The organism is Lachnospira hominis (ex Hitch et al. 2025), from assembly GCF_040096395.1.
GTDB lineage: Bacteria > Bacillota > Clostridia > Lachnospirales > Lachnospiraceae > Lachnospira > Lachnospira hominis.
This window is the reverse complement of sequence record NZ_JBBMES010000012.1, coordinates 1-57,671: the sequence shown is the minus strand read 5'-3', so window position 1 is coordinate 57,671 and position 57,671 is coordinate 1. Positions and strand designations below refer to the sequence as shown.

Sequence of the window (57,671 nt, the reverse complement as noted above, 5' to 3'; positions counted from 1 at the left end):
CATGGAATTTGCAAAACAACTTTCTTTTATGGGTTACAATCTTATTCTTGTAGCCAGAAACCGCAAGGCTTTAAAGGAGCTTGCCGATTCACTCCCGACTAAGTGCATGATTATCACATGTGACCTTGCAAGTGAAGATTCATGCCGTACACTTGCTGACAAACTCAAAAAATATAATATCCGGATTCTTATTAACAATGCCGGATTCGGAGATGTAGGTGCTTTCTGCGAGACAAGTCTTTCCAAAGAACTTGATATGATTGATGTCAATGTGAAAGCCACTCACATTCTCACCAAAGAACTGCTTCCGGGATTTATAAAACGTGACTGCGGATATATTTTAAATGTTGCCTCAAGTGCCGGACTTCTCCCTGGCGGTCCTTATATGGCAACTTACTATGCAACAAAAGCATATGTTACAAGTTTTACAAGTGCGATTTATGAAGAACTGAAAGATATGAAGAGTAATGTTCACATAAGTGCATTATGTCCCGGACCTGTTGACACCAATTTTAATGAGACAGCAAATGTTATTTTTGCCCTTAAAGGTATCAGTGCCGAATATTGTGCAGCTTATGCATTAATTAAAATGTTTAAGAAAACTCTTATTATCATTCCAACATTTAAAATGAAAGCAGCAATCCTTAGTGCAAAATTATCACCACGGAAAGCCGCTCTTGCAATCACAAAGCATCAACAGCGTAAAAAACTGTAAATTTCTTATATGTATAATTTTAATAACTTATTCACCCCTCAGGCTCTGGGCGGTTTCGCTTATTTTCCTGAGGCGGTGGTTTACACCTGATTTTCCTACGGGCGGATCTAAAAGCTCACCTATATCTTTTAAATTCATATCTGGATTATCAAGACGCAGTCTGGCTACATCGCGAAGCGTCGGTTTCAAATAATCAAGTCCGACTGTATCTCTTATATATTCTATATCTCTTATCTGTTTTACAGCCGCTTCAATCGTTTTATTAAGATTGGCTGTCTCACAGTTTACTTTTCTGTTTACATCATTTCTCATGCCTTTGAGTATCATTACATTATAAAGATTCATCTGCGATACATAAGCACCACACACATTAAGACAATCCGTTATATGACTGCCCTCCTTTATGTATACAATATAATTTTTCTTTCTTGCTGTAATTTTTGCATCAAGATTAAAAAATGTCATCATTGACTGAAGCTGTAATGCATCGTCGTTGCTGTCACATACAACTTCAAAATGATAAAATTTATTTGGATCGCTTATCGAGCCTGCTGTGAGAAATGCTCCCTTTATAAATGCTCTCTTGCAGCAATCTTTCTGAACAATCAGAGGGTCTGCAAATACTCTCCTTGCATCATTAAGATTATCATCAGTCAGCCATTTTAAAGTCATAAGTATATGTTTTACATACTTTTCGTCTCTTATTATAAGCTGCAAGCCGTCTTTTATAATTTCATTTTCCGTAATTCCGAAAATCTTTGCGGCTAGTTCTGTAAATACTGCAGCAACCGTTTCATTTTCAGTTACAAAAACTATTGTATATTTTTTATTTGTGTCGGTATGTATATGTCCGCCAAACGCCATCATGGCTGCAAATTCAGCAATCTGACAATGTTTTGCTGTATCTGTTTTCGTCTTTAATTCTTCTTTTACTTCTGATGAAAATGACATAATTCTCCTTACAATTTTCTCTTTGCGTCTTTATCTATATCACGATGTTCAACTTTACAGCCGTACTCTGTCTTTTTAAGCCTGTCCGCTATCGCATTGGCAAGTGTCACTGAACGATGCTTGCCGCCTGTACATCCTATTGCTATAACAAGGCTGTTTTTTCCTTCCTGCACATATTCCGGCAGAAGAAAATCAAATAAATCCATAATTTTATCAAGAAAAATATGTGCTGCATCAAAGCCCATAACGTAATCCTGAATAGGTTTATCATTACCTGTAAGTTTTTTTAATTCTTCTATATAATAAGGATTTGGCAGAAATCTCACATCAAATACAAGGTCAGCATCTGCCGGAATTCCATATTTAAATCCAAATGAAAGAACTGTGACAAACAGATTATTATAATGTCCGTTCTCTACAAATATTTTTTCAAGTTCCTGTTTTAATTCTCTTGTAAGCATATGGCTTGTATCTAGAATATAGTCTGCATGCTCTTTTAAGAAACTCATCTGTTTTCTTTCTTCTTCAATAGCATGGTCAACCCTGTCATCTTTGGCTAACGGATGTGTACGCCTTGTCTCTTTGTATCGTTTAACCAGAACTTCGTCACTTGAATCAAGATATAATATTTTATAATTGTAATGTCTCTGCGAAAGCTCCTTTAACATATCATCAAGCTCGTTTAAAGCATCTCCGCTTCTTATATCAACGCCAAGTGCAACATTGCAATATTCTTTTTTCTGTCCTCTTGCAAGTTCAATAAACTTAGGTATAAGTTCAATAGGCATATTATCCACGCAATAATATCCTTCGTCTTCAAATACATTAAGTGCTGTTGATTTACCTGCACCGGACATTCCTGTAACTATTACTATCTTCATTTCTTATTCCTCAAAACCAAGCTTTTTCACTTCTAATTCAAGTTTTACACCATTGAGTTCATATATTTTTTCTGATACTTCATCTGTAAGCTTTATAACATCTGCAGCTGTGGCATTGCCCTTGTTTACAACAAAACCGGCATGTTTTTCTGACACACATGCTCCGCCGCATGTAAATCCTTTAAGTCCTGCGTCAGATATCAGCTTTCCTGCAAAATATCCTTCCGGTCTTTTGAATGTGCTTCCGGCACTTGGATATTCAAGCGGCTGTTTTTCTTTTCTGCTTGCGGCAATCTCTGCCATACGGCCACGGATTTCTGTCTGGTTTCCCGGATGGAGTGCTATAACCACATCTATGACTATGTCCTTTCCCGGACGCAGGACACTTGTTCTGTAACCAAATTCAAGTTCCTTATTATCAAGCTTTCTTATATTGCCATCTTCATCCATAATTGATGCACAAACAACAATATCTTTCATTTCTCCACCATATGCACCGGCATTCATCATTATACCGCCACCAATACTTCCCGGAATTCCGCTTGCAAATTCCATTCCCGAAAGGCTGTATCCTGCCACAATCGATGCAAGCTTTATAATGCTCATTCCTGACTGGACACGGATGTATATAACATCAGCTTTATCAACTGCACTTTCACAATTGTCATGTAAAATCTCATATCCGGCAAATCTGCTGTAAAGCTGTATTATGACACCTCTGTAACCAGCATCGCTTACAAGCAGATTGCTTCCATTTCCAACCACATAATATGGAACTCCTGCTTTTTTCAGATATATTACAGTGTCATGAATCTGCTCTGCATTTACAGGCGTAGCAAACAAATCCGCATCTCCGCCAATTCTGAATGTTGTATGGTTTTTCATCGGCTCAGACTTTTTTACATTGTCCTCCCCGAGAATTTTTATTAAATTTGAATATAAAATGTCATTATCACTATTCACTTTGACTCCATTCTCCAACTATTATAATGCAAGCTTTGCAGCTCCATATATTCCTGCATCATTAAGAAGACTTGCTTTTACTATAGCTGTATCAATGCTCGGATGAAATGCCTGCTTTTTATAATATTTTTTTATTTTATCAATAAAATAATCACCGGCTGCAGATACTCCACCGCCTATTACAAAACATTCAGGGTCAGCAATTGCCGCAGCACATGCCAGTCCTTTACCAATGTAGCTGCATACTTTTTCTATTACTTCTTCCATATCTTTATCACCGGCTTTTGCACGGTCAAATACTTCTTTTGCATTTTTTGTACCTGCAAGCCTTGCAATTCCGGTTGCTGAGGCAACCTGTTCAAGACACCCCGTCTTTCCGCAGTTGCATGCAAAATCAAGTCCGTCAACTAATGGCATATGTCCTATTTCTGCCGCAGCACCATTAAATCCGTTAATCGGTTTTCCGTCTATTATAAGACCACCTCCAACGCCCGTTCCTATTGTGACCATCATTATGCTTGAATATTCTTTACCACTGCCCTTCCAATATTCTCCAAGTGCTGCAACATTGGCATCATTACCGGCTTTTATCTTTTCTTTTGGAAATATCAGAAGCTCTGACAGTTTCTTTGGCACATTTACTACATCCCATCCGAGATTGACACATTTATTAACTGTTCCGTCGTCTCTCACTGCTCCGGGAACGCCTATCCCTATTCCGGCTATATCCGTGAATTTCTTTTTATGCACTGCAAGTGTCATTTTTATATATTCTGCAATATCCGGTAAAATGTTTTCACCGGAATTTTCTTTTCTTGTCGGCAGCTCTTCTTTTTCAATAAGTTCTCCGTCATCTGAAAAAAAACCACATTTAATTGTTGTTCCTCCAACATCTATGCCAAATACCACTTTATTCATCATCGTCGTCTCCCCTCATGAGATTCTCCTGAACTCTTCTGTACAATTCCTTAGCTGCATTGTAACCCATCTTCTTCTGTCTGTGATTTACGGCTGCTGCTTCAACAATAACTGCAAGATTACGTCCAGGACGGATTGGAAGTGAATGGCAGACTACCTTATTTCCAAGATATTCTGTATATTCCTCTTCAAGACCAAGTCTGTCATATTCCCTGTCTTTATTCCAGTCTTCAAGCTTCATTACCATATCTATCTGCTGTGTCTCTTTGATGCTCTCAACACCAAAAAGTGTCTTGACATCGATTATTCCGATACCTCTTAACTCAATAAAATACTTAGTAACGCCGGGTGCCGTTCCTATAAGGGTCTCATCACTTACCTTTCTTATCTCAACAGCGTCATCAGTTACAAGACGATGTCCACGCTTTATAAGCTCAAGTGCTGCCTCGCTTTTACCGATACCACTCTCACCTGTTATAAGTACACCTGTACCATAAACGTCAACAAGTACACCATGTATTACTATGCATGGTGCAAGCTGTACATTAAGCCATCTGATAACTTCTGCCATAAATGCCGATGTGGCAGCTTTTGACTTCAATATCGGTATTTTATATTTTGTTGCAAGTTCGATAACTTTTGCTTCCGGCTCTAAATCCCTGCAAAAAACAAGGCATGGAATATTGCTTGACAGAAGCTGCATATATCTTTCGTATCTGTCTGTCTCCGAAAGACTTGAAAGATAAGAATATTCTACATTTCCAATAATCTGTATTCTATCATTATCGAACTGGTTATAAAATCCAGTAAGCTGTAATGCAGGTCTGTTTACTTCCGGAATATGAAGCCATATCCCTGATGTATCAACATCCGGTGTAAGATTTGTAAGCTGCATTTTTTCTATAACTTTTGAAAGCTTAACTCTTTCTGTTCCGTTCATAAAATCCTCCATGTTTTCCGAAGTTCTTTTATAATTATATCACATTTATATGCTAATGAAAATATTTGTAGATATTTACTGCGACTGTTTCTGTTATTCCATCCGCTCTGCAAAGTTCTTCAACACTGGCATTACGGATTTTTTCTATATCCTGGAAATGCTTCATGAGTGCTTTACGCCGTACAGGTCCAACACCCTCTATTGCATCAAGCACTGATGATACCTGTGCCTTGCTCCTGAGACTCCTGTGATATTCTATCGCAAATCTGTGTGCTTCGTCCTGAACTCTCGTAATAAGTTTAAATCCTTCACTGTGCGTATCAATCGGTATCTCAACATTATTGTAATAAAGTCCTCTCGTATTATGGTGGTCGTCTTTAACCATTCCACATACAGGAATTTTAAGTCCAAGCTGGTCAAGTACCTCAAGTGCAATATTTACCTGACCACGGCCGCCATCCATCATAATAAGGTCTGGATATATATCAAATCCAGACGAACCTTCTATCGCACGTTTAAACCGCCTTGTAAGCACTTCTCTCATGCTCTTGTAATCGTCAGGTCCTTTTACAGTCTTTATCTTAAATTTTCTATAGTCATTTTTCTTTGGCTTTCCATCCTCAAATACAACCATTGAACCTACTGATTCAATACCATTTGTATTGGAAATATCATATGCTTCGGCTCTCCTGATATTTGGAATATTAAGCCATCCGGCAATTTCTTCCATAGCACCTGTCGTTCTTTGCTGTTCCCGCTTGATTTTCTCACCGTCCTGAATCAGTACCATGCGTGCATTCTTGTATGCAAGTTCAACAAGTTTTTCTTTGTCACCTTTTTTCGGTGTCACAACAGAAACTTTTCTCTTTTTAATCTTAGAAAGCCAATCTGCGATTATGTCAGAATCGTCTATCTCTTCCTGTATCATTATAACATTAGGAATATAAGGCGTTCCTCCATAATACTGCTTCATAAACTGTGAAATTATCTCACTCTTTCCGTCTCCTTCTGCAACCGACATATGGAAATGATCGCGGCCAAGCAGTTTTCCTTCCCTTATGAAAAACACCTGTACAACTGCATCCGTCCCATCTGAAGCACATGCTATAACATCCCTGTCAGCACTGTCATCAGCTGTAATTTTCTGTTTCTGTGCAACCTGTTTTACGCTTGCAATCAAATCCCTGTACTTTGCCGCTTCTTCATATTCCATCTTTTCAGACGCTTCCATCATCTGCGATGTGAGCCCGTCTATAATTTTTTTATAGTTGCCACCAAGAAAATCAATAACTTCATCTATTGATTTCTTATAATCTTCCTGCGAAATATATCCCTGACATGGTGCCGAACACTGCCCTATATGGTAATTAAGACACGGACGCTCTTTTCCAATATCGCGTGGAAGAACCCTGTTGCATGTTCTTATTTTATAAAGCTTACATAGCAGCTCTATTGTATCTTTTACTGCTCCTGCGGACGTGTATGGTCCAAAATACCTTCCTGTTCCGTGTTTCATTTTTCTTGAAAATATAACTCTGGGATACGCTTCATGTACGGACACTTTTATAAAAGGATACGTCTTATCATCCTTTAACATAGTGTTATACTTTGGGCTGTGCTCCTTTATCAGATTGCACTCCAGCACCAATGCCTCAAGTTCTGAATCTGTTATTATATATTCAAAATAATCAACATTCGACACCATTCTTTTTATTTTTGCCGTATGTTTTGTACTTGCACGAAAATACTGCCTTACGCGGTTTTTAAGATTAACCGCTTTTCCCACATATATAATCGTTCCAATTTTATCATGCATTATATAAACTCCCGGCTTATCAGGAAGTTTTTTAAGTTCCTCTTCAAGATTAAACATAAAATCAGCCTCATTTCCTGTTTAAACGCCGTACAATTTAGTTACATGCATATTATGTATTTTAAAACGAATCTCCTTAGCGGATTCATCTTTGCAAACAGACTTTCACGAAGCTTTCTTATCTGACTGCATACATATTCGTTATTATCATTGTCTATGCCATCATTTTTTCTATAATTGACCATGAGCACGTAATCTATAATCATTTTTATATTATTAATCCTGAATATGTCATCACTTTCCTCAAGGACTTCCGCATATTCTTCATAATCCATGTTAAATCTATTATATCCACAGCGGGCAAGAAGATTTTCCAATGAATTAAACAATGCAGTTACGTCTGATGACTCCAGCATGTTATCTACACGCTTTTTCTTTTTTGCACAGCGTACTATAAATATTATAACAAATAAAATGGCTGCTGCAATCAATATTATTTTCCACAAAAATCCGAAAACTGCGGTGACTTTTCCACCTGCTATTGTATTATTTCCACTCTCCTCTGTGGAAATGTCTCCTGCGGATGCTGTATCCTGATTATTTTCTGCTGTATCCTGTTCATCAGTTAAAGATGTGTTCTCCTGTTCATTAGATGATGTTTCCTGTTCCTGTGGCTGTTCCTGCGAAACATTTTCTTCATTTTGTGAAGATGGTGTAACATCAACCGTTATCCAGCCATATCCATCAAGATATGCTTCGACCCACGCATGGGCATCTGAACTTTTTACATCTACAACCGATTCAGTGATAACAGATTTATTTTGCTGTAATGTATTTACCGTATTAACTGTATCTGCCGCCGCTATCCTGTCTGCCGGAATTCTGTAACCCTCTACATATCTTGCCGGAATATTAACAGACCTTAATAATATAACAGCACTTGATGCAAAATATGTACAGTACCCTTCCCTGCTATCCATAAGAAAATATTCAACCGCATCTCTTCCATCCGGAACACTTCCCGGAGAAAGTGTGTATCTGTAATTTTTACTAAAATAATCTTTCAGCTTCTGGATAGAATTCAGCCGTTCCTGTGTACTTGCATTTTTAGGCCTATAAGTATAGAACGTATTTAAATCTGATAATGAAAATCCCTGAATGCTGGAAGCTCCACCGCTCTTGTGTGCAGTATCATTCAGAAGTTCCATATCAGTCATAATATGTGTGCTGAATCCATATGGTAAATCTGTCTTTTCCTGCATAATATCGACAAGTTTTGATATATAAGATGTATCAATATCAATATATGTTAAATTTTGTGGTATATTCTTATCTCCACTTATTCTTGTCATCTGGTATATTTTTGTGCTTCGCTCAAAATCCCCTGTTCCACCATCTATATAATCTTTTAAAACATCACTGGCAAGTGCTTCTTCTATCATATCAAATCTTTTCTGATCCGCACCTTCAATTACACTTAAAGCCCGTGTCCATTTATTTCCGCCATAATAATAATTATAGCTTGTATATGTTGGAATATATAAATCTTTTCCTGTATTAAGTGTTGTTATCCTCGCAACCGTGTCTGATTTTATCTGGACAGAATCCGCCTCACCTATAACACCATCATTTGTAAGCCCCGTTACTTTTACGCCACTATCATCATTGTTTTCATTTTTGCCACCGTCAGCATTTCCAGCCACAATTCCGTCAAAAATCCCATTGACAGACTCGTCCATATCTTTGCCCCAGTCAATGAAAATCTGTGGTCTTTTATAATGTTTATTCACAACATCAGTCACAATAAGAGCTGTTCCAACCAACGCACATATCATGAATATCACTGCCGGCTTTTTTATGTCACGTTTCTTTCTCTCTAATGCTGCAACACAAAATACATATGTAATACATATCACACATACAAACGCAGACGGAATTACAGAATATGCTATAAACAAACTCATTGCCGGAAGAATTTCTACAATTGCAACAAGCATGCTTCTTACATATACTACAGTAAAACTTATAATGTATGCCATAATAAGCACACAAAGAAATATTGCCAGTGATTCCTGTCCCTGTGCCGCAATATATGCTTTACTGTCAGATGATGAAACCACTCCCTGAATATCCGCATATGACTTCCCACTTCTGAAAAATGTCTCCATCTGGTTTGCAATATGAACAAATCCACTGATTATCATGCTATGTGCAGCCACAAAAAGCAACAATACTGCCAGTCCATACACAATACTGAATTTTTTTCTTATTTTGGGCAGACTTATACATATAACGACAACACATGTAATAACTGCCTCATATATATACACTCCTGCCGAATCTGCATATAAAGCATTCCCGGTAAACATGGCACCTGTTATTCCGAACATACCTGTCATGGCAATTACCACACACATTAATATTTCCTTTATAATGTCACTTGTATCTGCCTGTAAATCATTCATGTTAATCTGCCCCATCTTTAATATTAAAAATCCTGTCAAGATTATCCTTTTCCACATTTATGATATCATAAATATCGCTTTCGTAATCCTGCATAGTAATAAGAACCGGATACTGTCCCAGATTAATACTGTTTTGCGTAATAACATAATTAAGATGCATCAAAGAATCCGTCTCACACTTTATGCACATAACTTCAAGCAGTGCTTTTTCGAGTCCTGCTTCATCATCAAAATCAAATGATGTTATATCATACTCTAATCCATCCCATACAACAAAACGTGCCGATATTCCATCCTCAAGATATGCAAGTCCAAGCAGATATGCTGCCTCGTAAATCAAATCCAGCTTATCCCTGAATTTATCTGTCTTTACTTTCGTAAGGTCAACAATAATTGTATTTCTCTTTTCTACCTCTTCACCATATTGACGCACTATAAAATCATCAGAATTCATACTCAGCTTCCAGTGAATTTTGTTGACACTGTCTCCGTCAGCAAACTCTCTTAAATCAAGCACTTCTGTATTATCTGTTTCCTCAAATGATAATACAAACTCATCCTCTTCATTCTGATAATCAACAGCCCGGAAACTTCCATCCTTTTTCTGCGGAAAAACAATTGCCTTTCTGATACAGTTATAATCATATGTAGTTGAAAAAAAACGGATATAATCAGTAACTTTCAATTCCGTAAAATATATGTTTACTATTCCTATATGCTTTGGTTTAAAATCAAGACTGCATTCCCTCATGCTGCCACTGCCAATTTCAACTTCTGCCTGCTTTGTATCCCCGTCATTGGAATATCTTATCTGTGCTTTGAGCACGCCTTCGGGCGGTCCAACTAACGAATTGCCACCTTCAATAATTCTGACATCGATATTGTCACCGACAGACACTACACTATTATTAATCTTTACAAATATCTTCATTCCATGTTTTGAAATACTAAAAATTATATATGAAAATAACGGTATGACAATCACCATTACCAACATAACCATAAATTCAAAATTAACATAAAGGCAGTTAAGAATTACTATTCCAATTACACTAAGAATATATAATATTACTCTTTTTTTCACAATATTCCTCTCGTACCAATCTTAGGAACATCTACACTTCTGCAAATGCTGTCTATTACACTTTCCTCTGTTATATGACCACGTTTCAGACTTCTATTTAAAATAATTCTGTGTGCCATCGTATCATTCAGCACAAACTGTATATCTGATGGAAGTACATAATCATGCCCACGTAAAAAAGCTTCTGCCTTTGCCATATTAATGATTGAAATACTTCCTCTCGGGCTTATTCCCTGCAAAATATCCTCTGAATCACGCGTTTTAGCTACAATTTTTGCAACATATTCATATATGCTGTCATCGACATATACCTCATCTACTATATCTCTCATAGCCATAAAATCCTGTGCATTTATAACATTTTTCGATAAAACCCTGTTTGATAAACCACCGGTTTTACTCTTCATTATGCTGACTTCATCTTCAACTGACGGATATCCCATGGTAACTCTTATCATAAATCTGTCCATCTGCGATTCCGGCAGTTTCTGTGTTCCCACCGAACCAAACGGATTCTGTGTGGCAATAACCATAAACGGCTCAGGAAGTGCATATGTAACCCCATCAACACTTACCTTTCCTTCTTCCATAACCTGAAGAAGAGCGGACTGGGTCTTGGGAGATGTTCTGTTAATCTCATCTGCAAGCAGGATATTACAGTCTGCTGCCCCTGCCTTGTACTCAAACTTATTAGTTGCACGGTTATACATATTAAAGCCCACTATATCTGATGGCATTACATCAGGCGTAAACTGTACTCTGTTACATTTAAGCCCCAGTGTTTCTGCAAATGCAAGTGCCATAGTTGTTTTTCCAACTCCCGGAATATCCTCTATGAGAACATGTCCTCTTGCAAGAATTGCCATCATTATCTTACAGATAACCTCATCCTTGCCCACAACACTCTTTTTTATCTCCATCAATACGTTTTTTGCCATATTTAAGTAATATGTATTATCTGTCATATATATCTCCCCTGTTAATGTATATTAAAATATGCATTATTAAACTTAATACCTTTTTCTCTAAATTCATCCAGATCAATAGAAACCTGAACCGGTGATTCTACTTCATATTCTGAGCTTCCACTGGCTTTCTGTGTCTGCCTGCCATTGACAGTTATAACCATTTCATAATCTTTTATATACCAGTTATTATCACTTATAATCTTTTTCATATTATAATATGTATATGTATTAGTCTGGTCATCTAAATATTCTATCTGAGATGCACCGGCATTCATTACACGCTCTGATATATAATTCATCGCCTCGTCATAATTTTCAAAAATATCTTCGTATGTAAGAATTTTGTCATTTTCAACATCAAAATTATAACCATACACCTGTGTAATTCTCTTCCTTGTAAAGCCTTTAGCAATAAATGATTCTGCTGATTCTACATACTTATCAGAAAATGATAATACTGTATCCTGAGCTGCTTCACAAACCGAATATGTCGATGTATAACTTATATTTACCGGATTCTCAATATAATTTTCGCTCATATCAATATCACTATATTTTTCCATTGCTTTAAGATGACATGTATCTGCAATCGTCTGATATAAACTGTCTGCCGAATTAAGGGAAACTTTATTATGATAAATCTTAGGATATACAACGGAAAGCTGTGCAGCTATTGTACTGTTATCAGAACCAAGTATACAGCTTATCTGTTTCTGATACTTCAGGTAATCCTGCTTATTTATAGCAATCTCATCGCTTGTATACTGGCGGTCTGCTTTTAATGCTCCTTCGTTTTTATCTGACTGCATATCTGCATTGGAATCTGCAGCTGCATTATCCGTATATTCACTTTCCCGTGTTCCTCCCGGTGCTAATGCTTTCTGCTTCTTTGATGCTATTCCTGTTGCTGCCCCATGTACTGCTGTCACAACAATAACCGCCGCTGCCGCCGCTGCTGTAACTTTTACTACTTTGAAAGCTGTTCTGGTATATGAATGTTTCCTGCTTACAGGTTTTATCTCTGTGAACATCTGACTGTCCTGCTGTTCGTCAAACATTCCTGAACGGTCAATAATTGTGCATATCTGCTGCTGAATTACCTTTTTATCAGGATATTTCACTTTATTCATAACCTTCCAACTCCTTTCTGATTAGTTTTACCGTCTTGTAATACCTTGCTTTTACTGCCCCCTGATTCATCCCCATCATCTGGGCAATCTGCGTAAATGAATGTTCTTCATACGCCCTCATCATAAATATGCGTTCCGAGACTTCATCTTGTTTTTTCAGAATCTGCATTACCTTTTCCTTTGTCATACTGTTAATTGCATTATCTTCAATGCAGTCAGATGATGCCTCATCATAATCTTCAAGCACTTCTGTCATAATTGATTCATGATTGTACCTGCTTCGCCGGTAATCTATAACTTTATTTTGTGCTATCCTTATTATCCATGTTTTAAATGATGCTTTTGATGCATCAAATTGTGATAATGCCCTGAGTATTGATATAAATGTCTCCTGTGTAAGATCAAGTGACAATTCTTCATCAGATGTCTTTATGTAAATCTCCCTGTAGACAGTCTTATAATACCTGTCAATTAATATTTCTGCCGCCCTTTTATCATCCTCATCCAAAATCTGTCTTATAAGATATTGGTCTGTCTCAAAGACTTTGGATACCAGCTGTCTGGCAGAAAACTTTTTCTGCGTTAATTCTCCTGTGGTGTCCATAGTTCTCCTCCCTTATATATATTTATACGCACTACACTCTTAAACCGCCGCAAATAAATTGTATTTTATCAGATACATCTCATTTTAATTTACTGTTTTTCACGCAATGTTTTTATTATTATAAAATATATTTCATATTATGTCAAAATAAATATGATGCAATATTCATAGCTGAAATACGCACCGCATCTCTTCCGATTATATAAAAAACTGCCGGTTGTTTTTACACAACCGGCAGTTTTAATTATATTAATGGATAATTTAAAAATCAACTTCTGTATCATAGTAGCAGCACTTGAGAAGTTTCTCCATCTCTTCCTGACTAGGCTGACGAGGATTAGAACCTGTACAGGCATCAAGAATAGCATTAGCTGCAATATCGTGAAGTTTTTCAAGGAATTCGTCTTCTGGAACAATACCATTTTCTGCCGGAAGACCACCCTCACCATAATGTTTGATGCAATGAGGAATATTAAGTTCATCATTCATCTTTCTTAACATTTCAATAAGATTATCAATCTTTTCTTCTGTTGTATTACCACCAAGTCCAAGGAAATCAGCTATGTATGCATATCTTGCAGCTGCCGTTGCATCCTTTGAATTGTACTTGATTACCTTTGGAAGATACATAGCATTAGCTGCACCATGAATTATATGACCGCCTTCAAATGCTGCACCTGTCTTGTGAGCCATTGAATGAACAATACCAAGAAGTGCATTAGAGAATGCCATACCTGCAAGACATTGTGCATTATGCATTGCATCTCTTGCTTCCATATCTCCGTTATATGATTTTACAAGATTATCTCTTATCATCATAATTGCATGAAGTGCAAGAGGATCTGTAAAATCACAATTAGCTGTTGAAACATATGCCTCAATACCATGAGTCATTGCATCCATACCTGTATGAGCCACGAGTTTGACAGGCATTGTCTCTGCAAGTTCAGGGTCAACAATTGCAACATCAGGAGTAATCTCAAAGTCTGCAATTGGATACTTAATACCCTTATGATAATCTGTAATAATTGAGAATGCTGTTACTTCTGTTGCTGTACCTGATGTAGATGATACTGCACAAAAATGAGCTTTTTTTCTGAGCTGTGGAAGACCAAATACCTTGCACATATCTTCAAATGTTGTATCCGGATATTCGTACTTTATCCACATTGCCTTAGCTGCATCAATAGGAGAACCACCACCGATAGCTACAATCCAGTCAGGTTCAAACTCAGTCATAACCTGAGCACCTTTCATAACAGTCTCTACAGATGGGTCTGATTCAATGCCTTCAAAAAGCTTTACTTCCATTCCAGCTTCTTTAAGATAATCTTCTGCTCTCTGAAGAAATCCGTTACGCTTCATTGAGCCGCCGCCGACACAGATAATTGCCTTTTTACCCTGGAGTGTCTTCAATGCCTCCAAAGAACCTTTTCCATGATAAATGTCTCTTGGTAAAGTAAATCTAGCCATAATAAAATACCTCCAAAATTATAATAAGAGCATGGATTGTTAAATCTCTGACAATCTATGCTCTTATTATATATCTCTATTTATTCAATTTCAAGGTATTTTTGTCTAAATTTTATTAACAATTGTAAATAATTTATTAACATTTTTTAACAAATTCAATCAGATTACATTACATCTTTTACTGCTGCTGCAACATTTTCTGCAGTAAAGCCAAACTTCTTGAAAAGTTCGTTTGCAGGACCTGAAGCTCCAAAGCCTTTCATTGAAACGACTTTACCATCAAGGCCTACATATCTGTACCAGCCAAAATCAGAAAGTGCTTCAACAGCAACTCTCTTACGACAGCTTAATGGAAGAACTGAATTCTTGTATTCGTCAGACTGTTCCTCAAATAATTCCATACTTGGCATGCTGACAACTCTTACATCAATACCATCACCGGCAAGAAGTTTCTTAGCTTCTATTGCAAGTGAAACTTCTGAACCGCTTGCTATTATAATTGCATCAGGTTCAGCTTTTGTGCTGTTATCAATGATATAACCACCCTTTAAAGCTTCCTTTGAAGATCCTTCAATCTGTGGAAGATTCTGTCTTGTGAGCACAAGTCCTGTAGGTGTGCTCTCTGATTTTATGGCATACATCCATGCTGCCGCTGTCTCTGTTCTGTCACATGGACGGAAAACGGTAAAGTTTGGAAGTGAACGGAATGCAGCAAGCTGCTCTATTGGTTCATGCGTAGGACCATCTTCGCCAACACCGATACTGTCATGCGTGAAAATATATGTTACAGGCAGTTTCATAAGTGATGAAAGTCTTGCCATAGGTTTTGTATAATCACTGAATACGAAGAATGTTGCTGCAAATGGTCTTAATCCTCCGTGAAGTGCTATACCGTTAGTGATAGCTGTCATGGCCTGCTCTCTTACGCCAAAGTGGAAATTGCTTCCTGCGTAATTTTCCTTAGAAAAATCGCCTGCATCCTTCATGTTTGTCTTATTAGATGGTGCAAGGTCAGCAGAACCGCCTACGAGGTTAGGCATATGCTGCTTAATAAGGTTAAGAAGTGCTCCTGATGTGCTTCTTGTAGCTTCTGCTTTTTCAGGCTTAGCCCAGTATTCTTCTGATTCGAATAAATCTGTAAGATCATATCCGTTGTAATATTTATCCCACTTTTCTTTCATTTCAGGGAACTTCTCACAATATTCATCAAAAAGTTTATTCCACTTATCTTCTGCCGCACCACGCTCCTGTGCTATCTTCTTATAGTTATCATAAACTTCCTGTGGAACTTCAAAATCGCCCTTACATGGCCATCCGATATTTTCCTTTAATGCGGCAACATTTTCTTCTCCGAGAGGCTCGCCGTGTGCACTTGCCTTACCCTGCTTCGCCGGACATCCAAATCCGATAAGAGTATCAATCTTAATAAGTGAAGGTCTCTCTTTATCAGCCTTCGCCTCTTCAATAGCTGCTCCGATTGCCGCGAGGTCATTGCCATCTTTAACTTCTATTGTCTGGAAACCAAAAGCTTCAAAACGCTTCATTACATCTTCTGTAAATGCAATATCTGTGCTTCCCTCAATTGAAATATTATTTGAATCATATAAAACAATAAGCTTGTTAAGTCCAAGAGTTCCTGCAAGAGAGAAACATTCTGATGAAATACCTTCCATCATACAGCCGTCGCCACCCAGTACATATGTGTAGTGGTCAACAACCGGATATCCCTCTTTATTGAATACAGCAGAAAGATGTGCCTCTGCCATTGCCATACCTACTGCCATTGCCATACCCTGTCCAAGAGGACCTGTTGTAGCTTCAATTCCTACAGTATGACCATATTCAGGATGTCCTGGCGTAAGCGAATCAAGCTGTCTGAAATTCTTGATATCATCTATTGAAAGATTACCATATCCAAATAAATGTAAAAGTGAATATAACAGCATTGAACCGTGTCCGCCTGACAGGATAAATCTGTCTCTGTTTTCCCATTTTGGATTAGCTGGATTGTGGTTCATGTGTCTGCTCCATAATTCATATGCAGCAGGTGCTGCTCCAAGAGGAAGTCCCGGATGACCTGATTTAGCTTTCTGAATCGCATCCGCAGATAAAACTCTTATCGCGTTTACTGACATTTCATCAATATTATTCATATTCTCTCTCCTTAAATTAAATAATTTTTATTTTCAATCTTTAAAATCGGCATCTGTAAGGAAGAAAATATCTCCCTTTTCACCACGTTTTTTCTTAATTCCGCCAAAGAACTTTCTTGAAGCACGTTTTTCTGAATGTGCTATCGCTTTGTTGATAATCTCCTTGATATCATCAAGACGGATATTGTCTGTCACACTGTGAAGCTTATCAATCTTTAAGTACAATTCAAGAAGTGCATCATCATCAACTTCATATTGACGTTTACGTGCAAATTTTCTTGCCATTTCTACAAGTTCATTAACAGTATACTGCTTTAATATAATTCTGTGGTTAAACTGCTTTGTCAAATCCGGATTGAAGTTTAACAAAACATTCATCTCAGCATCAGAATCCTCAAATATTACTATCATTCTGCCTGTATCCTGATTAAGGCACTGTGTAATCTCTTCAATACGCTTTGGCTGGATTGAACCGGCACCCTCTACAATAAGAGCAGTTCCTTTAAGCTTTGACATGGCTCTGCTGATTCCTCTGTGATTAATACTGTCACCGGTTGTCTTTGCTATCTTTTTCTGGCGGTCCGGATAAAGATGATTGATTGCTCTTACAATTGTTCTTGCAAGGTCTGTCTTGTCAGAACTTGAATTGCCTGAAATAAGAATATTTCCGCATGATGAAGTATTAGTCTGCATTTCCTTATCCAGTGTCTCAAAATAAGATGCAAGCTGGCTCTCAAGACCAGGCATTTCTCTGTATTTTCTGAATATCTTTGCAAGATCTCCGCTAAGTTTCTTTTCTTCATCTATTTCCTGCTCAATATCATCAACCTGGGGTTCCGGTTCTTTTACTGCTGAAGGCTTAATTTTACGTGTATTTTCTTCAGGCATAAGCTCGCCGATTGGGATCTCTTCTGTTTCGTCTGTCTGCTCCATATCAAGTTCCTCACTGACAGCACTCTTTAACATTTCATCTGATATTCTTTCAATCTCTGCTGTATCAAGTGATACGACTGTATCCTTCTGGATATTTTCAGTTATCTGTTCTGCTATATCCGTTTCTTTAGTTGCTGTCTGCTCATTGGCAGCTTCTTCCTGCACATCTCCTGCCTGTTCTGCCATACTTCTCATGGCATCTGCCGCTTCTTCAAGCTTCACTGTAGCTTTACCGGTTCTTATAGCAAGGTCTGTCTTTGCTGCATGGAGCATCATCTTTTCTCTTGCTTTTAATCTTGCTTCTTCCTCATTAAATTCAGAGCCGTTTGCCTTTGCAATTTCTTTCTGTTCTTCCATAAGACGCTCATATGCAGCACTCTTTTCATCCTTTTCATCAAGCATGCGTTCGAGTTCTTCTTTAGAATATTCTTTAGTATCCCTGTTGCCGTATTTCTGTTCGCGTACTGTTTCCATCCAGTCTGCCAGGCTTAACTGTCCTTCAATCTGCTCATCTTCTTCCGGCTGCACCTCATCCGTAATATTGTCTGTATTCGTCACCGGATCCGGTCTTAATGCCTGTGTATCTTCGTCAAGAATTTCACTTAAATTCTTTGCAAGCTCTGCCTGAATGTTCTGTGTGTCATAAATATTATTGACATTCGGTACGCTTACAGGCTCAATCTCCATAGCATCTTCACGCTCTTTAATATGTCTTTGTGCCTCTATTCTTTCTTCACGAAGACGTTCTTCTTCATCCTCACGGCTCATTCTGTCATAGCTGTTTTCAATCTTTTTCTTGGCATTAGCTATGAGTTCTTTCAATGATTCCGGCATCTGTCCGGGCTTGTTATCGGATACTGCCGCCGCTGCTTTTCTTGCCATTTTAAATACATCTGTATTATCCGGCTGTTCTTTGTTATCAGCATCATGTTCTTCTTTCATATCTTCGCCTGAAAGATTTTCTGCTGTATCATTATTTTCTGCTGATTCACCCTTTGGTTCATCAGTTTCTTCTATATTTATCTCTATTTCTTCTGTCTGTTCGTCACCTTCTTCTTTTACCGGCTCATCCCATGGCTCTAATGTTGCAGCCATAAGGCTTCCTGCATCAATGCTTTGCATCTGTGGCTTTGCCTGTTCTGCTTTTTTATCATCTGAAGATTCTGCTTCAGTCTCCGGTTTCCCGGCTTCTTTATCATCATCCTCTTTTAATGCCTCTTCAATATCATCCTGACGTATTCTTGCAAGTTCTTTCTGCTGTTCAAACATGATTTCTTTTGTCTTTTCATCATCATGTTTTTTAAGTTTTGCATCATCAAGAATCTTAATCTGCATTGTTGTAAGCGGTGCCCCAAGTCCCTGCTTTAATTCCATTGACTTTTCAACATATATGCCATCCTGAAATAAAAGTGCAAGTTCATCACACGCTTTAATGCACTCGTCTTTTCTTCCTGTCTTTGCATACAGACAAGCAAGCTCATACATGTATTTTTCATCAATCTCATGATTCTTATAGTCTTCAAGAATTTCAACAAGCTCGTTATCTGACGCACCTTCTGCTTTTCTTAAAATATAATAAAGAATGTATCTGCTGACATCATGCTGTGACATACGCTCATATTCTTCATATAACCCATCAGCATCATCAAACTGCTTCAGCTTTATCATAATCTCAGTAAGTTTGTATACAAGCTTTCTGCCTCCAAGATTACGGTTATATGCAAGAATAGCCATATCTCTCGCTTCCTCGTAATCTCCGACTGCTTCCTGCACGTTAATTACTGTTGCAAGTGCATTCCAGTCTTTTACCTTGTGCCAGCTCATCTCTTTTGCAATTGCAGCTGCTTCTTTATAAGATTTTTTTGCTGCAAGCTGCTTAATCTGTTCAATTTTAAGATTCATTTCATATTTATCCACAACAAGACGCCACCTTTACTAATCAATTTTTATGTATTAACACCCTGCAATCCGGGTTATTCTCTAATCGTAATTATGACATATACGCAGTATATCTACACTACATATATGTCATAAGTTTATCACAGCTATTGATTATTGTAAACTTTTTATACGAAAAACTCAAAGCTCGTCTGCTCATAATCCATTCTCGTATATTCCAGCTGGGTCGTGTTTGTCCTGCTGTAATAATCAACGACAACAGTCTGCTGTCTTCCGTCAACAAGTTTTTGTCCAAGTATATAATTAACGTCAAATCTTCCTGTAATTGCCGGTGTTGCACCTCTTGCCGGAACGATAAGCTGTACATGGTTTGTCTTTAAAAGCTTAAAAATCGGTTCCCATATATAAATATCTTTTGCGGCACCGAACGGATTATCAATAAATATTGTTTTTCCAAGAACTGCCGTTTCACTAACTGATGCGTTAACGCTTGCAATATAATTTATTACAGCTATAAGAAACTGTATATAAATTCCCTGTGACTGTCCCGTAGAGCCAACCGCCTCCTCATATCGCAGATACCTGCTCTGGTCCTTGATACGCTCACGTTTATAAAGCTGTACCCTTATTGCATTCATATCAGTTACTATTACAGAAAAAAGACGTTTCCATGTGAGCCTGTTTCTTATATATTTCAATCTTTCTTCCTGTGACGAAATGCTTTCAGACATTGCAATTGTCTCATCTATATATAATGACATCCTGCTCTTATACAGTTCTTCCTTTACATATGGAATAAACAGCCCAATCATCGATATGATTTCATCATCAAGACGTATTGTTGAAAGACCAGGAAGTCTGTCAAGTTCTGTTTTTATATTGCAGCACGTCTGTATACAACGGTTTTCAAAGTTGTCTTTTATCTGTTCCATATCTTCAATACCCTTTGAAACACGCTCTTTTTCCAATACTATGTATTCATTCGTCCTGCGAAGCCCGCCGCATAACACCTCAACATCTTTGCAATCAGACGGAATATTTATCGAAGCATTCATTTCTGCCGAAAGCTCATCTGCATCAAATTCCACAAGACGGCGGCAGAATTGTTCTTTCCTGCTCTGAAAATCTTCTCCTCTTTTTTCAATAAGCTTTACAAGCTGTGAATAATCCTTTGAGATTTTCTCATATGAATCTGTCTCAGTCTCAAGAATCTTTAAATCATATGCATTTTCATTCTGCCTGAAAACATTGGCAACTGCTTCCTCATCCGGAATATCCATACCGGCATCTGTCACAATTCTCTCAAGGTCTTTTTCACATATATAATATTTTTTTAAAGCTTTTGCCTGACCTGCTATCTCTGCTTTAATGCGTTGTGTTCTCTCATCAAGCTCTTTTATATAATTCTTATGCTGGCTGATGTAGCTTTCAGGATTTTCACACAAAAGCGGTTCATATTCACCGAATCTTTCTTTTATCTGGCTCACAGCATGTGCAATACTACCCTCAAGACGGTTCATAAGTGCATTCTGTGCATCAAATTCATCTCTGTCAGCTCTCGTTTCCTTCTCTATATCAGCAATCTGCTGTTTTATGCGAAGAAGTTCCTGTGCATCTGAAACAATCGTTTTACCTGTTTCAAAATCTGATTTTACTGTTTCAAAATCATCACCACGGTATTCAATGGCTTTTTTGCACTTTTCCATTGAAATACGGTAATGTTCCATAAGTGCTTCTTTATCTGCAACGTCAACCATCTCTTTGTCCAATATGTCTTTCAGTCCGAAAAATCTTGACTCAAGCTGCATGTATGTCATACCTGCAAATTCTTTTTCCGGTTTGTCTGATGTATCTATATCCATATCATAAAAATGGTTGTAATTTTCCTCCCAGTCTTTTTTTGCAGTCTCAATTTTTTGTTCATATACTGCAAGAGTTTTACTTACATTCTCAAGAATTTCTTTCTTATTGTCAACATCCCTCTGTGAATCACCAAGCTTTCGTGAAAGATTATCTGCATCAAGAAGTACCTGTCTCTGCTTTGCATATTCTTCGGCAAGCTGCTCCTTATGTTTTTTTGCAAGTTTTAAAATCTCATAACGGCTGCACTCCTCTGTATATGCTTTTTTTGCCGATTCTGCCTGTGCGGCCGCACTATCACACTGCTTTTTAAGAAGCTGTTCTTCTGCTTTCAGCTTTTCATGATTTTCCCTGCTCTGCGACATATTCTCTGTGAGCCTGCGTAAATCATCTGATGCTTTTTCAAACCTTTGCATCTTATTATTTATAGCATAACAATAGTCACCAAATACAACTTTTCGGCGGTCTTCAATCTTTTCTATTTTATGATTAATATTATCAAGCTCTTCCTGTGCCGCTGCAATCTCTGACTCGGTTTTTGCCTCATCTTTAAGAAAATCCATATCTTTCATTGCAAATACAACTGTATCTTTATCAATCTGGACTTTTGCATTCAGGACATTATCTTCACTCACAAGCGGAACGATATACGAATCAAGATTAAAGCTGGCAAGTGCCGCATCATTTTTTATTTTATCAAAATTATTTTTTACAATAAAACTGTATTCTACAAACGGAATACGCCTCTTTACATCTTTACGCTGTTTCTCATCAAGCTGTGCAAGCCAGTCAACACCTTCTTTGACATCATCTTTATATCTTGTAAAAAGATATTCTTTTAATTTTGTTCTGTTCTTTGCATCTAATAAATATTGGTGTTTCTTTGCATTTTCAATAAATGCAGCAAGTTTTTGTGCCTCTTTTTCCGCTTCAAAATACTCGCTGTCAAGGCTGTCACTATACTCCTTTATCTTTATATCAAGTCCTGCCGTATTTTCATCATTATATATTTTTGAGAGCGTATTAAGTTTGTCCTTTGTCTGCTCATACTCTGCCTGTATTTTCTTGACATCTTCGATTTCTTTTTTTATAAATTCAAGTCCGACATCAATTCTTGCAATGTCTGTCTGAGTATCGCCAAGCCGGAGTTTCAAATCATTATATGCCTTATCTTTTTGCTGTATCTCCTGTCTGGCATCTTTAATATTCTCTTCTGATGTTAAAAGCTCTGCCTCAACATTTTCCGCAATAATTATTCCACATTTTTCCATGAGAACCGCCATCTGCTTTTCGTCATTTTCAATGCGGCTCTTTAAAAATGAAACGAGACTTTGTGCAGCTGCCTCTTCTTTTATCATTAAATCAAATGTTTTCTGTGATTCTTTATAATTATCCTCTGCGGTCTTCAACTCTTTTTGCAATTGTTTAAGACTTTCTTTTAATTTTTCCCGCTCATCATTTGACAATTCAAATATTTTTACAGCTATATCATGCAGCTCTGCTGTAATATCGTCATGCTCACGCATTCTGTTGTCTATCGTCTGTTTTATTTTGTTAAAATCATTTTCATATTTAAGATAATCTGCATAATCATTGACTGATTCAGATTTTCTAAGCAGCTCTTTTTTTTCGGCAAAACGGCTGTCTGCCGCTTCAATCTTTGCACTGTAAACATCAACAAGCTCACGTATTGCATCAAGTGACTTCTGCTCGCTTGCAACCTGTGCCGACTGAATCAGATACTGTTCATTATTAATTTTTTCCTGTATTTTTTCCAAATCGGAACTATTCTGCTCTGATAATGCTTCCCTGTCAGCAATTATAATTTTGCAGGCACACAAAAGCCTGTATATCTTTTCCTCAAGTTCCTGCTTTTTTATAAAATTCACTTTGAATGATTCTGCATACTGTGCAAATTTTTCTATTTCTTCAACCTGACTGTTATAATTGCCTATCTGTGAATTCTTTTTTGACAATTCAAGCAGCTTATCTTTAATATCAAGAAGTGTCCTTGCCATCTGACCTTCATCATCAGTCACACCTAACTTATTATTAAATGATTTTTCTATAATCTCTTCAATAAGCAGATCTTCCACAACTTTACGGCTTGTTCTGTAATTGCTCTCAAAATAAGTTCTTACATGTCCTTCTGTTTTATTGATTCCACGTATAATTTCCCACTGGCTCTCATATATTCCGTAATGTGACAGGAAATTCTGATAATCTCCTTTTCTGTCAAATATTTTTACCGACACATTAAAATCATCTTTTTCAAGATTCCTAAGATATTCTTTCAATCCGTTGTATGTTATTCTCTCACCGTTACTTGTAAGTGGAAGATTTTTTATATCATTGTCGCCGAATTCCCTGTAGAAAATAGCATAATTAAAATATTCTATACCCGACGAATTGCTCTGTGCACCCGCTTTTCTCGCACAAAATCCTGTTGTCATATATGTATAATTATCTTTTCTGTAACATGGCTCCAGTTTCCATTCCACAAGAGAATGTATGACTGTATTTCCTCCCCCCTGCCTGAAAAGCTTTTCAACCGGCTGCTTCTCATCAAGTGTACAATTCGGAATTACATTCTGCAAAAGCATGAGCATGAGAAGACTCTTACCACCGCCGTTCGCAAGGTCATAAATCATGCTGCTGCAATTTGGACGCATCATAAAATCATCATACATCTGTGTTCCGAAATTGTACTTTACATTGTTTACCCTGATTCTGTTAATCTGTGGCATCGTTCTTCTCTCCTTTCGATAAAATCTGCGTAAATCTTCCTTTATATTCATCAAAGTAATTCTCTATAAGTGCCCGGAATCTGTTTGTAGGATAATAAAGATTTCCACCAGAATTTTCATCTTCTTTTGTATTATCCACAGAATTTTCCGGCTTTTCCGAATTATCAACAAGCAGCCCCTGATTTACAAGAAAATTAAAAACTATTTTGACAAATCCGGCTTTTGAATTTCTCGCTGCCCTCATCCCAGCCTGAACACTGTCAGATGAGGCCGGTAGTTCCTCCCAGCTTAACGCAATCTGCTTAAAACTGTTTTCCTCTATCTCATCAAGGACTATGCCGTTTCGCTTATCAATTATACCGTTTATGGAATTATCAACATTTTCTATCACATCTTCAATACGCACGTAACTTGTATAATTTGCTGCTGACGTATCACTGTAAAATGATGTGATAGTATTGTAAATAACAAAATATGCAAGATACAATTCTCTGTTCAACTTAACTCCAAGTTCTTTTCTCAACTCTTCGTTAGTATATCCAAACACCGGATTATTCTGGCCTGCACTTACATACAGGCTGTTTTTATACTCATATATGTCAAGATTCATCTTTTTAAGAGTCATCATAACAATGTCATAAACCTGTGCATTTGTGCTGTACTCCTGATACAGTGCTGCATTATCTCCATTTTCACCAACATTTTCGCCATTGATAAGTTTTGACACGATATCTAATGCTCTGTCTAAATTTCTGCTCTCCATAATTTTTCCCTTCCGGTATAAATTTATATTAAATGTTAATTGCTGTAATCTTCTCTATGAAATGTAACGTCGCTCACTTCACATCCATCCATAAGTTCAAGCATTTTGCCATTCCCCTCATCTATAGAAAAAACAACCGGGGCTTCATTCTCAAAATATTTTTTCAATATATCATCCATAAAACTTTCACTATCCATATCTTCACCACCGATTATATGCTTTTTCTTCTGGCACAGATTTACGAAAAATGAAAAATAATCTGCATTTTTAAGAACATTTTCGGAATACATATTTTTCATTGACAGATTAAATTCTTCCAGTGTGAACTCTTCTTTTTTGTGCAGTGCCGAAATAAGATTTTTCATTATAAATACATAATTATCCGCAATTCTTTTCTCTTCCAGCTCATCTTCAAATATGATTTCTTTCTGCTTTTTTACACTTACCTTTTCTATCTCCTGATATCTTGCAGGTCTCATTGTAAGTGCTTCATCTATGGAATTAAGATTAAATGTTTTCTTCGTATTTGGTTTTAAAATTCCGTTTATAAGAGGAATCAGCACTGATGCATCACCATTTTCCGTCATCTTTTTTAAAAGTGATGTGAAATCAACATGGCTTCTTATCTGAGAAAGTTTTGCATGCCTTACGGCATCATCTGTGAGTTTCTGCATATGGGTGCATGCCCCAAGAAGCTGTGCGTGTCTGTTCATTGCAACTTTCAGCTGGTTTTCAAGCTCATATATCTCACTGATTGTCTTATAATATGCTGCATCCGCCTGCCCTCCCGGCGATATTTTTTCAAGTGCCGATTTTATTAAATCACTGTTTTTCTTAAACAGCTTTTCCTCATCATCAAACCAACGCATTCCCGTTTCTACAAAATCACGGTATGCTTCTATTCCGGCAAAAACATCGGATGCAAGCGTATTAATTACATCCTGCTGCACAAGTGCAAGCCTGCTTACCTCTTCATTAATTCTTTCAACAACTTCCGTACCACCTTTGAAATTCTTTGCCTGTATCATTTTTTCAAGCAGAAGCTGCTGCACACTTATCCTGCTCTCATCTTTTATCTCTTTTGTATCAAGATAAAATTCCACAGCATCGGAACTTATCGTATACCACACTATACTGTCCCTTATTGTGCTTTCAATCATCCTTACCCGTGAAATTCTCTTTTTTCTTTCAACCGGGTCAAAATATTCAAAATCAAAAGGGCGGCCGTCATTTTTAATTTTATCAAAAATGTAGCCGCCAATTTCCCTGTTTTCTTCTTCACTTAATAATAGTCCGAAATCCCTTGAAATGAGTTCATGAAAAAATTCAAGGTATTCAGGGTATGTAACATCTTTTTCATTAAAGTTATTTTCCTCTATAAAAAAGCGTAAAATACCCATAACGATATATCCCATATCAAGTATTTCGTACTTGCCGTCTTTAAACTGTGACAATGAAATCTCTGTGAGTTTAAAAAACGGATAATATTTTTTTAAATTGAGCATTCTCGCCCTGTGTCCGGAGACAATATCGTTTACCATATTTACAGCCATAAATCTGCTCCCATTTTACAATTGTGTACGTCCCTCAAGAGCACGCAGAAGTGTAACTTCATCTATATATTCAAGGTCTCCACCGACAGGAACTCCGCTTGCAATTCTTGTAACCGTAATTCCGGTCGGCTTAATAAGCCTTGAAAGATACATTGCGGTTGTCTCGCCCTCAAGACTTGAATTGGTTGCAATAATAACTTCATTCACATCACCCTCAAGCCTTTTTATAAGCTCTTTAATCTTAATATCGGCAGGTCCGATTCCAAGCATCGGGCTTATTGCACCATGAAGCACATGATATACGCCATTATATTTGCCTGTCTTTTCATATGCTGCCATATCACGCGTATGTTCAACCACCATAATTGTTGAATGGTCACGTGCCTTATTGGCACATATCGGACAAATTTCTTCATCTGTAAGTGTAAAACACTCTTTGCAATATCTCACATTAGCTTTCGCACTTGTGATGGCATTAGTCAGTCCATCTACCTCTTCCTGTGGCATGTTAATAATGTGAAATGCCAGGCGCTGGGCACTTTTAGCTCCAACCCCTGGTAATCTGGACAACTGTTCAATTAATTTGTTAATGTGTCCGCTGTAAATATCCATTAGAAAAGGCCTCCGCCCAATCCTGAAAGACCTCCTGTAATCTTAGACATCTGTGCCTGTGATTCTTCTTCACACTTTCTTAAAGCTTCATTTGTTGCAGCCATAATTAAGTCTTCAAGCATTTCAACATCATCTGGATCAACTGCTTCAGGGTCAATCTTGACTTTTGTCACTTCACGCTTGCCGCTCACTGTAACTTCTACAACTCCGCCGCCTGCTGCCGCAGAGAATTCCTTTGCTTCAAGCTCAGCCTGCTGTGTCTCCATCTGACGCTGCATTCTCTGTGCCTGCTTCATTAAATTATTCATATTGCCCGGCATACCGCCCGGGAATCCGCCTCTTTTTGCCATTAGATGTATTCCTCCTTATCATCTACTTCTATATCCATATTAACAAGTTCTCTTATATCTGTAAATCTGTTTTGAAAATCCTCATCATCTGCCAGCTTTGTAATTATTATATTTACCTTTATGCCGGTTCTTTCCTCAATAACCTCAATTAGACGATTTACTTCCTCTTCTCTTGATATTGCATTATATGCCGATGTGGATTTTACCATTATCTCAAGACTTATGTCATCTTTTGCAAGCGTAACATGGCATTGTCTTAAAAACGCAACATACATCGGGTCATCAATAGTATTGATTATGCCGTTCCATGATGCTGCAATCTGTCTTACATCATCCGGAAGAGCCTCTATGACACGCTTTTCTACCGGTTTCTGTGATTGTATACCATCAGTTCCACTGATTGATGCACCTGCTGACGGAACTGGTGAACTAACTGCAAACGCACCGCTTTCAAGCTCCTTACATGTCTTTTCAAGATTATTTTCAAGAAGTGTGACACGCCCGGCAAGTTCTTCCACGCTGTCATTTTTTTCCATTGAAGGCTTGCACATCTTTATTATTGTAACTTCAAGTTTAATACGCTTCTGCGTTGAAAACTTTAACTCATTTGACAAATCAGACAACACTCTTATATACCGCATAAGCGTGCCCTCATCAATTTTTGATGAGTCTGACTTCAACTGTGCAAGGCTGTCTTCTGACACATCTATTATATCAGCAAGTTTCGATTCATCATCCGTAGTTTTTACGAGTAAAAGATTTCTTAAATACCATATGAAATCATTTACAAACTGACCAAGTTCCCTGCCCTGCATTATAAGCTGTTCTATAAGCTGCATGCATCCGGCAGCATCTGACGACATTATAAGTGCAAGCATATTTTCAAACACTGCCGTATCAACCGCTCCCAGAACTTCAAGCACATTTTCATACTTTAAATCCTGTCCCAGATAAAATGCTATACACTGGTCTATAAGGCTTAATGCATCACGCATTGAACCATCTGCAGCTTTTGCAATATATCGTATTGCACGTTCCTCAACATTGATATTCTCAGCTTTCATAAGCTCAGATAATCTGTCGGAAATAGTCTCTATGGAAATCCTGTGAAAATCATATCTTTGACATCTTGATAAGATTGTTATCGGTATTTTGTGTGCTTCCGTTGTTGCAAGTATAAATATAACGTATGACGGAGGCTCTTCAAGTGTTTTTAAAAGTGCATTAAACGCACCTATAGAGAGCATATGGACCTCATCTATTATATATACTTTATACTTACCCTCTGTCGGTGAATACTGTACTTCATCACGAATCTCACGGATATTGTCAACACCATTGTTAGATGCCGCATCTATCTCAATCACATTCATTGATGTTCCTGCCGCAATCGCCTTACATGCCGGACATTCACCGCACGGATTTCCGTCTATGGGATGCTCACAATTTACAGCCTTTGCAAATATCTTAGCTATCGTAGTCTTACCTGTTCCTCTCGTACCACAGAACAGATAAGCATGTCCAATCCTGTCTGATTTAATCTGATTACGTAACGTCGTGACTATATGGTCCTGACCTTTGACATCAGAAAAGGCGGTTGGTCTCCATTTTCTGTATAATGCCTGATATGACACCGGAAACCTCCTTACTAATACTTTTAAGTACACTGCTTATAAACATATTAAAACCGTGCGTCCGGCTTCGAACAATTGTCCACAGACGTTACCGGTACAGTTAGCTCGATCCAGGCACCCTTCCGGCACACAGAAGCTTTCGCTTAATGCTGCTTCATTCCTGACCTGACATGGTTCACGAATTTCTGTTGCGGAAGACCCAGATGTCATCACCACTTATACCGGGCTGCTCCATAAACTATTGCCCTCTGCCGAACATCACCCCTGCTATAGCGGATTGCAGGTACAAGGTGCCGCTACTACCCCGGCTGCACGGTAATTTTAATTATATCTGTAAACGTAACTCATGTCAAGGTTTATGAGGCTTGTAATATTTTTATTATTGGTGTAACATTATCTTAAATTTTGACAATTATTTCACTCAGACAAAGGGGACTGACATGAAACCAGGTAATATTCCTACAAATAATACTGATACATCAAAAGCTGATGAAAAATATATGAGTGCAGCTCTTGCACAGGCCGTCAAAGCATACAAAATAAAAGAAGTTCCAATAGGCTGCGTGATTGTCCATGACAACAAAATCATTGCACGTGGCTATAACCGCAGAAACACAGATAAGACCACTCTGGGCCATGCTGAAATAACTGCCATAAGACGTGCCAGCAAAGTTTTAGGCGACTGGCGTCTTGAGGAATGTACTATGTATGTAACTCTCGAACCATGCCAGATGTGTGCCGGTGCAATCGTACAGGCAAGAATTCCCCGCGTAGTCATTGGTTCCATGAATCCAAAGGCAGGATGTGCAGGCTCAATACTTAATATCCTTGAAATGCCTCAATTCAACCACATGTGCAGCGTTACACGCGGTGTTCTTGAAAATAAATGCAGCAGACTTTTAACTGATTTTTTTAAGGAATTACGCAATTCAAAAAAACGTGCGGAAACGGAGACTTTATGAAATTTGAATATCAACAGGACAGTCTTGTGTTAAAGGTATTAGACACAAGTCATACCGGAGAAGTTTTGGATTTTTACAAAAGAAATAAAGACTCATTTGAAAAATATGAGACAGACAAACCGTCTAATTTTTATACGTATACATTCATCTATAATCTGTTAAAGGCTGAATATAATGCATGTATACATGGAAAACATATCCGTTTTTTTCTGTACGACAACAGTGTTTCGGATAAAATTATCGGAAGCGTTTCATTTACTGACATAAAAAGCTCAATGAAAAGCTGCGTAATCGGATATAAAATCGACGAAAAATACCGTCGTATGGGCTACGGCAGACGTATGCTTACCATGGCACTTAAAATTATGGTTACAGAATATGGCATGCACAGGATTGAAGCATACATTCTTCCCGGTAATGACGCATCTGTAAATCTTGCCAGAACTATGGGATTTATAAGCGAAGGCAGTGCATACGCATATGCAAAAATCAACAAAGAATGGCGTGACCACCTCCGCTTTACTTATATATCGTAATTATCTCATCAAAATTCCTGATACCAGTATCCAAAATATGGATTTGAAAAATCACTTCTGTGACTCTTTTTGAAATTATCAAAACCAAACATTGATGCCATGAATCTGTCCCTGTTTGAATACATCCCCGGCACACCTATAAAGTACCGCGTGTGATTTTCATTTTCACGCACCCTGCCAAGCAGCAGATGCTTGTAATTGTAAAAGCCGTGTATCAGAAAGCTGTTGTTGACAATCACTTCATCTTCAACCGGGAGTTTCCTTAGTGTCTCCGGCGTTACTTCTATGCAGTCATAATAATAATCATCATCAAATACATTGACGCTGTCTTCCTGTTCAAACAATTTCTCAACCCCTTCAACATCAAGAATTTCCTGTATCTCAAAATTTTCTGTTTCTGTTGCCCGAAGAGGTTGCTGTGGCTGTGAATCTGTATTTTTTTGTTGTTCCACCGTGTTAATCACAGAGTCACCGACCTGTTCTATTTCTGCCTGCGGTGACTGCTCTGTTGTTTGCGGTGTGGCAGCCTCATCCCCTGCCTGTTTCATCTGTAAATTTTTATTATATCCTTTTGGCAGAAACTCGATATTATTCTCATTAATCTCGTCATCCTGCCACATGCTTGACATCATATAATATGTATCATTTTCTTTAGTTATTGCAATTCCACATATATCTGAAAATTCAAATCCCGAATTTTCGATATTCTCGGCATTAAACACGCCCATATACGAGCCAATTCCATTGTTGACAAGAATTCTTCCAACAACCAGAAGCCTGTATTTTGATTTATTTTCCTCTTTTTGCATTACAAAACTGACATTCATATATTCAGGTGTATCCGTATATACTCCTCTGAGATTTATTGCAAGTTCAAACTTCTGTCCCTGTACCTGTGCTTTTGCAAAGCCTGTATTTTTATCCCTCACTCCCCCTGCATAAGCATAAATATATGATATAAATCTTTTATACTCAATCATAAAATCCTTCCTTTCAACAAAACTGATACCTATTGCAAAGGTATGTCAAAGTCAGGATTATTATTACTAATTTATAACCGGATATTCGCACACATGTGCTCCAGAAAATCTATCAATTCACTTGCCGTCAATCCCAATAATCAAGTATAATTTAAAGAAAGGAAATACTGAATGTCCAGTACACCATACGATGATGTATTCCGTACACTTCTTACTGATTGTACGGAACTTATGATTCCGGTTGTCAATGAAATTTTTCATACCAATTATACCGGAAATGAAAAAATACGTCTGCTCCAGAACGAGCATTTTATACAGATGCCCGACGGCAGTAAGCAGGAGCGAATCACTGATTCCAGCTTTGAAATCATGAGTGACAACACATGCAATATAAAATGTACAAAGCGGTATCACATTGAATGTCAAAGTTTTGAGGATGGCAGCATGATTGTGCGTATGTTTGAATATGATACACAGATTGCACTTGAAAACAGGGAACTTACGCCCGATACTCTTACTGTAAGTTTCCCCGATTCTGCAATCATATCACTACGTCATACATCACACACTCCTGATGAGATGAATATCAATATCTTAACTCCCGGAGGAAATGTGTCATATAATGTTCCTGTTTTAAAAGTAAGACAGTATTCCGCCGATGAACTGTTTGAAAAACATCTGTTTTTTCTCATACCTTTTCATATTTTTGTATATGAAAAAGACTTTAATGAAATTGAACAAAATGATGAAAAATTAAAGAAATTAGAAGCTGAATACACATACATTACAAAGCATCTTAACGAGGCGAGCCACGCCGGTATTCTTTCAGAATACACAAAAGCAGCAATTCTTGAGATGTCCCGCAAGGTTGTAAAACACCTCGCCGCAAAATATAAAAAAATAAAAAAAGGAGTGAATCTTAATATGGGTGGTAAAGTTTTAAATTACAGAGACAAGGATATTTTAAACCGTGGACGTGCCGAAGGCTTCATTGAGGGCGAAGCAAGTGGACATGCCGAGGGCTTCATTGAGGGCGAAGAACAGACCAAAATTCAGATTGCAACAAAACTGCTCACCTGTGGAAATGATATTAAGTCAGTCGCTGATATTACGGAACTGCCTGAAGAAACCGTATCAAAACTGGCTGAAAAGATTTAACAAAGCAAGCCGGGGATTAAACTGTATCCATATAGGACAAATTTAATTCCCGGCACGCTTATATCATTACATCGCTACATCAACTTTATCTACAGCTACCTCTCTTTTTCTCCAGCTTACAAATCCGTACATATTATTAAAAAAGAGAACCTGTCCACAGCAGCCATTCCTTTTTTGTTAAATCTTTAATTGGATTGTTCATCATAATCTCCTTGAATTAATAAATTTTGTTTATGAATTCAATATTAACCGGGTCTAAAATCGGTATTAAACGATTATGCAAAATCATATTCCAATTCCTTTCTGTCACTTTACATATTAAAATTTTCTTAGATATTCTGTCATCATATCTATAACTTCGCTGCTTTCATCAAGAAATGGTTCAAAGACACTGAATGCATGTGTAAGATTTTTATTTTTTGGATAATCGATAAGTTCATGCTCCTTTTGTGCCGCAGCAAGTGCTTTTTCAAAATTAATTGTATATTTCCGCAGATGATCATTATGGCTTGTCACCAGCCATGCCGGTGCAAGTGAATTAACAAGTTCTTTATTTTCAGGATTTACATATTTGAAAAATGGTGTCTTTTTGTAATTTTTGCCATATAAAAACTTAGGAAGAAAAAGCCCAATCTTATCAAACTTTGTTGTGTAAAACATACCGCTGATAAGTCCGAGTGCACTAACATGCAAATCCGATGGTTTTACCCCTGCTGCCTTAGCAATTTTGTAGCTGTTCTGAATTGCATTAGCATATGTAATAAGGCATGCACCTCCACTGTCTCCGACCATGTATACATGTGACAAGTCACCACCGTCTGGCTTCACACGTTTCTTTATAAAATCCATAGCCGCAAATACATCCCTTAACTGATCAAATATCATGCAGTCAGGAACAAGCCTGTATTCTATACTGTATACAAGAAATCCTTTCTTGCAAAGCAAGGCACAAAAATATCTGTTAAACTCTTTATTGCCAAGAAGCAATCCACCGCCATGTACGTTAATTATAACTGGAAGCATGGTATCTTTAGCATTTTGTGGACGGAAAATATCCAGCCTGTGTGCTTTTTCATTATCATCTGCGTATGCTATATTTTCGGTAAAATCAACTCCGTCAGGAAATGTTAATTTTTCATCTCTTGTGACACATGATTTCTCAAAATCACTTCTTTGTTTATAAAATTGTTTTGTCATTACACTGTTCATTTTGTGCCTCTCGCATTTAATATATTAGATAATTTTGCAAATTGCTCAAGTGTAAGTGCCTCACCTCTCACTGTCGGCGAAAGATTACATTCCTCCAATGCCTCAATTAATTTTTCTTTTGTTATTCCTAACTCTGCACAACCACACACGCTGTTTGTCATGGTTTTTCTTCTCTGGTTAAAAGAAGCTCTTATTATACCAAACATTAATTTTTCATTATCAGCTTTTACCGGTGGTTCTTTATATCTTTCAAGTTTTATCACTGCAGAATCAACATTTGGACGCGGCATAAAACAACTTGCCGGAACTGTAAGAACTACCTGCGGTTTCGCATAATACTGCACCGCAAGCGACAGTGCCCCATAATCTTTTGTGCCGGGACCAACCTGCATTCTGTCGGCAACCTCTTTCTGAACCATAATAGTTATGCTGTCTAACGGAACTTTACTCTCAAATAGCCCCATGACAATAGGAGTTGTAATATAATATGGGAGATTCGCAACAACTTTTATCGGTTCTGAGTTGTTATGCTCTGCCGCAAGCTTAACAATATCAAGCTTTAACACATCTTCATTAATGACAGTAACATTGTTATAATAACTTAATGTATCATTTTCAAGAATCGGAATTAATTTCTTGTCAATCTCGACCGCAACAACTTCTCTTGCTTCCTCACACAGAATCTGTGTCATAGTTCCGATTCCCGGACCGATTTCAAGAACAAAATCGTCCTTCGTCACGCCTGCTTCACGCACAATCTTTCTCACTACATTTTCATCAATAAGAAAATTCTGCCCATATTTTTTTTGAAATGAAAATCCATATTTATCCAGTATTTCTATTGTGTTCGTTGGATTTCCAAGATGCTTTACATTTTCAAATGCCATACAATCTCCATTCTGTTTTAAAAAAATAACTTTTTCGCATTTTCATTGGTTATATCTATAACTTCCTGTGCCGTAATTCCTTTAATCTGTGCTATCTTTTCGGCAACATATCTTATATTTCTGCTGTCATTTCTCGTTCCGCGGTGTGGCTCAGGTGCCATATAAGGGCAGTCCGTTTCAAGAACGATTCTTGTCACCGGCACTTCTTCTACCGTCTCAACAAGCTTTCGTGCATTTTTAAAAGTCACGACACCGCCTACACCTATAAAAAATCCCATATCAAGAAATTCCTTTGCTGCTTCTTTTGTATAAGAATAACAATGTATCACTCCGCCGGCTTTGTCTGCTCTCTTATTTTTCATGCACTGTATCGTATCAGCACACGCTTCTCTTGAGTGGACAATTATAGGCTTATTAACATCAACTGCCGCTTCAATCTGCGTCTCAAACCACATTTTCTGGATTTCCTTCGGATTATCAAGATAATGATAATCAAGTCCGATTTCTCCAATTGCAACAACTTTTTCATTGTTTAAAGCCTGTTTTTTCAACCATTGTATATCGTGCATGGTAAGATTCCCTACGTCCTCAGGGTGAACTCCTACCGCCGCATACACTTTATCATATTTGTCTGCAAGTTCAAGTGATTTTTTACACCCGTCTAAACTTGCCCCGACATTTATTAAATACTCCAGTTCACCATCATCTGATAACATCTTACTGATAAGCTCATCTCTGTCATCATCAAATGCACTATCATCATAATGAGAATGTGTTTCAAATATTTTCACTGTTACTCTCCGTTAAATACTTTTTTATATCATAATACCGCAAAAGCATAAATTCGGCAAAATATTCTCTGCCTTAATATATTATAGATTAATTGGATATGTTAGTCAAAACGTAATTCATTTTCACGATTATTTTTTTGTTCTTTTAATTGAATTCCAACCATGACTTCAATATAATAAGTAATTATTAAAACATTTTGAACGGAGAAAGCTTATATGTTTAGAAAAATGAGAAGATTTAAACAGGAATTAAACGAAACCGAATGTAAGAAAATTCTTAAAAACGAAGTCCGCGGAGTCCTCTCCGTAATCGGCGATGACGGCTATCCTTACGGACTTCCTATTGATTATTGGTATGACGAAATCGAAAACCGCATTTATTTTCACGGTGCCAAAGAAGGACATAAACTTGATGCGATTAAAAAATGTAACAAAGTATCTTTTTGCACATACGACAAAGGATACAGAAAAGACGGCGAATGGCCTCTCTATATAAACAGTGTAATTGTTTTCGGAAAAATCAGCATTGTAAATGACAATGAAAAAATAATTGAAATTTGTAAAAATCTCTGCTATAAATTCACCGATGACGAAAATTATGTCGCCGATGAGCTTGAAAAAGCAGGAAACCGCGTATGCTGCCTCGAACTTATTCCCGAACACATCAGCGGCAAACTTGTCAAAGAAAGTTAATTAATATTACATATCTGCATTGCTGCTCCGTTTTCCATAACATGAAATCCATGCTTTTCATAAAAAGGAACGTTATTTTTGTCTTCAGGCATAAGTTCAAGATACATAAAATTCCTATATTTTTCTTTAATGTATTCCACCATTCTGCCTGCAATACCCCGTCCTTGATATTCCGGATGTACAAGTACATAATGAATCTGTGCGAGCATTTCCGAATCATCAAGGACGCGTATGAGACCGACAAGTCTCGCATCGTCCCACACAGTGAGCACAGTTTGGGAATTCATAAGTGCCTTATACAGTTTTTGCGGATATTCCACCCTCGGAGGTATTTCATCAAAAGACCGTCTGTTTACTATTCCGTCAGCAATTAATTCTTTCAATGTTGCCGCAAGAACCGCATCGGTTATATTATACATCTCTGTTCTTATTTCACTGTATCTCAAAGTCTTTTGTGTAGACAGAACACATATAATTCTTGATTTCCATTTCCCGCCAAATATCGTAAGTCCGTATTCAAGCGGGCACCTAATATCAGCATAAAGTTTCTTTTTGTATTTCGCCATAATTATATCACCTTCTCAAATTGTTCCACAGGTCATAAAGCTACATGAAATCATTCCCACATTTATCCGCAGCATAAAAATATCCGTCGGAATTTTTGTTTTTAAGCAAGAACTCCGACGGAATGTTTTATCTTATATTTCTTTTTTATTATCAGCACCCGGAGTTGTGACAATCACCTTTTCCGGCGTAATAATAACAGCACCTTTTGCGGTAGCTGCACCATTAAACATCTTTTCTACCATCGCTTTAAAAGTATCGACAATCTCATCTTCAGCAACATACTCTGCTGTTCATTTTATCTGATTTCACTGCCCTCAATAATATCCTTATCAACAGTCAGAACAGAAAGATTATTCTCATCATCTGCTGCCGCAAGAATCATTCCCTGGGACTCAACGCCGCAGAGCTTGCAAGGCTTTAAGTTCGTAATTACAGCAACTTTTTTTCCAACCATTTCTTCCGGCTTATAATATGCTGCAATTCCAGAAACAATCTGTCTTACCTCATCGCCGATGCGAATCTGTGAAACAAGAAGTTTCTTTGCTTTCTTTACAGGTTCACACTTAATTACTTCACCAACCTGAATCTGAATCTTGTCAAAATCATCAATTGTAATCTCAGGCTTTTTCTCAACCTTTGGATAATCCTTAATTCCGGCTGCCTTTTTTTGTGCTTCCTGAATCTTTTCAACTTCTTTCATAACTTCTTCAAGATCAAGCCGGGCAAATAATATTTCTGGTTTTTCAGTTACTTTTATATCATTTTCTCTTAAACCAAACTTGTCGAGGTCATCAAAATCTCTCTCTCCAGCCTTTGGATTTGCAGGATAAAGCTGTGCAAGAATACGCTCAGAAGTCTCAGGCATATAAGGTGTCAGAAGATTTGCTCCGACTGTAATGCTTTCAACAAGGTTATATAAAACTTCGCTGAGACGGTCTTTCTTTGTCTCATCTTTTGCAAGTGCCCAAGGCATTGTCTCATCAATATATTTATTGCATCTCTTAAAAAGAGTAAATATCTCCGTAATTGCGTCAGCAACATGAAGTGTCTTCATCTTATCTTCAACTCTTGCCTTTGTACCTGTCACAACAGCTTTAAGTTCTGCATCAAAATCAAGGCTTGCACCATTCTCATCTGTACCCGCACCTGTCGTGTCGGCACCTGTCTTTGCAACATTGCCGCCAAAATACTTATTTGACATGGCAATTGTTCTGTTTACAAGATTACCAAGCGTATTGGCAAGGTCTGAATTCATACGCTCAACCATAAGCTCCCATGAAATAACACCATCATTTTCAAAAGGCATTTCGTGAAGGACAAAATATCTTACAGCGTCAACGCCAAACATATCTACAAGGTCATCTGCATAAATAACATTGCCTTTTGACTTACTCATCTTACCATCGCCCTGCAAAAGCCATGGGTGTCCAAATACCTGCTTTGGAAGCGGTTCACCGAGTGCCATAAGGAATATCGGCCAGTAAATCGTATGGAATCTGATAATATCCTTTCCGATAAGATGAAGGTCTGCCGGCCAGAACTTCTTATACTGTTCGCTCGAGTTACCGTCTGCATCATAACCTATACCTGTAATATAGTTAGTAAGAGCATCAAGCCACACATAGACTACATGCTTATCATCAAAATCAACCGGGATACCCCATTTGAAAGATGTTCTTGATACACATAAATCCTGAAGTCCAGGAAGAAGGAAATTGTTCATCATCTCATTCTTTCTTGAAACAGGCTGAATAAATTCAGGATGTGTATTAATATGCTCGATAAGTCTGTCCGCATACTTGCTCATCCTGAAGAAATATGCCTCCTCCTTAGCCGGCTTAACTTCACGTCCACAGTCAGGACATTTACCATCTACAAGCTGTGACTCTGTCCAAAATGACTCACATGGTGTACAATACATTCCTTCATATGAACCCTTATAAATATCACCCTGGTCATAAAGCTTCTTAAAAATCTTCTGAACCTGTTTTTCATGATAATCATCTGTAGTACGAATGAACTTATCATATGATGTATTCATCAAATCCCATATTCTCTTAATCTCACCTGATACATTATCAACAAATTCTTTTGGTGTAATGCCGGCTTCTTCGGCTTTAAGCTCAATCTTCTGTCCATGTTCGTCAGTTCCTGTCTGGAAAAAAACATCATAGCCCTGCTGTCTTTTATATCTTGCAATGCTGTCCGCGAGAACTATCTCGTAAGTATTACCGATATGCGGTTTGCCTGAAGTATAGGCAATCGCTGTTGTCATATAAAATGGTCCTTTATTCTGTGGCATTGTCATAGCCTCCTAACTCTTTACTGTTTCAATCTAAAGATGAAATAAGCTTCATACACTTAAAACATCCGCCATTTAATTAAATATTGTAGCAAAACTGATTTAATATATCAAGAGCCGCATTTTGCGTGCAGTGATAAAATATAGTATAATAAGTTAAGTTTACAACAACAGATTTCAGGAGGGTTTATATTTGAAAATTACAAAAAAACGCTTTTTATTAATATTTACATCATTAATCCTGTCATTTTCACTTCTTGCCGGTTGTCATTCTGCAGACACTGTCCGTAATAACCAGCAAAACACTGTATATTCTGCCTCATCAGAAAATGAAAATTTCAGGGAATTTACCGATGCAATTTTTCGTGATAATGTCTCAGGAGATATTCTTTCCCTTCATACGATATTACAACATCCTGAAAACTACGGTATTACCAATTATGAAAAAACACTCGGCAGATATAATCTCGATAATCCAACGGACAGCTCAGATATATCTGACTGTCTGACGCAGCTTAATTCGTTTGACAAAAACAGTCTTTCAAAAAACCAGCAGATTACATATGAATTATTAAAAAAATATCTTGAAACAAAACTCGAATACTGCGATTTATTTCTGCTTGATACAGACTTATCGACAACAATAGGAATACAGGTTCAGCTTCCTATCATATTTGCGGAATATACATTCAATGAAGTAAAAGATATTGACGAATATCTTTGTGCTGTCGAAGATACGGACGAATTTTTTGAAAATCTTATCGAATATGAAAAAATGCGAAGCGAAAAGGGCTATTTTATGGAAACCTCCCTCGCAGAAGAAATCATTGAGCAGTGCAATACATTTATAGACAGTGCCGATGATGGTTATCTTATAACAACATTTGAAGAAAAGCTGAACAATTTACCGGAACTTGATGAAACGCAGAAATCTTCTTACCAAGAAAGAAACAAAGCTGCCGTAAATGAACATGTGATTAAAGGTTACCGTATTCTTGCAGACGGCATTGAACAGCTTAAAAATACAGGAAAATACAGCGGCGGTCTCTGCAACTATCCAAACGGACAGAAATACTACGAATACCTTGTAAATAACCAGATGGGCTGGTCCAAGACCATTGATGAATACGACGCTCTTCTTGATTCGTATATAAGCCGAAATATTGCCTCTATACAAGGGTTATACAGAAAAAATCTTGGACTTTCCGACCAGTTCAACACATTTCATTTTCAATATACACAGCCAATGGAAATCCTTTCAGATTTAAAAGAGAAAATAAAAACATCATTTCCTGAGGGAGCCGATGTCAATTATGAAGTAAAATATATCACAAAAGCATTACAGGATTATGCAAGCCCTGCAATGTATTTTACTCCTCAGATTGACAACAATGCTGTCAACTCAATATATATCAACCCCAAAAGCACCGGCTCTTCAGATATTTATACAACACTTGCACATGAAGGATTTCCGGGACACATGTATCAGATTACATATTTTGCAAACAAAAATTCTGATTTAATCAGACACATTATCCAGCCCGGCGGATATATTGAAGGCTGGGCCACTTACTGTGAAGCTCTTTCTTACCAATATGCCGACACAGATAATGCTCCGTTAAATACTCTTATGCAGCTTAATTATTCAACTATTATGCTAATCTATGGAAAAGTAGATATTGGTGTCAACTACTATGGCTGGTCAGAAGATGATGTATACAATTTTATAAGTTCATATGGATTTAATGACAAATCCGTTGCCACACAGATGTACTCGCAGATGCTCTCCGAACCTGCAAATTATTGCAAATATGTTCTTGGCTATGTGGGATTTATGGAATTAAAAGCTGCCGCCATGCAAAAACAAGGCAACAGCTTTAATCTTAAAGAATTTCATAAGTACATCCTCGATATGGGACCTGTACAATTTGACATATTGTTTGAAAATCTGCCTGAATAAAATATCTGCAGATTGGTTTTCCACATAAAAATATTTATTATGTTATCTTTTCCACAATCAGCAGAATCTTATTCCACAAGTTGGACCACAACATAAATTAAGGCATAAAAGCGTCATGCAATATCCACCCGGATTCATAGTAGTTCTGCCATATGACTGTCCTCTTCCTGCATACCATTGTCCACCGCTTTGAAGCTGTCTGTAAAGATTCTGATATGCTACATTATCAGGGTCTATCTCCACGGCATGCTTTGCATGCTCAAGTGCTGTTGCAGTGTTACCGGCTCCAGAATTTGCCTGTGCACTGTAATAGTACCATCTTCCGTCACGGTTATCTATTCCATTAAGGACATTAATTGCCTCCTGAAAAGCTCCGCTGTTAATATAATTTACAGCCGCTTTGAGATGCATTCCTGTCTCATCATCTCCCATATTATCTGTGCGGTTCTGACCTCCGCTATAAGAATATCCACCAAATCCAAACGGTCCAAATCCCCAGAATCCACCAAAATCTCCATATGGATTGCCATTCTGCTGATTATCTCCGTCATAGCCATAACCGCCACCTGATGAGCGTCCTGTCTGACCGTATCCGGAATAACCTCCATATCCGGAATATGAACTTCCGGATGAACTGTATCCCATCTCTTTTTCTTTCATTATCTGATTATAAGCCTGCTGGACTATCTTAAACATCTCTTCTGCTTTATCCTTATTCGGATTGTTAATATTAGCATCCGGATGATATTTACGGCTTAATGCCCTGTATGCTTTTTTTATCTCTTCGTCAGATGCATCCCTTGATACACCTAATACCTGATATGGATCACTCACTTATTTACTCCTGTATTAACATTAATTATTTTTCTTCTCATGCCTTAACTTTGCCGCATCAAAACGCGTCCAGACACCAGAATAGATTATGTTTCTTAAAATCTCAACATCATTAATAATAGGAAGACGTTCAAAATATCTTGCACATTCCGCCATTATACTATTAAGCAGATTTCCTACATAATTATCAAAATCCGGCTGTTTCATATATGGAATAAGCATATTATAATTCTTTTTTTCAACATCTTTTTCCAAATCGTCATATGCATCAAGTATATAAATATACTTGCCGAGAAAAAAGCCTAGCTTTGAAAGCGTCTCATGCCATTCATCGTCACGCCATGCTGTTATTGCCGCAAGCTGCTTACCAAAACAATATGAAACTCTGTCAATATCATTACATTTCTGTGCTTCAAGTTCAGATAAATCCTTTAGTGACGACTCTATTATACGTGCTTTGTTTTCGTATTTCTTCCTTATTATATTAACTTTGGAATTATAGCTGTCTGCAAGAATCTTTCTCGTAACTTTATGTTCATCATTCCAGTCATCCATACATTTATAATACATCATAAGTATATTCATATCCGCAACATAATCTGTAACTTCATTAATGCGGTATTCATGCTTTGCAACCGGATGGACCAAACACTTTTCCTTTCCATATTCAGTCTTTGGTTCGTATAAACCACTTAACAGCATTATTAAAAAAGTCATATCATAACTGAGTGATATTCTACCGGTAAATCCGTATTCCTTTCCAAGTACCTTGCATAATCCGCAATAGTACGACCTGTAAACATCAAATTCACGAAACTTCAACTCAGGCTTATTAACAACCACATATCCGTACAAAGACCTCTTCCTCCTGCAAACAACAAGCCGGACATTCGGTAAATGAACTACAACATTCATCCGCCGGCTATCCGACTTGCTGTTATCATATAACAACTTACTTTTACAGTCAATTACAGCAAAAGATTTATTATAAAATGTTTATAATTATAGAATTATTCTAAATTAATTACTCATCAGGACTTGTCCCGAACTTATAAAGCTGACTGTAGTAATCAAGTTCTTCTTCTAGTCCTGTTCCATGTGTCAAAAGCCCTGTGCAATCATTTGAGGACACTGCATCTGCCATATCAAGATAATCTTCATCGTCATAATAACTGTCATCACCATAAGCCTCGTCATTTCCAAGCATTTTACGGCTAATCAGATAATCCTCATCATCATAATAACTGTCATTTTTCTCCGAATTTCTGCGTGGATACATAATCTCTGCCTCCTTTCACTATCAAGATAGTGTTAGTGTTCCCAGAGTAAATTTTATAATTCATATATCATATTTACTACTGCAAGCCAAACTGCTCACCTGTGGAAATGATATTAAATCGGTCGCTGATATTACGGAACTGCCTGAAGAAACCGTAGCAAAACTAGCTGAAAAGATTTAACAAAGAGAGCCGGGAATTAAACTGCGTCCATATAGAACAAATTTAACTCCCGGCTCTCTACATTTTTATTTTTCAAATATTCTCAACGCAAAAAATAAAAGCCCCACAACCTGGCTCCAACGACCAAATCATAAGACTTTCGTAAGTGCGCCGCCAGGGGTTCGAACCCTGGACACCCTGATTAAGAGTCAGGTGCTCTACCAACTGAGCTAGCGGCGCATATTAGATTTCTTCTGGCTTCCAGAAGTTTTTCATTTTGCTCTCTCGAACACAATGGTTATTATATATGAATGATTTAATAAATGCAAGCGTTTTTTTGTTTTTATTTAAGAACAATTCATTTTTTTTACTTTTTCTTAATTCTTTTTTCTATTATTTACTATTGCTAAACTTTTAAAATTAATATATAATATTAATATATAACCTATATGACACACTGACTTTGTAATTTATTTATTGGAATTGGAGGATTATATGCTGCATAAAAAGTCTCAGGATAAAACTTCTGAACATGATAAATTAACTAATGATGCTAACAGTGATGATGCTGTTGACGAAGCCGTACATTATAATAAAAGTAATGATGATAACGACAGTGCAGACAACGACAATAATAATCATCGTTTTTTCATACCGAACAGTAAATATTCAACGATTGTAATATATGCACTATTATTTGTTGTAGGTACTATCCTTATATATAAGTTTATAGGAACCTTTAACCAGACCATGCATCTTATAGGTTCAATTCTTAATCTTATTTCGCCTTTTATTGCGGGTGCATTTATTGCTTTTATACTCTTCCCTCTTGTTAAGCTTTTATTCCGGAAGCTTTTTAAGGGTGTACTTAACATGAAGTCCGATAAAGCTGCGAAGTACCTTTCAATAACAACTGCATATATAATTGCAATTGGAGCTATTACAATACTTCTTGTTTTTGTTATACCACAGATTTACGAAAGCATAACTGAAATTACAGAACAGCTTCCTGTATGGTATAATTCTGCACTTGAATTTGTTGGCAATTTTGAAAACAATCACCAGAATCTCGGTGAATATGTTGATTTCAATATGATAAATGAAAGAATAGAAACCGCACTCCCTAATATTTTTAATTATCTTACCGGAATCATGTCAAATCTTATTCCTGTGATTTTTTCAACCGGTATGGCTATTGTTAAAGGCATTATAAGTTTTATCATATCAATTATGGTATCTGTTTATATGATATCTGACCACAAGAATCTCTTTTATCAGGGAAAAAGACTTATATATGCAATTCTGCCTTACAAACCTGCCAACACTTTAAGAAATGTACTACGCGAAAGTGGACGTATTTTTACAAGCTTTATATTTGGAAAGGCACTTGATTCACTTATCATAGGTATTATATGCTTTATTGCAATGGTTATATTCCGATTCCCATATGCGGTTCTTATCAGTGTAGTTGTAGGTATTACTAATATGATTCCATACTTTGGACCATATATCGGAGGTGCTGTCGGATTTCTTTTTATACTTATTGTAAGTCCGTTCAAAGCATTGCTTTTTGCACTGCTTATACTTGTAATACAGCAATTTGATGGTCTTTACCTTGGACCTAAGATTCTTGGAGATAAAACGGGGCTCAAGCCGCTATGGGTTATATTTTCAATTACAGTTGGTGGCAGCCTTTTCGGTGTTCTTGGAATGTTCCTCGGAGTTCCTTGTGTTGCTGTACTCGGATATATACTCAATCAGGTTGTTACACATTTCCTTGGGAAAAAGAATATTACAGTTACCCCTTATGATTCCCATGACCGCATATAGCTTTTGATATTTCATCCCAATTTCTTCTGATTTTTACAAGACGTCGATTAATTTTTTTGCGGCAGAATAATGAATATGACAGATTTTGAAGTGATTTTGATATGCATCCCATATCACATATGCTCCTTATGTGTTTATATCATTATATGCCGCAATTTTCATTCGGGTTCGTATTTATTATTTATTTCAGACGTGCTATAAGCTTACAGATTGGATTACCCTGTGAAGAAAATTTTTCTTCATATTCCGTCATTACATTTCCTTCAACTAAATCTGCATCATTATGCAAGTCATATGTAACAGTTGTAAGCTCCCACTTAGGAGATTCTTTTACTTCTTCAACCGAAAAATCAAATAATCCTCTGTTATCCGTTTTGAATTCTACATATCCATCATCTTTTAAAATATCAGTATATCTTTCAAGAAACTGTCTTGAAGTAAGTCTTCTCTTGGCATGTCTGTCTTTTGGCCATGGGTCAGAAAAATTAAGATATATCCTGTCAACTTCACCCTTTGCGAATACATCACCTATATTTTCTGCGTCCATTCTTATAAACCTGAGATTAGAAAGACGCAGTTCATCCTGTTTTTCAACTGCTCTTAAAAGCACACTGGAATACTTTTCAATTCCAATATAGTTAATATCAGGATTCATCTGGGCAAGTGTCGTTATAAATCTGCCTTTTCCCATTCCTATCTCGATACGCACAGGATTATTATTGCCAAACACTTCTTTCCATGTTCCTGCCATATTTTCCGGCTCTGTAAACACAAATTCATTTTCAATCATGATTTCCCTTGCACCGGGAACATTTCTCAATCTCATATATTTTTAAAATCTCCATTTCTGTAAAACTTATTAAAGTATAATAAAAATATTTCCATTCGACAAGCGTTATTAATTGATTTGCATTTCAATCATGTGTATAATGTAGCATGATATTAGAATTATTGTAAAAGTCAGTTACACGCCGGCTTTATATTTGATGGAGATAATATATGAATAAATTTTTTAAAAGAATGACGGCTGTTTTTCTTGCTGTCAGCACAACTGCGGCTTCTATATTAATGCCTGCAACAGGCATATATGCTGCCGAAACAGCTGCCACAACACAAAACACGCAGGCTGCACAGACAACGCAGAATTCACAAAACACCCAGACAACCAAAAACACACAGGAATACGACTGGCCGCAGGCACCGGATATTGTAGCCCAGAGTGCAATTCTTATTGATGCGGATACCGGTGCAATTCTTTATGAAAAGGATGCCCATGCCAAAGGATATCCAGCCAGCACAACTAAAATTCTTACCGGACTTCTCACAATTGAAAACTGTGGCCTTGACGAGACAGTTACATTCTCAAGTGCGGCAGCCAATTCTGTAACATATGAGGATGCAAGCCTTGGTACAAAAGCAGGAGAACAATATAGCGTTGAACAGGCTCTATATGGACTTTTGCTCTATTCAGCCAACGAAATCGCATACGGTCTTGCTGAACACGTAAGCGGCTCACTTGCAGCTTTTACAGAGCTGATGAATAAACGAGCCAAAGAACTTGGTGCTATTAACACTCATTTTTCCAATGCAAGTGGTCTTCACGATGTCAATCATTACACCACAGCTTACGACATGGCAATGATTGCCAAAGGATGTTACAACAACTCCACTTTTGTAAATATTGATTCAACATCAACGACTTACACTATACCGCCGACAAACAAAACAGATACGGCTCGTAATTTTAAACACCGCCATCTCATGTTAAAAGGCAGACAATATTATTACGAATACTGCAAAGGCGGAAAAACAGGATTTACAGACCAGGCCGGTTACACACTTGTAACATTTGCGGAAAAAGATGATATGCGTCTTATATGCGTATGCTTCAAATCAGGAGACAAAGAACGTTTTACAGATACACGTTCATTATTTGACTGGGGATTTGCCAACTTTAAGAAAATCACAGCTTCAGGCGGAACAATAAGTTCATTATTTACAAGCGACAGTTATTACCAATCTCCTGTATTTAATAAATATAACCTAAAATTCAATCTGAAAGCCTCAACACTTACACTTCCTAACAACGCTTCTGTTGGAAATGTTGCAATGGGCATTGATAACAATTACAAAACAACAAGTGAAAACGGAATATATACCGCCCATCTTAATTTTAATTATGGAAATAATATTGTCGGAACTGCAAAACTGACACTTTCATCTGACGAAAATATCGCTGCTGCCAGCAATCTTCCTTTCGCAAAAGATGATAATAATTCTAATTTAAAGCAAAAAAAATGTATAGTTATAAATATATGGGGCATAGTTGCAGTAATTGCTGCAATACTTATTGTACTTTACATCCACTCAGAAGTAAAACGCAAAAAAACACAGCGTAGACGCTACAGCGGCCGCAAATATTTGTAAAATTCATAAACTATGAGAAACACGCTTCGCGAGTTTCTCAAGTTATCGCGGCAGTCGCCAAGGTCTCGTGCAAGCACGGACTTTGGCTCGTTGCTCGCGTAAAATAAAAAACAGAGGCTGCATCACAAATTTTGCATCCTCTGTTTTCTTTATGTGCAGGGCAATCCAAATCAACGCCTGCATTTAAGCTTTATAATCTCAAACTTTATATCCTCTGTTTTCGTATCCTTTTGAATACTCATTTGAACCACCATCATTTGAATATGTAAAACCAGCATATACCTGCTGTGTATTTTTCATAAGTGGTTCTGAATCATCCTGTTTACTTAATTCATAGAATGATTTTCTCATTGTCTCAAGCATTTTCTTTACTGATTCAAGCAGCATAATTGTATTTTTATCCTTTTTTGCAACCGCCTTTACAAGATACCTTTGCATTACAAGATAAATGTTATAAAGCTGCACTGACACTTCATACTGCATATCAAGCGAAGTCACAAGGCTGTCTACAACTCTTTTGACCTGAACTACATCAGACTCATATTCATCTTTTTCTGACTGCGTTTCATAATTATTTTCGATAGCATCGCTGACATACTGTATAGCCATATCATACATAATTACAATAAGCTGCGTCTTATTTGCCTGTGAAATGCGATATGAAAATGTCTGTATCTCATCTTTTTTCAACGCTGATTATTCCTCCACACTACTGTAAAATCTGAAGTACAGTTGACGGACGTTCATTTGCCTGTGCAAGAATTGATGTTGCCGCCTGAGTCATTACATTTACGGATGTATATTCTGTCATCTCTTCTGCCATATCTGTATCAGTCATTGCAGAGAGTGCTGATGTAAGATTCTCATTTGAAACAGCAATATTATTCTGTGTATGTTCAAATCTGTTCTGATATGAACCAATCTTAGAACGTACCGAACTTGCCCTATTAATCGCTTTATCAACCTTTTCTATTGACTGTGACGCAGTAAGTCCTGTCATAACATTTACAGTATCTATGCCAAGTGTATATGTTGTAACCTCAGGTATATCAATTCTTATAACCTGATCCTGGTTAGCACCAACATGAATACTCATAGTACCAACATCTGTAACTTCCTGAACAATATCTTTTGATGATGTACCTGTTGATACCGGTATTTTTCCTGTATCATCAAACTTAGTTCCCGCAACATTTCCCGGAACATCCATCTCAAAGCTCTTGTTATTAACATCCTTTACTGTAATTCTTGTACCACTTGTTGAAAGTACGGCACTGTCATCAAATCCGACTCTCTTGCCATTGGCATCTGTTGTAAACTCTGCTTTAACATCGCTTCCCTGAACAATAAATCCGTCATCATCTGCCGCACTGTCAATTCCCAATGCCTGTGCAAGCTCCTTATTGCTGCATTTTACTTCAATAGATTGAGAACTGCCATACTCTTTTGTCATAATAACAAGACGGCTTCCCGGATATGTTGTCACTGGAGAATAGCCTGCGTAATCCATTCCGTTTGCAGTTGTATCATTAGTTGTATCTGTGACTGCAAATGCACTTCCCCCAATTATGCTTGCTGCATCAACGAGTTTTCCCATTATGGTATTAAGGTCATCACCCTCACTGACAGAAACTTTATATCCGTTTAATTCTATTACACCTTCCTGTTCCTTTGTAATTTTATCATTTGCACCAAGAGCGATTGTTCCCTCACCCACAACAATTGCCTGTCTTGCATCTTCTGTAACTGTAACTCCATAATCACCAGTTACAAAATTCTCAGAACATGTAATCTGATTAACGCCCTGGCAGTCAGAATAAACTCTTCTTGAAAGATTACCATCAATAAGTGACTGTGTATTAAATTCTGTCTGTGACGATATTCTGTCTATTTCCTTATTAATATTATCTATTTCACCCTGAATGGCACTTCTTTCATCATCTGAATTGACATCATTGGCAGCCTGTACAGAAAGCTCCTTCATACGTGTAAGCATTGACTGTATTTCAATAAGGCCGCCTTCTGCTGTATTAAGTACAGAAATACCATCTGTAACATTATTGTCAGACTGGCTGAGTCCACGAAGCTGAACTCTCATCTTTTCAGAAATAGCACAACCGGCAGGATCATCAGCCGAGCTGTTAATCTTATAACCTGAGGATAATTTCTGTATAGAATTAGACAGACGGTCCTGTGCCTTCTGAAGTGCGTTATTTGCTATAATCGCAGAAATATTTGTATTAAGTCTCATATATATTCTCCATTCCGTAAATACATTGCCTATAATAAATATCGGCGTATTTACACTTTTTTTTACATTAAATCAGAAATAAATGATTTTGCAATTCTGTACAGCTTTGATGATGGCTGTGATTCAGATTTTTCATATGTAATATCTGTAACCTTATCATTTGAATTAGCATACACATTAGTCTTTTCAAAATTGAATTCTTCTTTTATCTTTTCAGCTGCATTTTGTAACAAACCGGCAAAATCATTATTTTCACCTGTGCATACGCCAAATACATCGAATGTATCATCTGTAACTTTAAGCTCAATGCTTACTTCTCCACAGCTTTCATTATCATATCTTATAGAAATTCTTCCACTTTCACTTCCGTCTGAAATCATTGTAAGCTTCATAACGCCAATTTTGTCATCTGATAAAACCGGAATTCTATAGTCTCTTTGTCTGTTGAGATTTTTTACAAGGTCGATAATATTATTTTTTAAAGCTGCCTGACGTACAGAATCATAACTGTTTATATCAGCTTCATCTGATTGTGGTATGCTTTCTGATTTTTCGTCATCCAGACTCTCAATTGCCTCTCTGAGCGATTTTTCGTCTGACATACTGTCTATAATCTTTTCTGCCTTAGTTCTGTCAGCACCAAATATCCTTCCATATGCACTGCCGCTTACAAGTTCCTGCATAGCCTCTATATTATTTATTGTAACAGGCTGCTCTGCCTGTTCAAGCTGATGAAGCACCTCGTCATCTGCTGCCGATACAGCACGTACAACTTCCATATATGCATCCATATACTCAGCTTCAGCTGCCGCGTCATATGCATCCTGCACACTTTCGCAGAAATTTTCTACTGTTCTTGTATTTATAGACTTTTCAGAATTAACCTCTTTTAATGTAAGCGGAGTGACAGATGATGCCGTATTATCAAAAAGATTAAGATAATATCTTACCTGTCCTGCCATTGCAATATCTGTATCATCCCCTACTGAATTATCCATTCCATACTGTTTTCTGCTGTCGTATGCCCGGCACAGATTTTCCATAGTAATATCTGCGCCTTGCTTTACAAGTGCACCAATTGAATTTCCTGCATCTTTTGTATAGATATTAATCATTTTATAAATTCCGATAAACTGACGTCTTTCCTCTTCACTTATGCCACCTGTTTTGTCAAGCTTGTATAAAAATCTGCTGAACTTATCTGTATTATCTGAATCTTTGTTCTTATTGATAAGGTAATCATTTACACTTTCAATATCAGAAGTAAGCGGATTGATATTATCCTTTATCATATTAAGAACAGTCTCAGGATTCATCTGCTCTATGAGAGTATTTAATGACTCCTTAATCTGCTTAATCTGCTCAATATTATTTTTTGTTATATCAATATTGTTATATGAAAGAATTCTTACAGCATCCGAATTTGCTTTGGTATTTTCCATGCCAAGCTGTGAAAGAATACTTTCAGAACTTGCCTCAACCGCATTTTTTAACGAATCTCCAAGGTCTTTTCTCACCTTTGTACCAACTGCTTCATAAGAGTTTCCTGCCTGTCTGAAACGTTCTTTTAGACTGCTTCCCATCTCAGAAAATCCGGCAATATTTATAACTGCCTGCGACTGCATATTTTCTTTATAGACAGCTCCAATAACTTCATCAGGTGCATATGAAATATCCCTGATTGCACGTCTTGTTGCAAGTGAAAGCTGATACATGCTGATAAAATCAGCCGTTTTATTATCTGTTCCATTAACATCCGTCAATACATTGGATAATGCCGCAGCCCCTGTATCCGTAGGTACCTGACTATCTATGTCATCAGCAAGCTGTATTGCAATCTGTTCCATAGCTTTTTCCCGGTCATATGCAAGAAGATTTTCATGCAGTGTATCTATTGAAACTGACAAAATATCAATTCCGTTATTGTAAATATGCATGCCTGCCTGTGGTGTGAGCAGAATCTGAATTTCAAGCAGTTTTTTGTAATTATCCTCATATTCCGGCTTTTTCTGCACAACGTCCTGTTCCTGGGCAACAGATTTATTTCCTATATTATACTGTGCCATCGCCTCCTCAATAGATTTAATTGACACATTATCACCATACATGTCTGTCGCTCTCGCAACTGCATCATAATCAGCATTTTTTACAATATCTATTGCATCTGCGATTACAACCGCACTGTCATAATCTTTTATAAGGCTTACTTCTTCTGACTTGCTGCCATCAGCCATACCCTGTGCAATTTTTAGAGATGTCTCATCATAATCAAGATTAATCATATCAAGCTGATTTTTGTATACAAGATTTTGTTCAGTCACCGGTATATCCTGCGAAATAAATGTTATTGCATTATTTATGTTGTTATCATTAACTTCAAGCTTAGCTTTACCTATAATTTCTTTTATCTGCGGCATAAGCTGCTCAAGTTCCTGCCTGCTTAAAGTCTGCATTTTATCGCCAAAGCCTTTTGATGCTGCCTGTGCAATCTGAATATTTTTTATTGTAGGCTGCATATCATTCTTAACAAGATAATTCTTTGTATCTTCTGACAAACTGCCATTTTCCATACCTGAAAGACTTTCTGCCATATCACTTATATTGTCATCCGTAAGCGGAAGTCCTGTATCCTGCATATTAGCAGCGACCTGTTGTGCCATACCGGCACTTCCGACTACCTTTTCTATCTTTGACACATCAATTCCAGACATGTCACCTGTATAAGTATCACAGTGTGCCGCAAGTTCTATTTTAATTCTCTCGATAATATTTACGCAATCATCCGGTGTTGCATCATTCAGATTAAATCCGTCTTCATCTATCTTTACTGCATCAGCACCCGATAGTCTGTTAAATAATGCTTTAAGATTTGCTTTTGCGTCAGATGCACTCTGCATTATCTGTGATTTTACATCATCTGCCTGCTTTATAAGTGAAGTATATGTATTCTTATCAAGCTTTTTTGTATCAACTTCCATGCCGGATACTATAACTCCGTCAAATCCGGTCTTCTGGGTTTTCTCATTATTATTTTTTATATTAATAGACGCTCTGTTAGCGGCGTCTACATTATTTCCGGTTTTATAAATCGTTAAATCCACGCTCATATGACCTCCATTATTGCCATAACAAAAAACCTGTACAGGTTTCGATACTCTGTACAGGTTTTATCGTCTTTTTTATTCAATTTCTTTAGTCATCATTACTTAAATCACCGGAAAATTCATAAACAGCAATGCCATAGCTCGGCAAATCGATAAGAAGAGACTGCTTATATCCGTCGCAATCACCTTTTACAGCAGTCAGCGTCTTCTTCTGAATATCTTCATTACTTCCAAGTACAAGCTTATACTTGCCTTTCAAAGGTGCCCCTATACGGAACTTATTTCTCTCAACAGGCGTAAAGCTTAATACAAATAGCAAATGCTTATTATTATCAGGACTTATCCTTATAAATGAATATACACTGTTATCTTTGTCATTAGCATTAATCCATCTGAAGCCTTCAGGTCTGTAATCAGTCTCATAAAGACATCTGTAATTCTTATAAAGCAGCATACATTTTTTAGTAAAATCTTTCATCTGCTTATGGCTTTCATCATCTAAAAGATACCAGTCTAATTCTCTCTCTTCACTCCATTCATTCCACTGTCCAAATTCCTGTCCCATAAACAGAAGTTTCTTGCCGGGATGTCCACACATATATGCATATGCAAGCTTGAGATTAGAAAACTTGTCATCTTTGTCTCCCGGCATCTTGCCAAGCATAGAACACTTTAGATGAACAACTTCATCATGTGAAAGAACAAGAATAAAATTCTCGCTGTATGCATACATAAGGCTGAATGTAAGTTTGCCATGATTAAATTTTCTAAAATATGGGTCGAGTTTCATGTATTCTGTAAAATCATGCATCCAGCCCATATTCCACTTAAATGTAAATCCAAGGCAGTCGCCATTATCCGGGTCACCACTTACATTAGGCCACGCAGTTGACTCCTCAGCAATAGTTACAGCCTGTGGAAAACGTTTTTTCATCATGCTGTTAAAATGCTTTAAAAAGCTCATGGCTTCAAGGTTGCCATTGCCGCCGTATTTATTAGGCACCCAGTTGCCTTCTGTTCTTCCGTAGTCAAGATAAAGCATTGACGCAACCGCATCAACTCTCAATCCGTCAATATGAAACTTATCTACCCAGTACATGCCATTGGCAATAAGGAAATTGGACACCTCATTCTTACTGTAATCAAACACCTTAGTTCCCCAGTCAGGATGTTCTCCTTTTCTTGGGTCTGCATATTCATATACACAGCTTCCGTCAAAATTAGCAAGTCCGTGTGCATCTTTAGGAAAATGTGCCGGCACCCAGTCAAGAATAACTCCGATTCCTTTCTTATGCATATAATCAACAAAATACATAAAATCCTTAGGCGTTCCATATCTGGCTGTAGGTGCGTAATATCCTGTAACCTGATAACCCCATGAACCATCAAAAGGATACTCGGCAATTCCCATAAGTTCCACATGAGTATATCCCATATCAGACACATATTCTGCAAGTTCATGTGCTATATCACGGTAATTCATATATCCGTCTTTTGTTCCATCTTTCTGCTTTCTCCATGAACCAATATGACATTCATATATCGACATTGCACTAGAAAGATGATCTTCTTTTTTCTTATTCTCAACCCACTTATCATCTGTCCACTTAAATCCCGTAAGATCCGTTATAACAGAAGCTGTCTCCGGACGCAGCTGTGCCGCATTAGCATATGGGTCAGCTTTATAAAGAGCCTCTCCGTCCTGTGATATTATAAGAAACTTATAGCATTGTCCGGCTTTTGCTCCCTCAACAAACAATTCATATACACCGCCGTCAGATACAGGCTTCATATCATATCCATAAGCACGCCAGTCATTAAAATCACCTACAACATAGACTTCTTTTGCCTTTGGTGCCCATACAACAAAATATACACCCTCCTTGCCGTTCTTTACAGCAAGATGTGCTCCCATTTTATTATAAATCTCATAATGTGTTCCCTGTCCAAAAAGGTATGTATCCAGCTCTGTCATAAAAATCTGTGTAGTGTCTTTGTTCATAAAATCCACCCTTCCATCATATATATTTATATGCAGCATATATACAAGCTATGCCTTATTTGTTATTTTACCCCATCTTCTACACACGCATTTCAATAAGAATAGTATATCATAATCAAAAATAAATTACTATATAAATTTTTATATCTATTTATATTTCATTGTGTTATACTGACACATGCAGATTGTAAACACAAAATAAAACAAACGTGGAGGAGTACATTTTATGATTTACTATTTAATCGGGTACGATTACATCAAAATCATTACATTTATAAGTGTAATTTTTGCATTTGCCCTGACATGCCTCTTAATCGTTCTTGGAAAAAATATTCTGCCAAGAGATGCTGGTCGTGCATATGCAATTAATGGTTCCAAATCAGTCGGAAAACCACGAGGAGCCGGAATTATATTTATACTTACATTTACATTATCAAGCGTTCTTTTTATCCCAATGGACGCCGAACTTGTTATCTATCTTATTCTTGTTCTTGCAGCGATGTTAAGCGGCTATCTTGATGACAGTTCACAGACTCCATGGGGCGGATTGAAAAAAGGACTTATAGATTTTGCTATTGCAATAATGGCAGCATTTACTTACCTTCATTACAATCCAAACACTTTTGATATTGCATTATTTTCAAAAACAGTAACACTTAATCCTGTTATATACGGACTTCTTATTGTTATCCTTGTATGGGTCAGCATCAATGTAACAAACTGTTCAGACGGAGTTGACGGACTGTGCGGAACTCTTTCTGCTGTAACTCTTACATCTGCTTACGTATTATTTAAAGTTTTTGAAATTGAACCTTATTTCAGACATACAATCCTTTTAATGACAGTATGTATCCTTGGTTATCTCTGGTTTAACGCCTCTCCAAGCAAACTGCTGATGGGCGATGCCGGTTCAAGAGCAATCGGTTTATTTATAGCATTTACATTTTTAAAACTTCACCATCCGTTACTCTATATTCCAATGGCAATTATGCTTATACTTGATGGTGGTCTTGGTCTTATCAAAGTATCATTTATGAGATTTTTACACATCAATTTATTTAAAAATCTCCGCACACCAATACATGACCACATGAGAAAGAAACTGGAATGGTCAGACGCACAGGTTGTATTCCGTTTCACAATTATACAGCTCGTCATCTGTATCGGATGTATATATGCAATAATGTAATATATATTGATTTTTCATTCATGTCAGTTGTATAATAAATACACAAAAGCTGGAAGTCTTATATGGCTTTCAGCTTAATTTGCCTTATCAAAGAAAGAGAGGTGCTTCATGAATTATATTGTACTTGATTTGGAATGGAATCAGAGTGCAGATGGAAAAGCATATACGAACAGTCGTATTCCATTTGAAATTATACAGATTGGTGCAGTCAAACTTGATGAGAATTTTTCAGAAATCTCACAATTTGACAGATATATCCGCCCCGCAGTCTATACAAAACTGCATGATAAGGTTCAAGAAATACTTAATGTAACAATTGAAGAACTTACTTGTATAGGTCATGATTTCGCAGATGTTGCAAATGATTTCATCAGATGGTGTGGTGATGATTACATCTTCTGCACATGGGGACAGACTGACCTGACAGAATTGCAGCGTAATTTTGACTATTATAATATTGAATACAATTTTCCAATGCCATTTCTTTTCTATGACGTACAGAAGCTCTACAGCATATGCTTTCAGGATAGCAAGGAACGAACCACCCTGAAAAATGCAATAGAACATCTGGGAATGCAGGAACTTGAAGGTTATCACAGTGCCGGCAGCGATGCCAGATACACATCACAGATTATGCCTGAACTTGATTTTGAAAAGGTACGGAAGTTTTACAGTGTTGATACCTACAGAATTCCACAGAATATAAAAGAAGAAATTTATCTTGATTTTGGTAATTACGGAAAATATATTTCAAGAGGATTTGCAGATCGTGAAGAAGCTGCCAACGACAAAGAAGTTACTGCATGCCGCTGTTTCAAATGCAACAAAACAATGAAACGGATTATAAAATGGTTTTCTACCAACAGCAAGTCTTATTATGGTCTTTTTTCATGTCAGGAACATGGTCTAATAAAAGGCCGATTCAGAATTAAAAGCACTGATGACAAACAATATTATGCAATAAGAATTTTAAAATGCACCGATGAAGAGGGCGGCAAAAAAATCAAGATGCGTCAGCAGCGTGAAAAAGAACATCGTCGTGCCAAAAGACTTGGCACGCTCTGAACTATGAGAAACACGCTCCGCGAGTTTCTCAAGTTATCGCGGCAGTCGCCAAGGTCTCGTGCAAGCACGGACTTTG

The 57,671-nt window shown here is 37.2% G+C and carries 44 protein-coding genes, 1 tRNA gene and 1 other RNA gene (1 of these 46 running past the window's edge); 10 read left to right on the top strand and 36 right to left on the bottom strand.

The features are described 5' to 3' along the window. Nucleotides 1-715, top strand: partial view of an SDR family NAD(P)-dependent oxidoreductase gene (locus WMO38_RS10655; protein WP_349162639.1) — the 3' portion only. The gene continues 41 nt to the left of window position 1, outside the view; the window shows 715 of its 756 coding nt (coding positions 42-756); the start codon falls outside the window, past its left edge; the stop codon is at nt 713-715. 27 nt (nt 716-742) lie between these two features. On the opposite strand, the gene whiA is transcribed toward WMO38_RS10655, so the two are convergent. From whiA to ffs, 21 genes are all read right to left on the bottom strand, one after another. Then, nucleotides 743-1,666 (bottom strand): DNA-binding protein WhiA, encoded by a 924-nt coding sequence (gene whiA / locus WMO38_RS10650; protein ID WP_349162638.1) that lies wholly within the window; start codon nt 1,664-1,666, stop codon nt 743-745. A gap of 8 nt (nt 1,667-1,674) precedes the next feature. After that, nucleotides 1,675-2,547 carry an RNase adapter RapZ gene (rapZ, locus tag WMO38_RS10645; RefSeq protein ID WP_186837359.1) on the bottom strand — a complete coding sequence of 291 codons (873 nt, stop codon included), beginning with the start codon at nt 2,545-2,547 and terminating at the stop codon, nt 1,675-1,677. Between the two features lie 3 nt (nt 2,548-2,550). Next, nucleotides 2,551-3,510: a UDP-N-acetylmuramate dehydrogenase gene (murB, locus tag WMO38_RS10640; protein ID WP_349162637.1), complete on the bottom strand. Its 960-nt coding sequence runs from the start codon at nt 3,508-3,510 to the stop codon at nt 2,551-2,553. 21 nt (nt 3,511-3,531) lie between these two features. Further along, nucleotides 3,532-4,431 carry an ROK family protein gene (locus WMO38_RS10635; protein ID WP_349162635.1) on the bottom strand — a complete coding sequence of 300 codons (900 nt, stop codon included), beginning with the start codon at nt 4,429-4,431 and terminating at the stop codon, nt 3,532-3,534. Continuing rightward, the gene (hprK, locus tag WMO38_RS10630; RefSeq protein WP_186837361.1) at nt 4,421-5,368 is read right to left on the bottom strand and encodes an HPr(Ser) kinase/phosphatase; all 948 of its coding nucleotides are present in this window, start codon (nt 5,366-5,368) and stop codon (nt 4,421-4,423) included. The genes WMO38_RS10635 and hprK overlap by 11 nt, the downstream gene beginning before the upstream one ends. 52 nt (nt 5,369-5,420) lie before the next feature. Then, on the bottom strand, nt 5,421-7,241 hold the full coding sequence (gene uvrC, locus WMO38_RS10625; protein ID WP_349162634.1) for an excinuclease ABC subunit UvrC: 1,821 nt from the start codon (nt 7,239-7,241) through the stop codon (nt 5,421-5,423). Nucleotides 7,242-7,282: 41 nt separating this feature from the next. Next, entirely contained in the window at nt 7,283-9,685 is a 2,403-nt protein-coding gene (locus tag WMO38_RS10620; protein ID WP_349162633.1) for a transglutaminase-like domain-containing protein, read from the bottom strand. Beyond that, on the bottom strand, nt 9,648-10,730 hold the full coding sequence (locus tag WMO38_RS10615) for a DUF58 domain-containing protein (RefSeq protein WP_349162631.1): 1,083 nt from the start codon (nt 10,728-10,730) through the stop codon (nt 9,648-9,650). The genes WMO38_RS10620 and WMO38_RS10615 overlap by 38 nt, the downstream gene beginning before the upstream one ends. Beyond that, nucleotides 10,727-11,695, bottom strand: coding sequence for an AAA family ATPase (locus WMO38_RS10610; RefSeq protein WP_186837365.1), 969 nt, complete (start codon nt 11,693-11,695; stop codon nt 10,727-10,729). Before WMO38_RS10610 ends, WMO38_RS10615 begins: the two co-directional genes overlap by 4 nt. 14 nt (nt 11,696-11,709) lie before the next feature. Continuing rightward, nucleotides 11,710-12,828, bottom strand: coding sequence for a hypothetical protein (locus WMO38_RS10605; RefSeq protein WP_349162629.1), 1,119 nt, complete (start codon nt 12,826-12,828; stop codon nt 11,710-11,712). Beyond that, complete coding sequence (locus WMO38_RS10600; RefSeq protein ID WP_349162627.1) at nt 12,821-13,432, bottom strand: RNA polymerase sigma factor; 612 nt, start codon at nt 13,430-13,432, stop codon at nt 12,821-12,823. The genes WMO38_RS10605 and WMO38_RS10600 overlap by 8 nt, the downstream gene beginning before the upstream one ends. A gap of 261 nt (nt 13,433-13,693) precedes the next feature. Beyond that, nucleotides 13,694-14,905, bottom strand: a complete 1,212-nt coding sequence (locus tag WMO38_RS10595; protein WP_349162626.1) for an iron-containing alcohol dehydrogenase — start codon at nt 14,903-14,905, stop codon at nt 13,694-13,696. A gap of 164 nt (nt 14,906-15,069) precedes the next feature. Next, nucleotides 15,070-17,058: a transketolase gene (gene tkt / locus WMO38_RS10590; protein ID WP_349162625.1), complete on the bottom strand. Its 1,989-nt coding sequence runs from the start codon at nt 17,056-17,058 to the stop codon at nt 15,070-15,072. A gap of 33 nt (nt 17,059-17,091) precedes the next feature. Next, complete coding sequence (locus tag WMO38_RS10585; RefSeq protein ID WP_349162623.1) at nt 17,092-19,908, bottom strand: hypothetical protein; 2,817 nt, start codon at nt 19,906-19,908, stop codon at nt 17,092-17,094. Between the two features lie 149 nt (nt 19,909-20,057). Beyond that, a complete protein-coding gene (locus tag WMO38_RS10580) occupies nt 20,058-24,497 on the bottom strand; it encodes a coiled-coil domain-containing protein (protein WP_349162621.1) in 4,440 nt (1,479 codons plus the stop codon). Further along, nucleotides 24,484-25,260, bottom strand: a complete 777-nt coding sequence (locus WMO38_RS10575; protein ID WP_349162620.1) for a DUF6063 family protein — start codon at nt 25,258-25,260, stop codon at nt 24,484-24,486. The genes WMO38_RS10580 and WMO38_RS10575 overlap by 14 nt, the downstream gene beginning before the upstream one ends. Before the next feature lie 35 nt (nt 25,261-25,295). After that, nucleotides 25,296-26,813: a hypothetical protein gene (locus WMO38_RS10570; RefSeq protein ID WP_349162618.1), complete on the bottom strand. Its 1,518-nt coding sequence runs from the start codon at nt 26,811-26,813 to the stop codon at nt 25,296-25,298. Nucleotides 26,814-26,828: 15 nt separating this feature from the next. Beyond that, a complete protein-coding gene (gene recR / locus WMO38_RS10565; protein WP_021865567.1) occupies nt 26,829-27,425 on the bottom strand; it encodes a recombination mediator RecR in 597 nt (198 codons plus the stop codon). Beyond that, on the bottom strand, nt 27,425-27,775 hold the full coding sequence (locus tag WMO38_RS10560; protein WP_349162616.1) for a YbaB/EbfC family nucleoid-associated protein: 351 nt from the start codon (nt 27,773-27,775) through the stop codon (nt 27,425-27,427). The genes recR and WMO38_RS10560 overlap by 1 nt, the downstream gene beginning before the upstream one ends. Beyond that, on the bottom strand, nt 27,775-29,409 hold the full coding sequence (gene dnaX, locus WMO38_RS10555) for a DNA polymerase III subunit gamma/tau (RefSeq protein WP_349162615.1): 1,635 nt from the start codon (nt 29,407-29,409) through the stop codon (nt 27,775-27,777). The genes WMO38_RS10560 and dnaX overlap by 1 nt, the downstream gene beginning before the upstream one ends. A gap of 53 nt (nt 29,410-29,462) precedes the next feature. Next, an RNA gene (ffs, locus tag WMO38_RS10550) (signal recognition particle sRNA large type) lies at nt 29,463-29,725 on the bottom strand. Nucleotides 29,726-29,849: 124 nt separating this feature from the next. On the opposite strand from ffs, the gene tadA reads away from it, so the two are divergent. Together tadA and WMO38_RS10540 are read left to right on the top strand one after the other, a co-directional pair. Continuing rightward, nucleotides 29,850-30,371, top strand: a complete 522-nt coding sequence (gene tadA, locus WMO38_RS10545) for a tRNA adenosine(34) deaminase TadA (protein WP_349162613.1) — start codon at nt 29,850-29,852, stop codon at nt 30,369-30,371. Continuing rightward, nucleotides 30,368-30,907 (top strand): GNAT family N-acetyltransferase, encoded by a 540-nt coding sequence (locus WMO38_RS10540; protein WP_186837375.1) that lies wholly within the window; start codon nt 30,368-30,370, stop codon nt 30,905-30,907. The genes tadA and WMO38_RS10540 overlap by 4 nt, the downstream gene beginning before the upstream one ends. Nucleotides 30,908-30,915: 8 nt before the next feature. Here the strand turns inward: WMO38_RS10540 and WMO38_RS10535 are convergent, their stop codons facing one another. After that, nucleotides 30,916-31,887 (bottom strand): DUF6128 domain-containing protein, encoded by a 972-nt coding sequence (locus tag WMO38_RS10535; protein WP_349162611.1) that lies wholly within the window; start codon nt 31,885-31,887, stop codon nt 30,916-30,918. A gap of 171 nt (nt 31,888-32,058) precedes the next feature. Between WMO38_RS10535 and WMO38_RS10530 the strand changes: the two genes are divergently transcribed. Next, nucleotides 32,059-33,045: an RpnC/YadD family protein gene (locus WMO38_RS10530; protein ID WP_349162610.1), complete on the top strand. Its 987-nt coding sequence runs from the start codon at nt 32,059-32,061 to the stop codon at nt 33,043-33,045. A 318-nt stretch (nt 33,046-33,363) separates the two neighbouring features. Here WMO38_RS10530 and WMO38_RS10525 read toward each other — a convergent pair whose 3' ends face one another. The 3 genes from WMO38_RS10525 to WMO38_RS10515 are packed head-to-tail and all read right to left on the bottom strand — an operon-like array spanning nt 33,364 to nt 35,932. After that, nucleotides 33,364-34,254, bottom strand: coding sequence for an alpha/beta hydrolase (locus WMO38_RS10525; RefSeq protein ID WP_349162608.1), 891 nt, complete (start codon nt 34,252-34,254; stop codon nt 33,364-33,366). Further along, nucleotides 34,251-35,141, bottom strand: a complete 891-nt coding sequence (rsmA, locus tag WMO38_RS10520; protein ID WP_021865581.1) for a 16S rRNA (adenine(1518)-N(6)/adenine(1519)-N(6))-dimethyltransferase RsmA — start codon at nt 35,139-35,141, stop codon at nt 34,251-34,253. Before rsmA ends, WMO38_RS10525 begins: the two co-directional genes overlap by 4 nt. Nucleotides 35,142-35,158: 17 nt before the next feature. Continuing rightward, on the bottom strand, nt 35,159-35,932 hold the full coding sequence (locus WMO38_RS10515) for a TatD family hydrolase (RefSeq protein ID WP_349162606.1): 774 nt from the start codon (nt 35,930-35,932) through the stop codon (nt 35,159-35,161). Nucleotides 35,933-36,148: 216 nt separating this feature from the next. On the opposite strand from WMO38_RS10515, the gene WMO38_RS10510 reads away from it, so the two are divergent. Further along, nucleotides 36,149-36,625: a pyridoxamine 5'-phosphate oxidase family protein gene (locus tag WMO38_RS10510; RefSeq protein WP_021865583.1), complete on the top strand. Its 477-nt coding sequence runs from the start codon at nt 36,149-36,151 to the stop codon at nt 36,623-36,625. Here the strand turns inward: WMO38_RS10510 and WMO38_RS10505 are convergent. Further along, the gene (locus WMO38_RS10505) at nt 36,622-37,191 is read right to left on the bottom strand and encodes a GNAT family N-acetyltransferase (RefSeq protein ID WP_349162604.1); all 570 of its coding nucleotides are present in this window, start codon (nt 37,189-37,191) and stop codon (nt 36,622-36,624) included. The genes WMO38_RS10510 and WMO38_RS10505 overlap by 4 nt on opposite strands. A gap of 296 nt (nt 37,192-37,487) precedes the next feature. Next, nucleotides 37,488-39,494 (bottom strand): methionine--tRNA ligase, encoded by a 2,007-nt coding sequence (metG, locus tag WMO38_RS10500; protein WP_349162603.1) that lies wholly within the window; start codon nt 39,492-39,494, stop codon nt 37,488-37,490. A gap of 193 nt (nt 39,495-39,687) precedes the next feature. Here metG and WMO38_RS10495 point away from each other — a divergent pair, with 193 nt between their 5' ends. Beyond that, the gene (locus WMO38_RS10495; RefSeq protein ID WP_349162602.1) at nt 39,688-41,454 is read left to right on the top strand and encodes a DUF885 domain-containing protein; all 1,767 of its coding nucleotides are present in this window, start codon (nt 39,688-39,690) and stop codon (nt 41,452-41,454) included. A 57-nt stretch (nt 41,455-41,511) separates the two neighbouring features. Here the strand turns inward: WMO38_RS10495 and WMO38_RS10490 are convergent, their stop codons facing one another. From WMO38_RS10490 to WMO38_RS10475, 4 genes are all read right to left on the bottom strand, one after another. Then, a complete protein-coding gene (locus WMO38_RS10490; protein WP_349162600.1) occupies nt 41,512-42,288 on the bottom strand; it encodes a J domain-containing protein in 777 nt (258 codons plus the stop codon). 21 nt (nt 42,289-42,309) lie between these two features. Next, nucleotides 42,310-43,143, bottom strand: coding sequence for a DUF5685 family protein (locus tag WMO38_RS10485; protein ID WP_349162598.1), 834 nt, complete (start codon nt 43,141-43,143; stop codon nt 42,310-42,312). A 169-nt stretch (nt 43,144-43,312) separates the two neighbouring features. Further along, nucleotides 43,313-43,567, bottom strand: a complete 255-nt coding sequence (locus WMO38_RS10480) for a hypothetical protein (RefSeq protein WP_021865589.1) — start codon at nt 43,565-43,567, stop codon at nt 43,313-43,315. A gap of 327 nt (nt 43,568-43,894) precedes the next feature. Then, nucleotides 43,895-43,967, bottom strand: a tRNA-Lys gene (locus WMO38_RS10475). A 255-nt stretch (nt 43,968-44,222) separates the two neighbouring features. Between WMO38_RS10475 and WMO38_RS10470 the strand changes: the two genes are divergently transcribed. Next, nucleotides 44,223-45,557 carry an AI-2E family transporter gene (locus tag WMO38_RS10470; protein WP_349162596.1) on the top strand — a complete coding sequence of 445 codons (1,335 nt, stop codon included), beginning with the start codon at nt 44,223-44,225 and terminating at the stop codon, nt 45,555-45,557. A 181-nt stretch (nt 45,558-45,738) separates the two neighbouring features. Here WMO38_RS10470 and trmB read toward each other — a convergent pair whose 3' ends face one another. Next, nucleotides 45,739-46,383, bottom strand: coding sequence for a tRNA (guanosine(46)-N7)-methyltransferase TrmB (gene trmB / locus WMO38_RS10465; protein WP_349162594.1), 645 nt, complete (start codon nt 46,381-46,383; stop codon nt 45,739-45,741). A 173-nt stretch (nt 46,384-46,556) separates the two neighbouring features. On the opposite strand from trmB, the gene WMO38_RS10460 reads away from it, so the two are divergent. Beyond that, nucleotides 46,557-47,984, top strand: coding sequence for a D-alanyl-D-alanine carboxypeptidase family protein (locus WMO38_RS10460; RefSeq protein WP_349162592.1), 1,428 nt, complete (start codon nt 46,557-46,559; stop codon nt 47,982-47,984). A 198-nt stretch (nt 47,985-48,182) separates the two neighbouring features. Here the strand turns inward: WMO38_RS10460 and WMO38_RS10455 are convergent, their stop codons facing one another. The 4 genes from WMO38_RS10455 to glgB form a co-directional block, all read right to left on the bottom strand. Further along, complete coding sequence (locus WMO38_RS10455) at nt 48,183-48,674, bottom strand: flagellar export chaperone FliS (RefSeq protein ID WP_349162591.1); 492 nt, start codon at nt 48,672-48,674, stop codon at nt 48,183-48,185. A gap of 19 nt (nt 48,675-48,693) precedes the next feature. Further along, nucleotides 48,694-50,235 (bottom strand): flagellin N-terminal helical domain-containing protein, encoded by a 1,542-nt coding sequence (locus WMO38_RS10450; protein WP_349162590.1) that lies wholly within the window; start codon nt 50,233-50,235, stop codon nt 48,694-48,696. Nucleotides 50,236-50,297: 62 nt separating this feature from the next. After that, nucleotides 50,298-53,342 (bottom strand): DUF6240 domain-containing protein, encoded by a 3,045-nt coding sequence (locus tag WMO38_RS10445; RefSeq protein WP_349162588.1) that lies wholly within the window; start codon nt 53,340-53,342, stop codon nt 50,298-50,300. An 85-nt stretch (nt 53,343-53,427) separates the two neighbouring features. Next, nucleotides 53,428-55,341 carry a 1,4-alpha-glucan branching protein GlgB gene (glgB, locus tag WMO38_RS10440; protein ID WP_349162586.1) on the bottom strand — a complete coding sequence of 638 codons (1,914 nt, stop codon included), beginning with the start codon at nt 55,339-55,341 and terminating at the stop codon, nt 53,428-53,430. Nucleotides 55,342-55,567: 226 nt separating this feature from the next. Between glgB and WMO38_RS10435 the strand changes: the two genes are divergently transcribed. Then, nucleotides 55,568-56,530 carry an MraY family glycosyltransferase gene (locus WMO38_RS10435; RefSeq protein ID WP_021865598.1) on the top strand — a complete coding sequence of 321 codons (963 nt, stop codon included), beginning with the start codon at nt 55,568-55,570 and terminating at the stop codon, nt 56,528-56,530. Between the two features lie 108 nt (nt 56,531-56,638). Then, nucleotides 56,639-57,595, top strand: coding sequence for a 3'-5' exonuclease (locus tag WMO38_RS10430; RefSeq protein WP_349162584.1), 957 nt, complete (start codon nt 56,639-56,641; stop codon nt 57,593-57,595). Nucleotides 57,596-57,671: the final 76 nt, after the last annotated feature.

Excerpts from the sequence above, each read along its gene's own strand:
- WMO38_RS10460 (WP_349162592.1), top strand. The coding sequence starts at position 46,557 with ATGAATAAATTTTTTAAAAGAATGACGGCTGTTTTTCTTGCTGTCAGC.
- whiA (WP_349162638.1), bottom strand. The coding sequence starts at position 1,666 with ATGTCATTTTCATCAGAAGTAAAAGAAGAATTAAAGACGAAAACAGAT.
- WMO38_RS10560 (WP_349162616.1), bottom strand. The coding sequence starts at position 27,775 with ATGGCAAAAAGAGGCGGATTCCCGGGCGGTATGCCGGGCAATATGAAT.
- WMO38_RS10575 (WP_349162620.1), bottom strand. The coding sequence starts at position 25,260 with ATGGAGAGCAGAAATTTAGACAGAGCATTAGATATCGTGTCAAAACTT.
- WMO38_RS10480 (WP_021865589.1), bottom strand. The coding sequence starts at position 43,567 with ATGTATCCACGCAGAAATTCGGAGAAAAATGACAGTTATTATGATGAT.
- rsmA (WP_021865581.1), bottom strand. The coding sequence starts at position 35,141 with ATGGCATTTGAAAATGTAAAGCATCTTGGAAATCCAACGAACACAATA.
- trmB (WP_349162594.1), bottom strand. The coding sequence starts at position 46,383 with ATGAGATTGAGAAATGTTCCCGGTGCAAGGGAAATCATGATTGAAAAT.
- WMO38_RS10570 (WP_349162618.1), bottom strand. The coding sequence starts at position 26,813 with ATGGCTGTAAATATGGTAAACGATATTGTCTCCGGACACAGGGCGAGA.
- WMO38_RS10450 (WP_349162590.1), bottom strand. The coding sequence starts at position 50,235 with ATGAGACTTAATACAAATATTTCTGCGATTATAGCAAATAACGCACTT.
- hprK (WP_186837361.1), bottom strand. The coding sequence starts at position 5,368 with ATGAACGGAACAGAAAGAGTTAAGCTTTCAAAAGTTATAGAAAAAATG.
- WMO38_RS10535 (WP_349162611.1), bottom strand. The coding sequence starts at position 31,887 with ATGATTGAGTATAAAAGATTTATATCATATATTTATGCTTATGCAGGG.
- WMO38_RS10600 (WP_349162627.1), bottom strand. The coding sequence starts at position 13,432 with ATGGACACCACAGGAGAATTAACGCAGAAAAAGTTTTCTGCCAGACAG.
- WMO38_RS10510 (WP_021865583.1), top strand. The coding sequence starts at position 36,149 with ATGTTTAGAAAAATGAGAAGATTTAAACAGGAATTAAACGAAACCGAA.
- WMO38_RS10595 (WP_349162626.1), bottom strand. The coding sequence starts at position 14,905 with ATGGCTAGATTTACTTTACCAAGAGACATTTATCATGGAAAAGGTTCT.
- WMO38_RS10525 (WP_349162608.1), bottom strand. The coding sequence starts at position 34,254 with ATGAACAGTGTAATGACAAAACAATTTTATAAACAAAGAAGTGATTTT.
- WMO38_RS10445 (WP_349162588.1), bottom strand. The coding sequence starts at position 53,342 with ATGAGCGTGGATTTAACGATTTATAAAACCGGAAATAATGTAGACGCC.
- tadA (WP_349162613.1), top strand. The coding sequence starts at position 29,850 with ATGAAACCAGGTAATATTCCTACAAATAATACTGATACATCAAAAGCT.
- recR (WP_021865567.1), bottom strand. The coding sequence starts at position 27,425 with ATGGATATTTACAGCGGACACATTAACAAATTAATTGAACAGTTGTCC.
- WMO38_RS10605 (WP_349162629.1), bottom strand. The coding sequence starts at position 12,828 with ATGAATAAAGTGAAATATCCTGATAAAAAGGTAATTCAGCAGCAGATA.
- uvrC (WP_349162634.1), bottom strand. The coding sequence starts at position 7,241 with ATGTTTAATCTTGAAGAGGAACTTAAAAAACTTCCTGATAAGCCGGGA.
- WMO38_RS10580 (WP_349162621.1), bottom strand. The coding sequence starts at position 24,497 with ATGCCACAGATTAACAGAATCAGGGTAAACAATGTAAAGTACAATTTC.
- metG (WP_349162603.1), bottom strand. The coding sequence starts at position 39,494 with ATGCCACAGAATAAAGGACCATTTTATATGACAACAGCGATTGCCTAT.
- WMO38_RS10470 (WP_349162596.1), top strand. The coding sequence starts at position 44,223 with ATGCTGCATAAAAAGTCTCAGGATAAAACTTCTGAACATGATAAATTA.
- glgB (WP_349162586.1), bottom strand. The coding sequence starts at position 55,341 with ATGAACAAAGACACTACACAGATTTTTATGACAGAGCTGGATACATAC.
- tkt (WP_349162625.1), bottom strand. The coding sequence starts at position 17,058 with ATGAATAATATTGATGAAATGTCAGTAAACGCGATAAGAGTTTTATCT.
- WMO38_RS10430 (WP_349162584.1), top strand. The coding sequence starts at position 56,639 with ATGAATTATATTGTACTTGATTTGGAATGGAATCAGAGTGCAGATGGA.
- WMO38_RS10610 (WP_186837365.1), bottom strand. The coding sequence starts at position 11,695 with ATGACAGATAATACATATTACTTAAATATGGCAAAAAACGTATTGATG.
- rapZ (WP_186837359.1), bottom strand. The coding sequence starts at position 2,547 with ATGAAGATAGTAATAGTTACAGGAATGTCCGGTGCAGGTAAATCAACA.
- WMO38_RS10435 (WP_021865598.1), top strand. The coding sequence starts at position 55,568 with ATGATTTACTATTTAATCGGGTACGATTACATCAAAATCATTACATTT.
- WMO38_RS10540 (WP_186837375.1), top strand. The coding sequence starts at position 30,368 with ATGAAATTTGAATATCAACAGGACAGTCTTGTGTTAAAGGTATTAGAC.
- WMO38_RS10530 (WP_349162610.1), top strand. The coding sequence starts at position 32,059 with ATGTCCAGTACACCATACGATGATGTATTCCGTACACTTCTTACTGAT.
- WMO38_RS10635 (WP_349162635.1), bottom strand. The coding sequence starts at position 4,431 with ATGATGAATAAAGTGGTATTTGGCATAGATGTTGGAGGAACAACAATT.
- WMO38_RS10505 (WP_349162604.1), bottom strand. The coding sequence starts at position 37,191 with ATGGCGAAATACAAAAAGAAACTTTATGCTGATATTAGGTGCCCGCTT.